Source organism: Suilimivivens sp. (genome assembly GCF_037359455.1).
GTDB classification, from domain to species: Bacteria; Bacillota; Clostridia; order Lachnospirales; family Lachnospiraceae; genus Suilimivivens; species Suilimivivens aceti.
This window is the reverse complement of record NZ_JAXXXI010000055.1, coordinates 57672-115342: the sequence shown is the minus strand read 5'-3', so window position 1 is coordinate 115342 and position 57671 is coordinate 57672. Positions and strand designations below refer to the sequence as shown.

The 57671-nt window shown below is 45.5% G+C and carries 57 protein-coding genes and 1 pseudogene (1 of these 58 only partly in view); 4 read left to right on the top strand and 54 right to left on the bottom strand.

What is annotated here, in order from left to right:
* The 9 genes in view from WJQ40_RS12370 to WJQ40_RS12330 are tightly spaced (at most 59 nt apart) and all read right to left on the bottom strand, a layout consistent with a single transcriptional unit that may run on beyond the window.
* Positions 1–134 carry the 5' end (the start) of a hypothetical protein gene (locus WJQ40_RS12370; protein WP_337540569.1) on the bottom strand. It extends 484 nt beyond the left edge of the window, so only the first 134 of its 618 coding nucleotides appear in the window; the start codon lies at positions 132–134; the stop codon falls past the left edge of the window.
* A gap of 59 nt (positions 135–193) precedes the next feature.
* On the bottom strand, positions 194–844 hold the full coding sequence (gene recO / locus WJQ40_RS12365; RefSeq protein ID WP_118797870.1) for a DNA repair protein RecO: 651 nt from the start codon (positions 842–844) through the stop codon (positions 194–196).
* A complete protein-coding gene (locus WJQ40_RS12360; protein WP_262573958.1) occupies positions 783–959 on the bottom strand; it encodes a hypothetical protein in 177 nt (58 codons plus the stop codon). Before WJQ40_RS12360 ends, recO begins: the two co-directional genes overlap by 62 nt.
* Positions 960–1009: 50 nt before the next feature.
* The gene (era, locus tag WJQ40_RS12355; protein ID WP_262573960.1) at positions 1010–1912 is read right to left on the bottom strand and encodes a GTPase Era; all 903 of its coding nucleotides are present in this window, start codon (positions 1910–1912) and stop codon (positions 1010–1012) included.
* A complete protein-coding gene (locus WJQ40_RS12350) occupies positions 1905–2993 on the bottom strand; it encodes a DUF4349 domain-containing protein (RefSeq protein ID WP_118797868.1) in 1089 nt (362 codons plus the stop codon). The genes era and WJQ40_RS12350 overlap by 8 nt, the downstream gene beginning before the upstream one ends.
* A gap of 46 nt (positions 2994–3039) precedes the next feature.
* Positions 3040–5967, bottom strand: a complete 2928-nt coding sequence (locus WJQ40_RS12345; protein ID WP_337540566.1) for an insulinase family protein — start codon at positions 5965–5967, stop codon at positions 3040–3042.
* A 17-nt stretch (positions 5968–5984) separates the two neighbouring features.
* A complete protein-coding gene (locus tag WJQ40_RS12340) occupies positions 5985–6428 on the bottom strand; it encodes a hypothetical protein (RefSeq protein ID WP_262573963.1) in 444 nt (147 codons plus the stop codon).
* A gap of 24 nt (positions 6429–6452) precedes the next feature.
* Entirely contained in the window at positions 6453–7202 is a 750-nt protein-coding gene (locus WJQ40_RS12335; RefSeq protein WP_262573965.1) for a sigma-70 domain-containing protein, read from the bottom strand.
* A 14-nt stretch (positions 7203–7216) separates the two neighbouring features.
* On the bottom strand, positions 7217–8107 hold the full coding sequence (locus WJQ40_RS12330) for a hypothetical protein (protein WP_337540563.1): 891 nt from the start codon (positions 8105–8107) through the stop codon (positions 7217–7219).
* Positions 8108–8328: 221 nt separating this feature from the next.
* Here WJQ40_RS12330 and WJQ40_RS12325 point away from each other — a divergent pair, with 221 nt between their 5' ends.
* Together WJQ40_RS12325 and WJQ40_RS12320 are read left to right on the top strand one after the other, a co-directional pair.
* Positions 8329–12570, top strand: coding sequence for an acyl-CoA dehydratase activase-related protein (locus tag WJQ40_RS12325; protein ID WP_337540562.1), 4242 nt, complete (start codon positions 8329–8331; stop codon positions 12568–12570).
* 13 nt (positions 12571–12583) lie between these two features.
* Positions 12584–13723, top strand: a complete 1140-nt coding sequence (locus tag WJQ40_RS12320) for a DUF4317 domain-containing protein (protein WP_337402729.1) — start codon at positions 12584–12586, stop codon at positions 13721–13723.
* 34 nt (positions 13724–13757) lie between these two features.
* Here WJQ40_RS12320 and WJQ40_RS12315 read toward each other — a convergent pair whose 3' ends face one another.
* The gene (locus WJQ40_RS12315) at positions 13758–15215 is read right to left on the bottom strand and encodes a GGDEF domain-containing protein (protein ID WP_337540561.1); all 1458 of its coding nucleotides are present in this window, start codon (positions 15213–15215) and stop codon (positions 13758–13760) included.
* Between the two features lie 51 nt (positions 15216–15266).
* On the bottom strand, positions 15267–15428 hold the full coding sequence (locus tag WJQ40_RS12310) for a hypothetical protein (RefSeq protein ID WP_337540560.1): 162 nt from the start codon (positions 15426–15428) through the stop codon (positions 15267–15269).
* Between the two features lie 208 nt (positions 15429–15636).
* Between WJQ40_RS12310 and WJQ40_RS12305 the strand changes: the two genes are divergently transcribed.
* A complete protein-coding gene (locus WJQ40_RS12305) occupies positions 15637–16116 on the top strand; it encodes an S-ribosylhomocysteine lyase (protein ID WP_337540558.1) in 480 nt (159 codons plus the stop codon).
* Between the two features lie 35 nt (positions 16117–16151).
* On the top strand, positions 16152–16850 hold the full coding sequence (locus tag WJQ40_RS12300) for a 5'-methylthioadenosine/adenosylhomocysteine nucleosidase (RefSeq protein ID WP_337402732.1): 699 nt from the start codon (positions 16152–16154) through the stop codon (positions 16848–16850).
* On the opposite strand, the gene spoIVB is transcribed toward WJQ40_RS12300, so the two are convergent.
* From spoIVB to WJQ40_RS12085, 43 genes and pseudogenes are all read right to left on the bottom strand, one after another.
* The gene (gene spoIVB, locus WJQ40_RS12295) at positions 16851–18152 is read right to left on the bottom strand and encodes a SpoIVB peptidase (protein ID WP_337540557.1); all 1302 of its coding nucleotides are present in this window, start codon (positions 18150–18152) and stop codon (positions 16851–16853) included.
* A 155-nt stretch (positions 18153–18307) separates the two neighbouring features.
* Positions 18308–19987 carry a DNA repair protein RecN gene (recN, locus tag WJQ40_RS12290; protein WP_337540555.1) on the bottom strand — a complete coding sequence of 560 codons (1680 nt, stop codon included), beginning with the start codon at positions 19985–19987 and terminating at the stop codon, positions 18308–18310.
* Between the two features lie 28 nt (positions 19988–20015).
* Entirely contained in the window at positions 20016–20468 is a 453-nt protein-coding gene (argR, locus tag WJQ40_RS12285; RefSeq protein WP_262573979.1) for an arginine repressor, read from the bottom strand.
* A 4-nt stretch (positions 20469–20472) separates the two neighbouring features.
* Complete coding sequence (locus WJQ40_RS12280) at positions 20473–21330, bottom strand: NAD(+)/NADH kinase (protein ID WP_118797926.1); 858 nt, start codon at positions 21328–21330, stop codon at positions 20473–20475.
* A gap of 4 nt (positions 21331–21334) precedes the next feature.
* Positions 21335–22231, bottom strand: a complete 897-nt coding sequence (locus tag WJQ40_RS12275) for a TlyA family RNA methyltransferase (protein WP_262573981.1) — start codon at positions 22229–22231, stop codon at positions 21335–21337.
* Between the two features lie 20 nt (positions 22232–22251).
* A complete protein-coding gene (gene dxs / locus WJQ40_RS12270) occupies positions 22252–24117 on the bottom strand; it encodes a 1-deoxy-D-xylulose-5-phosphate synthase (protein ID WP_337540551.1) in 1866 nt (621 codons plus the stop codon).
* A gap of 28 nt (positions 24118–24145) precedes the next feature.
* Positions 24146–25048, bottom strand: coding sequence for a polyprenyl synthetase family protein (locus tag WJQ40_RS12265; RefSeq protein WP_337540549.1), 903 nt, complete (start codon positions 25046–25048; stop codon positions 24146–24148).
* A complete protein-coding gene (gene xseB, locus WJQ40_RS12260) occupies positions 25038–25250 on the bottom strand; it encodes an exodeoxyribonuclease VII small subunit (protein ID WP_262573984.1) in 213 nt (70 codons plus the stop codon). The genes WJQ40_RS12265 and xseB overlap by 11 nt, the downstream gene beginning before the upstream one ends.
* 4 nt (positions 25251–25254) lie before the next feature.
* Positions 25255–26448: an exodeoxyribonuclease VII large subunit gene (xseA, locus tag WJQ40_RS12255; protein ID WP_337540548.1), complete on the bottom strand. Its 1194-nt coding sequence runs from the start codon at positions 26446–26448 to the stop codon at positions 25255–25257.
* Positions 26448–26858 (bottom strand): transcription antitermination factor NusB, encoded by a 411-nt coding sequence (nusB, locus tag WJQ40_RS12250; protein WP_118797851.1) that lies wholly within the window; start codon positions 26856–26858, stop codon positions 26448–26450. The genes xseA and nusB overlap by 1 nt, the downstream gene beginning before the upstream one ends.
* Before the next feature lie 25 nt (positions 26859–26883).
* Positions 26884–27258, bottom strand: coding sequence for an Asp23/Gls24 family envelope stress response protein (locus WJQ40_RS12245; protein WP_262573989.1), 375 nt, complete (start codon positions 27256–27258; stop codon positions 26884–26886).
* Positions 27259–27345: 87 nt separating this feature from the next.
* Complete coding sequence (locus WJQ40_RS12240) at positions 27346–28527, bottom strand: transglutaminase domain-containing protein (RefSeq protein ID WP_337540547.1); 1182 nt, start codon at positions 28525–28527, stop codon at positions 27346–27348.
* Entirely contained in the window at positions 28528–30120 is a 1593-nt protein-coding gene (locus WJQ40_RS12235) for a peptide chain release factor 3 (protein WP_118797848.1), read from the bottom strand. It abuts the gene before it with no gap.
* Positions 30121–30149: 29 nt separating this feature from the next.
* Positions 30150–31301: a phosphopentomutase gene (locus tag WJQ40_RS12230; protein ID WP_337540546.1), complete on the bottom strand. Its 1152-nt coding sequence runs from the start codon at positions 31299–31301 to the stop codon at positions 30150–30152.
* A 45-nt stretch (positions 31302–31346) separates the two neighbouring features.
* Complete coding sequence (locus tag WJQ40_RS12225; RefSeq protein ID WP_317246626.1) at positions 31347–32069, bottom strand: SpoIIIAH-like family protein; 723 nt, start codon at positions 32067–32069, stop codon at positions 31347–31349.
* 21 nt (positions 32070–32090) lie between these two features.
* On the bottom strand, positions 32091–32711 hold the full coding sequence (locus tag WJQ40_RS12220; RefSeq protein WP_262573993.1) for a stage III sporulation protein AG: 621 nt from the start codon (positions 32709–32711) through the stop codon (positions 32091–32093).
* Entirely contained in the window at positions 32702–33211 is a 510-nt protein-coding gene (locus WJQ40_RS12215) for a stage III sporulation protein AF (RefSeq protein ID WP_337540545.1), read from the bottom strand. Before WJQ40_RS12215 ends, WJQ40_RS12220 begins: the two co-directional genes overlap by 10 nt.
* A 7-nt stretch (positions 33212–33218) precedes the next feature.
* Positions 33219–34274, bottom strand: a complete 1056-nt coding sequence (locus tag WJQ40_RS12210; RefSeq protein WP_337540544.1) for a stage III sporulation protein AE — start codon at positions 34272–34274, stop codon at positions 33219–33221.
* A 1-nt stretch (position 34275) separates the two neighbouring features.
* Positions 34276–34665, bottom strand: a complete 390-nt coding sequence (locus WJQ40_RS12205; RefSeq protein ID WP_262573999.1) for a stage III sporulation AC/AD family protein — start codon at positions 34663–34665, stop codon at positions 34276–34278.
* Between the two features lie 13 nt (positions 34666–34678).
* Positions 34679–34873, bottom strand: coding sequence for a stage III sporulation protein AC (gene spoIIIAC / locus WJQ40_RS12200; RefSeq protein WP_262574000.1), 195 nt, complete (start codon positions 34871–34873; stop codon positions 34679–34681).
* A 17-nt stretch (positions 34874–34890) separates the two neighbouring features.
* Positions 34891–35412 carry a stage III sporulation protein AB gene (locus WJQ40_RS12195; protein ID WP_262574001.1) on the bottom strand — a complete coding sequence of 174 codons (522 nt, stop codon included), beginning with the start codon at positions 35410–35412 and terminating at the stop codon, positions 34891–34893.
* Positions 35402–36337 (bottom strand): stage III sporulation protein AA, encoded by a 936-nt coding sequence (gene spoIIIAA, locus WJQ40_RS12190; RefSeq protein ID WP_262574002.1) that lies wholly within the window; start codon positions 36335–36337, stop codon positions 35402–35404. The genes WJQ40_RS12195 and spoIIIAA overlap by 11 nt, the downstream gene beginning before the upstream one ends.
* 167 nt (positions 36338–36504) lie before the next feature.
* Positions 36505–38595 (bottom strand): polyribonucleotide nucleotidyltransferase, encoded by a 2091-nt coding sequence (locus tag WJQ40_RS12185; RefSeq protein ID WP_262574003.1) that lies wholly within the window; start codon positions 38593–38595, stop codon positions 36505–36507.
* Positions 38596–38750: 155 nt separating this feature from the next.
* Positions 38751–39017 carry a 30S ribosomal protein S15 gene (gene rpsO, locus WJQ40_RS12180; RefSeq protein ID WP_118797839.1) on the bottom strand — a complete coding sequence of 89 codons (267 nt, stop codon included), beginning with the start codon at positions 39015–39017 and terminating at the stop codon, positions 38751–38753.
* Positions 39018–39198: 181 nt separating this feature from the next.
* Positions 39199–40218, bottom strand: coding sequence for an NlpC/P60 family protein (locus tag WJQ40_RS12175; protein WP_337540542.1), 1020 nt, complete (start codon positions 40216–40218; stop codon positions 39199–39201).
* Between the two features lie 80 nt (positions 40219–40298).
* Positions 40299–41234 carry a bifunctional riboflavin kinase/FAD synthetase gene (locus WJQ40_RS12170; RefSeq protein WP_118797838.1) on the bottom strand — a complete coding sequence of 312 codons (936 nt, stop codon included), beginning with the start codon at positions 41232–41234 and terminating at the stop codon, positions 40299–40301.
* A gap of 15 nt (positions 41235–41249) precedes the next feature.
* Positions 41250–42179, bottom strand: coding sequence for a tRNA pseudouridine(55) synthase TruB (truB, locus tag WJQ40_RS12165; protein ID WP_337540541.1), 930 nt, complete (start codon positions 42177–42179; stop codon positions 41250–41252).
* Positions 42180–42185: 6 nt separating this feature from the next.
* Positions 42186–43172, bottom strand: a complete 987-nt coding sequence (locus WJQ40_RS12160; protein WP_118797836.1) for a bifunctional oligoribonuclease/PAP phosphatase NrnA — start codon at positions 43170–43172, stop codon at positions 42186–42188.
* On the bottom strand, positions 43159–43539 hold the full coding sequence (gene rbfA / locus WJQ40_RS12155; protein ID WP_118797835.1) for a 30S ribosome-binding factor RbfA: 381 nt from the start codon (positions 43537–43539) through the stop codon (positions 43159–43161). Before rbfA ends, WJQ40_RS12160 begins: the two co-directional genes overlap by 14 nt.
* Positions 43536–46373, bottom strand: a complete 2838-nt coding sequence (infB, locus tag WJQ40_RS12150) for a translation initiation factor IF-2 (RefSeq protein WP_337540540.1) — start codon at positions 46371–46373, stop codon at positions 43536–43538. Before infB ends, rbfA begins: the two co-directional genes overlap by 4 nt.
* 18 nt (positions 46374–46391) lie before the next feature.
* Positions 46392–46703: a ribosomal L7Ae/L30e/S12e/Gadd45 family protein gene (locus tag WJQ40_RS12145; RefSeq protein WP_337540539.1), complete on the bottom strand. Its 312-nt coding sequence runs from the start codon at positions 46701–46703 to the stop codon at positions 46392–46394.
* Positions 46687–46962 (bottom strand): YlxR family protein, encoded by a 276-nt coding sequence (locus WJQ40_RS12140; protein WP_118797832.1) that lies wholly within the window; start codon positions 46960–46962, stop codon positions 46687–46689. Before WJQ40_RS12140 ends, WJQ40_RS12145 begins: the two co-directional genes overlap by 17 nt.
* Before the next feature lie 8 nt (positions 46963–46970).
* The gene (gene nusA, locus WJQ40_RS12135; RefSeq protein ID WP_262574010.1) at positions 46971–48110 is read right to left on the bottom strand and encodes a transcription termination factor NusA; all 1140 of its coding nucleotides are present in this window, start codon (positions 48108–48110) and stop codon (positions 46971–46973) included.
* 18 nt (positions 48111–48128) lie between these two features.
* The gene (rimP, locus tag WJQ40_RS12130) at positions 48129–48593 is read right to left on the bottom strand and encodes a ribosome maturation factor RimP (protein WP_337540537.1); all 465 of its coding nucleotides are present in this window, start codon (positions 48591–48593) and stop codon (positions 48129–48131) included.
* A gap of 128 nt (positions 48594–48721) precedes the next feature.
* Positions 48722–49675, bottom strand: coding sequence for a CPBP family intramembrane glutamic endopeptidase (locus WJQ40_RS12125; protein ID WP_337540536.1), 954 nt, complete (start codon positions 49673–49675; stop codon positions 48722–48724).
* Between the two features lie 11 nt (positions 49676–49686).
* Positions 49687–50997 (bottom strand): UDP-glucose/GDP-mannose dehydrogenase family protein, encoded by a 1311-nt coding sequence (locus WJQ40_RS12120; RefSeq protein WP_337405970.1) that lies wholly within the window; start codon positions 50995–50997, stop codon positions 49687–49689.
* Positions 50998–51089: 92 nt separating this feature from the next.
* Positions 51090–52403 (bottom strand): sugar phosphate nucleotidyltransferase, encoded by a 1314-nt coding sequence (locus WJQ40_RS12115; RefSeq protein WP_337540533.1) that lies wholly within the window; start codon positions 52401–52403, stop codon positions 51090–51092.
* Position 52404: 1 nt separating this feature from the next.
* On the bottom strand, positions 52405–53643 hold the full coding sequence (locus WJQ40_RS12110; RefSeq protein WP_262574013.1) for an HD domain-containing protein: 1239 nt from the start codon (positions 53641–53643) through the stop codon (positions 52405–52407).
* Positions 53644–53716: 73 nt separating this feature from the next.
* Positions 53717–54118 (bottom strand): PAS domain-containing protein, encoded by a 402-nt coding sequence (locus tag WJQ40_RS12105; protein ID WP_337540531.1) that lies wholly within the window; start codon positions 54116–54118, stop codon positions 53717–53719.
* 33 nt (positions 54119–54151) lie between these two features.
* Positions 54152–55540: an ATP-binding protein gene (locus WJQ40_RS12100; protein ID WP_337540529.1), complete on the bottom strand. Its 1389-nt coding sequence runs from the start codon at positions 55538–55540 to the stop codon at positions 54152–54154.
* 333 nt (positions 55541–55873) lie between these two features.
* Positions 55874–56026, bottom strand: a pseudogene (locus WJQ40_RS12095) (site-specific integrase); the annotation flags it as partial.
* A 349-nt stretch (positions 56027–56375) separates the two neighbouring features.
* Positions 56376–56852 carry an NADAR family protein gene (locus WJQ40_RS12090; protein WP_262574017.1) on the bottom strand — a complete coding sequence of 159 codons (477 nt, stop codon included), beginning with the start codon at positions 56850–56852 and terminating at the stop codon, positions 56376–56378.
* A complete protein-coding gene (locus tag WJQ40_RS12085; protein WP_262574018.1) occupies positions 56849–57268 on the bottom strand; it encodes a hypothetical protein in 420 nt (139 codons plus the stop codon). Before WJQ40_RS12085 ends, WJQ40_RS12090 begins: the two co-directional genes overlap by 4 nt.
* Positions 57269–57671: the final 403 nt, after the last annotated feature.

Below are 57671 nucleotides of genomic sequence, written 5' to 3'. Positions count from 1 at the left end.
CTGCCATCCTTCTGCAGTTCTGCCCTGCTTTCCTCTGTTTCACTGCCACACCCACTGGTCAAAGCCATCGTAAGCAGCAGTACAAGAAGGGCATTCGTCTTTTTCTTTGGTGAAACTAATCTGCTTCTCCACATAGATGCTGCACTCTTCCTCTCACGCCTGCAATTTATACCCAACTATTATATATGACTTATTATGGTTTTTCAATCAATATTTCGAGACTTTTAAAATTTCTGTCTATAAACCGCTTCCGGAACTCATCCGTAATTTCCTGCAGCTCCTTCAGTACTTTTTCTGTCACTGTGAAAGTATACAGCTTTTCCACTGGTGTTCCCACGATAAATGCAGCTGCATAAGCTGTAGATTCTTCATAGCTCTTATCCTTCGGCAATCCCGGATACTCTCCATTTAACGCAAGCGCCTTGATCTCAAATATGTACCGTACCAGCCGGTTATCCAGGTTTTTATGGCACAGAGCCCGGAGGGACTGATAGAGAAGCTTTAGCATTTCCTTTTCATCATTGTTTTCTCTGGTATAATAATCCATTACTTCCAGGAAATACATACCATAGCAGGCATTTTCAAAATCTTCCCTTAAGGGGGCAAAATAATTCTGGATCGATGCTTCGGATATGCTGTAGGATGTTCTTCCCTCATACAGCCTGAATTCTCCAAAGCAAAAGGGATTGGTGGAAGCAAGCAGCCTGCTGCCCTGTCTTCTTGCCCCTTTGGCAAAGGCTGCTATTTTCCCCCTTTCCCTCGTCAGCATCACAACTCTTCTGTCATATTCCCCGAAAGGTTCCGCCTTCAGTATCAGGCCGGTAACGCTGCACAAATCCTGCACCTTTCTCTTCTCCCTCTTCCTGTCTGCCTTCTTCCTGCTTTCCGGCTGAGTAGGAAAGATAATCCTCTACCTTTCCTGTCTTTAAAAACTGCTCCCAGTAATCTGTTTCCTTCATCTTGCGCCCCCTGATCCTGTTTCCTATTAGGGTTTGCTTTTTTTATTTTTCTATTCGTAATCCTTCTGATTATAGCCGAAATTTTTCAGCAGGAAATCACTGTCTCTCCAGTCCTTCTTGACCTTGACCCAGAGCTGCAGATTCACTCTGGAACCCAGCATCTTCTCAATATCTTTTCTGGCTTCTGTACCAATTTTCTTCAGCATGCTGCCCTGCCTGCCGATGATGATCCCCTTATGGGATTCTCTTTCGCAGATAATGGTCGCATCAATATCTACAATATCTTTTCTCCACTTCATCTTCTCAATGGTAACCGCTATGCCGTGTGGGATCTCCTCATCCAGACAGCGCAGTGCCTTCTCCCGGATCAGCTCCGCTACGATCTGACGCTGTGGCTGGTCAGTCACGGTGTCCTCATCATAAAAGGCAGGTCCATAGGGCAGATATTTCATAATACAGGAGATCAGCTCCTCTGTATTTTCCTTTTTCAGGGCAGAAACCGGAACGATCTCTGCAAAATCCATTTCCTTCCGGTACACATCGATAAAGTGCAGCAGCTCTTCTTTCTTCACCATATCGATCTTGTTGATCACAAGGATGACCGGTGTATTCTGCTTTGAAAGCTGCTCGATGATATGCTTCTCCCCTGCTCCGATATAATCGGTGGGTTCTACCAGGAAAAGGATCACATCCACCTCCCTGATCGCACTTTCTGCCGTTCCCACCATATACTCCCCAAGCTTGTTCTTGGACTTGTGGATACCCGGTGTATCGGTAAAGACGATCTGTCCCTCATCAGAGGTATAAACCGTGCGAATCCGGTTTCTGGTAGTCTGCGGCTTTCTTGAGGTGATCGCGATCTTCTGTCCGATGAGATTATTCATCAGAGTGGATTTTCCTACATTGGGTCTGCCGATCAGTGCGGCAAACCCGGATTTATACTGGTCATTCATGTTTTTCTTCCTTTTCTGTGCTCTCTGTATTCTGCACTGCAGCCCTGGCAGCATCTGCAGCCTTCTTCGCTGCTTTTTCCTCTGCTCTCTGTGCCTTTTTTATCTTTCTTTTCTTATGTCCTCTCACGATCCCCTTGATCACAAGTACAAATATCAGAAGCACGATCAGGAATACAACAATATAAGGCAGATCGATCAGAACACCTATTCCAAACTCGGAAAGTCCCTCTCCTACATCTTCCAGACTGTTTATAAAGCCGCTGCTGATCCTCTCCCAGGTATCCTGTTCTTCTACCGGTGTCAGCTTTTTCACTTCATTAATATAAAGATTCACAGTACTGTAATTTACCTGATTGTCCATGGTACGGAGCTGGGACTCCATGCTTTCGATCTGATACCGCACATCAGACAGCCTGCTCTCTATTGTAATGATATCTTCTACACTTTCTGCCTGCTCCAGCAGGTCAAGCAGTCTTTCCTGCTCTACCTCCAGCGCTTTCTTATGACTTTCCATATCCACATACTGCAGCGTCACATCTGTCACATTTTCACTTCTGCTTGTTACATTGGAGATTTCTGCCACATTGGAAAGAAAGCTGTCCAGCTTATCCTGGGGTATCCGGATAGTCAGGCTGGCATTTCGCAGGCTCTCCCCATAATAACTGCTGTTATTATAAACATTGCTGGATTCCACATAGCCGCCATACGCCTTTGTCTTTTCATTCACCCTTGCATAAAGTGTCTCGAACTCCTCTGTTTCCACATCCATGGAAACATTACGGATCAGCTTCCGGCTGGTATCCTGTACGGCGACCTCCTCCGGGGCACCCTCCTCTGCCACCGCCTCAGCAGTATCATACTCATATTCGTTGGCATACACATCCCCGGTATCATAAAAAGCACTTTCATAAGCACCGTCTGCTGACTTGGATGTGGTCATCATAGCCATATCCGAAGACGCACTGCCGCAGCCCGTAAATGTCAGTAATGCAGCAGCCAGTCCTGCTGCCAGAAAGCCTGTCCGTCTTCTGGTTTTCCATTCTCCGGTTCTGTTTCCTGTTTCTGTGTTTTCCTTTTTCATCCTTTCCCCTCCTTTGCATTTACTTCCTTCCGGGAAGCTGATCCCTTTAATGGAACAGCTGATCCACAGAAAGAAACAGTTTCTTCTCTTCCTTTATCTTCTCTCCGTTTCCTACTACGCAGAGACAGTCATCCTTCATAAAGGCTTCGATATAACAGGAAAGTCCCTTTATCGTTTCTGCTGTAGTTGCCAGCAGCTCATCCCTCTCCTGCTGGATCCTGTCCATCGTAAGACCGGTCAGATACCCTGCAAGAGAATAATTTCCTCTGCCCTTTGGTGTCATAGGTGTATCCAGTTCACTGACCGCACCTATGATAAACTGTGTTACCGTTCTTTCATCAGCCACATAATTCTTCACATAATCAGCAGCTTCCTGATAGGTTTCAATGGTCTTTTCGAGGTTCGGATCCCTATAGGAAACAAAGTAGGAATCTCCGCTTCTTGAGAAGGTACACATACATCCGTAGGCTCCTCCCTTTACCCTGACCTGCGTCCACAGATATTCATAGCCCATCATAACCTTTAAAACCCTCAGTGCTCCTGTAAAGGGAAGTCCCTTTTTCAGGAAGTTGCCGGCACGACATACATACTGTACCTGTCCGGCTGTCATAAAGGCTTCATTTTTCTTCGAAAGCTCCGGTACATAAGGAGTTCCTGATACCTCGTCTGTGAAAAGAGTACTTCTGAACTCTGCGATTTTCTCTTCAATACCGGCAAGTCCTTCTTCCGTGCCTGTATAGTCAATCAGAAGGTTTTCCGGACGGAAAATATAATGGATCAGTGCCTTCAGGTTCTTTTTCAGGAATTCCTTTTTCTCCTCAAAGCTGCTGTCCAGATCTTCCAGGAGTCTGCACTGTACCATACCGGAAAGCTGCTGTGCACAGGCTGCTGCCGGGGAGAAATAGGAAAGTGCACGCAGTGCAGCAACAGTATGCCCTGATCCTGTCATGGAAGCCTGCATCCGGCTTCTGCACTCGGCAATGATCTCCTTCAGCCTCTTATCATCTGTAAAATCGGATGTCAGCAGGATCTCCCTGATCAGGTCAAGTGCCTCATCCCTGTTTTCATAAAATACTTTGGTCTTGATCTCCAGCGTAGCCAGGAACTTTGAAAGATCTTTTGCATTGCCATAGGTTCCTGCCTGTACATCAATCCCGCCGGTTTTGCAGTTGACCTCATTAAACAGCTCTCCATAGCTGTAATGCTCTGTGTTGACACCCATCAGAACACTTTTCAGGATACCAACGTAAGGGAACAGCTCTGCCGGTACCTGCTTCAGATCAAACAAAAGCTTGATATAAGCGATCCCGTTGGTGAAGATATCGTGCACAAGCAGGGTGCTTCCTGCCAGCTTTCTTTCCTCATTGATATAAGGAGTGGCCTCTTTCTTCATGTCCTCCCGTTTCAGAAGCGGGATCGTCTCTAACGCTTCCTTTGTATCAGGTGCCTCCTGATATTCCCGGAGTGCTTTTGTATTCCTGACAATTGCGAGAACCTCTTCTTCGGAAAGTGTATTCTTATATGTCTGAAGCCTGTCATGAAGGGCTTCATCCTTCCTTGTGGTCAGTCCCTGTACCGGCTTTACGGTAAGGATCGTCTTATGCGGATTCTTCAGCAGATATCTGTCAATCAGCTCCTCATAATAACCCTCTGTAATAGCCTCCTTCAGCTCCTCATAGGTCTGATTGGCCTCGATATGCATAAAAGGCTCTTTCTTATCATACAGCCAGCTGTCCATTGCCTGCAGACCAAGCATCAGTCCTTTCGGATAGGAGCCAAAATCCCCTTCTCTGTATTTGAAGGTAAAGTAATTGACAGCCGCCTGCAGTGCCTTTCTGTCGATACCTTCCTCCACCAGCTTTTTCAGAGTATCCTCGATCACGGAAACAAAGGCTTCCTTCTGGTCTTCATCCGCATTCTTGGCTACGATACTGAAGTAGGGCTGTGCAATCCCATTTTCCATGGTGCTGTAAACATCCTTGCCGATCCCTGCATCAATCAGAGCCTGCTTTACCGGTGTTCCCGGTGCAGAACAGAGCACATAGTCAAGAATATCCATTGCCGCATACAGCTTTCTGTCAAGGCTGCTTCCCATGGAGACATTATAGGTCAGATAGGTGTTCTCCCTGACAGGTTCATCCTCCATAATGGAATATTCCTTTACGATCTCCCTTTTCTCTGCAAAAGGCTCCTGCTGCCGGATCTCTGAATCAATCGTAAGGCTGTCAAAATCCTTCAGATAATTCTCTTCCAGGAAAGTCAGATATTCTTCCGCATCCAGATTACCGTACAGGTAAATATAGCTGTTGGACGGATGATAATATCTCTGATGGAAGGAAAGAAATTCTTCATAGGTAAGATCAGGGATATCCTCAGGATCTCCGCCGGATTCCAGTCCATAAGTGATGTCCGGATACAGGGAATTCATGATCTCTCTCTCTACCACATCATCCGGGGAAGAAAAGGCCCCCTTCATTTCGTTATAAACAACACCGTTGATCTTCAGGTCATCTTCCTTATTTTCCAGCTCATAGTGCCAGCCTTCCTGGCGGAAGATCTTCTCTTCCTTGTAGATATTCGGATAAAATACGGCATCGAGATAGACATGAACCAGATTCTTAAAATCTGTGTCATTGCAGCTCGCTACCGGGTAAACTGTCTTATCTGGATAGGTCATGGCATTCAGGAAGGTATTCAGGGAACCCTTGGCAAGCTCAATAAAGGGATCCTTTACCGGAAAATTCCTAGAACCGCAAAGTACGGAATGCTCCAGGATATGGGCAACCCCCGTGCTGTCCTTTGGCGGTGTCCTAAAGCCAATATAAAATACCTTGTTCTCATCATCATTTAATAACAGGGTAATATGTGCTCCTGTCCTTTTGTGCTTCAGCAGATATCCTTCGGAATTCAGATCCTTGATCTGTCTCTTTTCCAGAATTTCATAGGCTGTTAATTTTTCAAGATTCTGTGACATAAATGCTATCCTTTCTTTTATACACTGAAGGTCATAAGACCAAGCTTTGATACGATAATTTCCCTGATGATCATCCCGGAAGCTTTCTTCCTTGCAAGGTTCATCTCCGTAAGTTCCTTCAGGGTCAGGATCTTCTCTGTGTAAACCATCTTTTTCTTTCCAAACAGGGATTTCTTCTCTGTCAGTACATTGACCTTTACTTTGATCCGGAGCTGTGCAAAGGTTTCATATAAAAAGCTGCCCTTTTCCAGGTAATAAAATTCACTTTCCAGCGTAGTTTCCAGCGAGGTTTCCTTCAGGAAATAATGCTGGATGATCGTTTTCATCTTAAAGGGAAGCATCTCCTGATCCATCAGCTCCGCATAGGTCAGTCTGGCACCAATATAAATATTGCCTGTATCCTGCATCACATATTTAAAGTCCGTATCCTGCAGTTCTTCCATTCTCTGCCTCTCGTCCATTCCATTCTCCTTTACAGGTCTTTCTCATGAGGGATTTTCGATATCCTCTATCGTATAACCTGACAGACGCATGGCATCCCTGACTGCCTTTTCGCTCAGTCCTGTCTCTGTGCACAGTTCTTCTACTGTAACCTTCCTGCGCAGCTCCTCAGACAGCTCCCTTGCCTTCTCTGCCACCTGGTTTACCTTTTTTAAAACCTTATTGTCCTTCTGGGTTTCCTCCATGCTATCACTGATAAAATCCTCCATGGCATCCATGACCATTTTCATCAGCATTCCTTCGGCCTCTTCCTTCTTTTCGAGGCATCCAAGCATGGTCACACCCATGGAAAGTGCCACGTTGCCTTCTCCGATCAGATCCTCCACAAAAACACCCTGCCCCGCATAAAGCTTTGCGATCTCCACCACCTTTGGCAGATACACCTGGATCAGCCTGCCCTGTGCATCTGTTTCTCCTGCCATGGCAGATAACGTAAAAGCATCCTTCTCTCCGTCTGAAAACACAGGAAGCTCCAGCAGTTCCTTTTTGTACTCTTCCAGATAATCGATCTCCTCTTCAGAAAGGATATCTTCCTCCTCTGCAGCGCTTTCTCCTATCGTGATATGATACTTCTCCAGATATTCAAACACCATGGCAAGCTGCTCTTTTGAAAGAGCCAGCACCTGAAACGCTTCTTCTACCTGTTCCTTCCGGATGCTGTTGCACTGTTCTCTGGCAAGACGCTTTACCTTCTCCAGTGTTTTTGCAAATAAAATCTCCTGATTTTCTTCCATCTTTTCTTCCTTCTTTATGAATTATGCTTTACATGCACGTGTGTAAACAGATGCTCCTGACAATATTCATAATTGCCATCGCACTTGGAGCAGAAACGGAACTCCAGCTCCGGATTGGTTTCCTCTGTCCTTCCGCAGACCGCACATTTGTGTCTTGTGATCTTAGAAGAATTCTTTACCTCCCGTTTGAATTCCTGTCTTCTCTTCATCTGCTTTGGTGACATATGGATCCTGCTCCTGCTGGTAAAGAAAAATACAGCAAAGTTCAGCAGGGACGCCGCTATGACAAAACGGTTTGCTGCTGTCAGGTAAGGATTTCCATAGCCTGCAATAAAATTATACACCAGAATCAGTCCGTAGATAATACCAAGGAACTTGACTTTGATCGGAATGAAGAAAAACAGCAGGACCTGCATATCCGGAAAGGTTGCTGCAAAAGCAAGGAATATGGACATATTCACATAGTAGGTGCTGAACATACCGGAAATCAGAGTGAAATAATTCTCTGCACCAACTGCTACCAGCACTTCTCCCTGGAAAAGATAAACAAAGCCCATCATGGCAAAGGCGCCCACCGCCGTAAAGACCATACCAAGCAAAAGGTATACATTATACCGGTAGGTTCCCCATGCCCTTTCCAGGCTGGTCCCGATCGAATAATAGAAATACAGCATGATCAGGGTAAAGAAATCAAAGCTTTCCGGCGGTACGATCAGCCAGGTAACAAGACGCCATACCTGTCCTTTAAACAGGATCGCATAGGGATTTAAAGTCAGATAATTCAGCATCACCGGATTAATCCAGCTGATCAGATATCCACAGGCATAAAACAGGATCAGTACCAGGGAAATATTCCTGATGGCATATTTGCCGAATTTTTTTTCAAAATTACTCATAGGTTTCATAAAAGAGCTCCTCCGGTCTTTCTTTTCAGCTTAATATGCTACATTTTATCATTCTGCCGGTAAATTGTAAACTCACGGAAGAAATTTAAGAAACAGACTATCCTTTCTTAACAAAATGTTAATTTATCCACATTGCAATTTAAAAAGTGCTGTCGTATAATAACTAAATATGTCCAGCTTTGTCGGACACATAAAATAAGAAGAAAAAGGTGGTTATTTTCATGGACCATACATATACTCTTGGAATCGACATTGGTTCCACTACCGTAAAAATCGCAATTTTAGATGAAACGCACCAGATCCTGTTTTCTGATTACAAAAGGCACTTTGCCAACATCAGGGAGACCCTTTCTTCCCTCCTGCAGGATGCCTATCAGAAGCTTGGAAACCTGACTGTCCATCCTGTGATCACAGGCTCCGGCGGTCTGACCCTTGCCAATCATCTAAAAGTTCCCTTTGTACAGGAGGTTGTAGCTGTTGCCACTTCCTTAAAGGAAATCGCTCCCAAAACAGACGTTGCCATCGAACTTGGCGGTGAGGATGCCAAGATCATCTACTTTGAAGGCGGCAATGTGGAACAGCGTATGAACGGAATCTGTGCCGGCGGTACCGGTTCCTTTATTGACCAGATGGCTTCTCTTCTGCAGACAGATGCCTCCGGTCTGAATGAATATGCCAAAAATTACCAGTCTTTATATACGATTGCAGCCCGCTGCGGTGTATTTGCCAAATCCGACATCCAGCCCCTGATCAATGAAGGTGCTACCAAGGAAGACCTTTCTGCCTCCATTTTTCAGGCAGTTGTCAACCAGACCATCAGCGGACTTGCCTGCGGCAAGCCGATCCGTGGCCACGTTGCTTTCCTTGGCGGTCCCCTTCACTTTCTATCTGAACTGAAGTCTGCCTTTATCCGTACCCTGAAGCTGGATGAGGAACACACCATTGACCTGGAAAACTCCCATCTGTTTGCCGCTATCGGTTCTGCCCTGAACGCCAAAGAAGATGTCTCCTACTCCATGGAAGAAATGGTGAAGAAGCTTTCTTCCAATATCAAAATGGAATTTGAGGTGGAACGCATGGAGCCTCTGTTTTCAAGTAAGGCTGAATATGACGCCTTCAAGAAGCGTCATGCCAGCCACCATGTAGAGACTGCTGACCTTTCCACCTATGAGGGTAACTGCTTCCTTGGTATCGATGCCGGAAGTACCACCACCAAGATCGCTCTGGTTTCCGAAGAAGGAAAGCTCCTTTACTCCTTCTACAGCAGTAATGATGGAAGCCCATTAAAGACAGCGATCCGCTCCATGAAGGAGATCAGTGAGCTGCTTCCCGAAAAGGCACATATTGTCCGCTCCTGCTCTACCGGTTACGGCGAAGCCCTGTTGAAGGCAGCTTTCCTTCTGGATGACGGAGAGGTAGAAACGGTAGCCCATTACTATGCAGCCGCTTTCTTTGATCCCAATGTAGACTGTATCCTCGACATTGGCGGTCAGGATATGAAGTGCATCAAGATCAAAAATCAGACCGTAGACAGTGTGCAGTTAAATGAAGCCTGCTCCTCCGGCTGCGGTTCCTTTATTGAAACCTTTGCCAAGTCCCTGAACTATACCGTAGATGACTTTGCGAAAACTGCTCTCTTTGCGGAGCATCCCATTGACCTTGGTACCCGCTGTACCGTATTCATGAACTCTAAGGTAAAGCAGGCACAGAAGGAGGGCGCCTCCGTATCGGATATTTCCGCCGGACTTGCCTACTCTGTTATCAAGAATGCCCTGTTTAAGGTTATCAAGGTATCCAGTGCTGACGAGCTTGGAAAAAACATCGTCGTACAGGGCGGTACCTTCTACAATGACGCCGTCCTCAGAAGCTTTGAAAAGATTGCAGACTGCGAAGCCATCCGTCCGGATATCGCCGGTATCATGGGAGCCTTTGGTGCTGCCCTCGTTGCCAGGGAGCGGTATACCTGCGGACAGGAAACCACCATGCTTCCCATGAACAAGATCCTTTCCCTGCAGTTTGAGACCAGCATGGCAAAGTGCCGTGGCTGTACCAACAACTGCCGTCTGACCATCAACAAATTCTCCGGCGGCAGACAGTATATTTCCGGAAACCGCTGTGAAAGAGGTCTTGGCAAGCAGAAAAATGCCGACAATATGCCAAACCTGTTTGAGTATAAGCTAAAGCGGGTATTTGACTACGAACCGCTTCCCGCTGACGAGACAAAGCGTGGCAATGTCGGTATCCCCAGAGTCCTGAACATGTATGAGAACTACCCGTTCTGGTTTACGTTCTTTACACGTCTCGGCTACCGGGTTATCCTTTCCCCACTGTCCACGCACAAGATCTATGAGCTTGGTATTGAATCCATTCCCAGTGAATCCGAGTGCTATCCTGCCAAGCTGGCACACGGACATGTGAAGTGGCTGATCGACCAGAAGGTAGACTTTATCTTCTACCCGGCGCTATTCTATGAAAGAAAGGAATTTGACGAGGCAAACAATCACTATAACTGTCCAATCGTTACCTCTTATTCTGAAAATATCAAGAATAATGTTGAAGAGATCGGACGTGGAGAAGCCATTCTCCGTAATCCCTTTATGTCCTTCCGTGATGAGAAGACGATCTCCGATGCCCTGATCAAGGAATTTAAAGAAATTCCATCTTCTGAGATTATTGAAGCAGTTCATCTTGCATGGGAGGAGCTGGCAGCGGCCAGAAGGGATATGCAGCATAAGGGTGAAGAGGTTCTGAAATGGATGAAGGAGACCGGTAACCGCGGTATTGTTCTTGCCGGCCGTCCTTACCATATCGATCCTGAGATCAATCACGGTATTCCAGAGCTTATCAACTCCTATCATATTGCTGTACTGACTGAGGATTCCATTTCCCATCTGGCAAAGCCGGAACGCCCACTGATCGTTTCCGACCAGTGGATGTACCACTCAAGACTCTATGCTGCAGCAAGCTATGTAAAAACCGTGGACAATCTGGATCTGATCCAGCTTAACTCCTTTGGCTGTGGACTGGATGCTGTTACTACGGATCAGGTAAATGATATTCTTTCCGGTTCCGGCAAGATCTATACCTGTCTGAAGATCGATGAAGTTAATAACCTGGGAGCGGCAAGAATCCGTATCCGTTCCCTGATCTCTGCGATCCGTGTCAGGGAGCAGAAGCATCAGGAGCGTGAGATCCACTCCTCCGCTATTTATAAAGTACCCTTTACCGAGGAGATGCGGAAGGATTATACAATCCTCTGTCCCCAGATGTCTCCGATCCACTTTGATGTACTCTCCGCTGCCTTTCAGGCCTGCGGCTATCACTTTGAAGTGCTTTCCAATGACAACCGCCATGCGGTAGATGTTGGACTGAAATATGTAAACAACGATGCCTGCTATCCTTCCCTTATGGTAGTAGGTCAGATCATGGATGCCCTTCTGTCCGGCAAATATGATGTCAACAAGGTTGCTGTCATCATGACCCAGACAGGCGGAGGCTGCCGTGCTACCAACTATGTAGGCTTTATCCGCCGTGCCCTGGAAAAGGCCGGTATGCCACAGGTTCCTGTTATTTCCCTGAACATGGCCGGTATCGAAAGCAACCCCGGCTTCCACCTGAATCTGGAAATGCTGATGCGTGCTGCCTATGCTGCCGTATTTGGTGATATTTTCATGCGCTGTGTATACCGTATGCGCCCTTATGAAAAGGAACCCGGCAGTGTCGAAGCTGTCCACCAGAAATGGGTTGAGAAATGCTGTGCCTTTGTTTCTGCAAAGCATATGAATTTCTTCACCTTCCAGAAGATGTGCCGTCAGATGATTGAGGAGTTCGATGCCATCCCCATCACTGACAGTAAGAAACCAAGAGTCGGCATAGTAGGTGAGATCCTTGTCAAATATGCACCTGCAGCCAACAACCATCTGGTCGAGCTGCTGGAATCAGAAGGTGCCGAAGCTGTCGTTCCGGATCTTCTGGACTTCATGCTCTACTGCTTCTACAACCAGATTTACAAGGCAGACCAGCTAGGCATGAGTAAGAAAACTGCTTTCATTTCAAGGCTTGGCATTGATGGCCTTGAATATCTGCGCAGCGGTGCCAGAAAGGCCTTTGAAAAGAGTGTCCACTTTGAGCCGCCCTGCCGGATCTACCAGACCGTAGAATATGCGAAGGAAATCGTTTCTATCGGCAATCAGACCGGTGAAGGCTGGTTCCTGACCGGTGAAATGATCGAGCTGATCCACAGCGGCGTCAATAACATCGTATGTACACAGCCCTTTGGCTGCCTGCCAAACCATGTCGTAGGCAAGGGTGTTATCAAGGAGCTGAGAAAGCACTATCCGTTAAGTAATATCGTAGCCATCGACTATGATCCTGGTGCCAGCGAGGTAAACCAGTTAAACCGTATCAAGCTGATGCTTTCCACCGCCCAGAAGAATTTAAAAGCACAGAATCAGGCAGACTGAGAAAGGAATTCTTATGATCAAACAGGAAATCAATGAGATCAAACGACTGTTTACCCCAAATAGCTGCTCCATCACCAGAATCTGCGGCTGCTATGTAGACGGTGAAAAGAATAAAAAAACTGATTTTAAGGAAGCATTTCTTTCTCTTCCTGAAGAAGAAATCTTCAAATATTTTGAACTGCTCCGGAAAACTCTTTCCGGAAGCATTGGCAAGAATCTGCTGAATCTGGAGTTTCCGACAGATACAGAGCTTGAAGGCGGCACCCAGGAATTTCTCCTAAAGCTTCGTGACAGCAAGCTGAAGGATGATGCCCTCCTGGAGGAATTTTATGACCGTGTGATCGGCTCCTACGAATATGTAGGCAACTATCTGATCCTGCTGATCCATGATGCCTATGATGTTCCCGGAAAGGCGCTGGATGGCATGACCATGGATGACGCCTCCGATACTGTATTTGAATATCTGCTCTGCTGCATCTGTCCTGTAGCCCTGTCAAAGCCGGGTCTCAGCTATGATGCCTCCCTAAATGAATTCCATAACCGGATCAGGGACTGGGTTGTCAATATGCCGGAAACAGGCTTTCTCTTCCCTTCCTTTAACGACAGAGCGACCGATATCCACAGCACGCTGTTCTTTAACAAGAACCCGGAAGAACCACACAGTGAATTCGTAGAAGGGATCCTTGGCTGCTCTCTGCCCTTATCTGCAGGAAGCCAGAAGGAAACCTTCCAGACCATTATCGAGGAAACTCTCGGTGAAGACTGCGAGTATGAAGTTGTAAAAAGCATCCACGAAAACCTTGCTGAAATGATCGAAGAGCATAAAGAAATCCCTGAGCCGCTTACTCTTGATAAAAAGGAAGTCAAGAACCTCCTTGAAAAAAGCGGTGTGGAAGAAGAAAAGCTGAAGGACTTTGATGCTCTTTATGATGCTGCTGCCGGTGATGACACGGCTCTCTTTGTCAGCAATGTGGCAAGCACAAGATCCTTTGAGGTCAAAACCCCTGATGTTGTCGTAAAGGTCAACCCTGACCGTGCCGATCTTGTCAACACCATGATGGTAGACGGCAGACGCTGTCTTGTCATTGAGATCAATGATCAGGTGGAAGTCAATGGCATCAATGTGTCTGTAGCAGAAAGGGCTCCCGAGTAGGAAGCCCTTTTTTGTCATTATTATTTTATACATTCTATTGTTCTGCCAGTTCCTCATAAAAATGAAAACTGTTCTTGCCATTCTGTTTCACATGATACAGTGCCTTGTCTGCTTTCATATAGTATTCTTCAAAGCTGCCTCCCTGCCTGCACATGCACAGGCCACAGGATAAGGATGCCGGCGAAGTCTCCGCATTGACATTTTTTGCTGCCTCAAAGCTTTCAAACAGTCTTCTCATCCGCGTGTTCATCTCTGCTTCCGATACTTCCGGCAGATAGAACAGGAACTCGTCTCCGCCCAGACGACAGACCACTGCATTCTCCATACACTCTGTAAGCATTGCTCCTACCAGTCTGAGTGCGCGATCCCCCGCCTTATGTCCATAGACATCATTGATCTTCTTCAGATTATCCATATCTGCAAATCCAAGATATCCCTCAAGCTTCTGCATTTTTTCAGTGATCAGCTTCTCACCCTTATTACGCATGGGAAGTCCGGTCAGATAATCCAAGCTTTCCCTGGCCTCTCTCTGACGTGCCAGCTCCAATTCGTGGATGTGATCCATTGTCTGGATCAGCGTGACAACCAGCAGTACCATCAGTCCTGCTCCGACAAAAATTCCAGACATCGACACAACACGGTACACCTCTGTCATTTCCAGTATGACCGCAATTATAACAGCCACCATTCCGATCAGCGGAAGCTTATATTTTTTCGCTGTTCCCCGGATAATATCACGGATAATAGTGATCAGTATCGTCAGGAATGTTCCTGCAATCACCAGATGGGACAAGAACATTGTCGTGATAAAATCTGCGATATCCAACACCTGTAATACTGTACATATCACAAAATTTGCACAGGTGATACACTCTGCCACATGATAGATCTTCCGGTATCCCCCCTGCTGAACACTGTCAATATAGAACAAAACAGGAACCGGGCAGAGCATTACTGCAAAGAAGCACATATCCGCCAGAATCGAGGCATTGGAAACAAACAGCTGGCGAAGCTTCGATTCCCCCAGCATCCACACTGCTCCCAGAATCATACACCATCCCAGATATTCCAGATCAAACCTTGTCTTGTACATGACACCAAGCACCAGGCTGAAAATCAGCACGGCCAGTCCGGCAAGCAGCACAAAACCAGCAATCATGGTCACCATAAAATAGCTATGGAACAGATATTCCCAGATATCTGATTTATCTCCGCAATATACTGTGTTGACAACACCGGAATATTTTTCGGTAAAGGACTGCAGCTCAATCCGCAGTTCCTGTCCGGCATCCTCCCCGGATGTTTCACAGAACACATACCGGCTGGCAGAATTTTTTCCAAAGGGTCTGGTATCCTTCGTATCATATACTGTCCTCAGCTCCCCACCGATAAAAATACGCACATTCTCAAGAGAGGCTCTTATGGCAATCGTATTTTCATTATAATCCTCAGGGAGTACTGACCGGATGACCAGAAACTCTCCAGCAGGCACATCATATCTGCCGGGAATCCGGATCTCCTCTTCTGTGCCATCTGCCTTTTCCTAGAAAAAGGCTCCAGTATAAGTAATGCTCTCTTCCGTAACTGTTTCCCTTTCGCTTGGGCATATACACTGTCCCAGCAGGAATGCCAAAAGCAGCATGACCATCACCATATAAAATACAATTCTTTTATACCTGTTGATCGTATATTTCTCTTCTGTCAACTTTTTCTTCCCCGTTATCATTAACTTCTGTGGCTTGTGACCCCAGTACCATTTTAAGGTGATTATACTCTATTTTTCCTTCTCTTGGAATAATTATTTTATCCCTAATCCCCACTTGCTTTTCCGGTTGCGGAGCCTTCCCTTTTTCGCTATAATGGGCATGGACATTATTGTGAAATATTTCATATTAAAAGAAAGGATCAACCCTATGGAAAAAATAGCAAGTTTTACCGTCAATCACATAAAGCTCCAGCCAGGTATCTATGTTTCCCGTAAGGACTCTGTCGGTGCTGAAACGATCACTACCTTTGACCTGCGCATGACAAGCCCCAATGAAGAGCCTGTTATGAACACGGCAGAGGTTCACACGATCGAGCATCTTGGTGCCACCTTCCTCAGGAACCATCCCGTTTTTAAAGACAAGACCATTTACTTTGGTCCCATGGGATGCCGTACCGGCTTTTATATGCTTCTTGCAGGGGATTACAGTTCAAAAGAGGTAGTTCCTCTTGTAACAGAATTATTTGAATTTGTCAGAGATTTTAAAGGTGAAGTACCCGGCGCTGCCCCAAGAGACTGCGGCAACTATCTGGACATGAACCTTTCCATGGCAAACTATCTCGCCAGGAAATATCTGGATCAGGTTTTATACGGGATCAGGGAAGACCGTCTGATCTATCCGGAATAAATTTTCAAAGCAAATACAGAAAGGACTATAGACATATGAAAAAAATCGGAATCATCGGAGCCATGGAGCTGGAAGTCAGCACACTGAAGGAAGCCATGACCGTTTCCTCTGTTACCACCTGTGCCGGCATGGACTTTTATGAAGGTACTTTAAATGACGCCGCTGTCGTTATCGTACGTTCCGGTGTAGGCAAGGTCAATGCCGCCCTCTGCGTACAGATCCTCACAGATAAATTTGCTGTAACACATATCATCAATACCGGTGTTGCCGGTTCCTTAAATGCCGCACTGGATATCGGAGATATTCTGGTATCAAGGGACGCCATGCATCATGATGTGGATGCTACCATCTTTGGTTACAGACCAGGCGAGGTACCCCAGCTTGGCATCTGTGAATTTGTGGCTGATGATCAGCTTGCCTCCCTTGCCATTGCTTCCTGCAGGGAAGTAAATCCGGATCTGCAGGTTCATCTTGGACGTGTTGTCAGTGGAGATCAATTTATCTCCTCCTCTAAGGTAAAGGAACGCCTGATCCAGGTCTTCCACGGTGACTGTGCTGAAATGGAAGGTGCTTCCATCGCCCAGAGTGCTTATCTGAACCATATTCCCTTTGTTATCATCCGTGCGATCTCAGACAAGGCGGACGGCTCAGCAGAAGTAGACTATCCTGTGTTTGAAGAGGCAGCTGCCAGACATTCTGCCCGCCTTGTTGCGGATCTGGTAAAAAGAATCTAATCAGTTTTTCTCCAGCATCCGTTCAATAAAGATACCATATCCCTTTGTGGAATCCTGTACAAGAACATGAGTGACAGCACCGATGATCTTTCCGTTCTGGATGATCGGACTGCCGCTCATTCCCTGTACGATCCCACCTGTTTCAGATAACAGCCTCTCGTCTGTGATCTGCAGGACAATTCCCCTGTTGATATTATCATTTCCGAGATTGATATCCGTGATCTCTACTTCATAGTTTTCAATATCACCACCAATAGAACAGCGTATCTGTGCAGGACCAGCCTCGATCTCCTGCTTCAGTCCTACAGGAAGGGCTTCCTGCTCCTTACCTGCAATATCCGGAGAGCAGACACCAAAGATCCCTCTTGTCGTATTTTCCGTTATGGTTCCCAGAATATTTCTGTCATCATATTCGATAAACCCCGTCAATTCTCCTGGTGATCCATTGCTTCCCTTTGTGATCCCGATGATTTCCGTATGATACAGTGTTCCTTTCTGCAACGCCATAAGCGTGCTGGTATCCACATCATTGATCCCATGTCCGAGTGCTCCAAAATGTCCCGTTTCATCTATATAGGTCATGGTTCCAACCCCCTGTGCATTATCTCTGATCCAGATGCCAAGCTTATATTCTCCCTGTTCATTTAGCTGCGGCTTTGTCATCACATACAGTTCCTCTTCATTTCTTTTTATCTTCAGAATCAGATTCTGTCCTTCACAACAGCTCACTGTTTCCATAAACTGTTTTTTCCCTTTTACCGGTTCATCATTGACCTCAAGGATATAATCCCCTGGCTGAAGAATGTAATGGGCAGGACTGCAGCTCTCCCCGCTTTCTCCCTCAAATTCTCCAACACCAACCACCAGAACGCCTTCAGTCTTCACATATATCCCAATCGGAATTCCCGCCGGTTTCAATCTGACATCATCAATAACTTCCACAGAAACATCCTTGAGCGGTATGACACCAAACAGTCTTACCTTCAGCTTATAGCTGTCAATCTGCTCTGCTTTCATCGTTACCGGTCTGCTGAAATCTACCATCAGCCCACTATCTGCGATCGTCTTCTGTCCGGCCGCCGATGTTTCCACCGCTTCCTTATACAGAATGCCTTTGGCGGGTACCTGGAAATCAAATGTTTCCTCCATACCTGATTTCACCATAATAGTCGCCGGAATTCTGCACCACAGACTATAATATCCAAATGCAGTCGTCATTCCTGTTCCAAATATCAGCAGTATATATAAGAAAAACCGGTAGGCTGCCAGTTTATTTCTATTATTCCTTTTGATCTGTTCCAAGCCTTCACATCCTTCTCTTTTCCATACAGAAGGTTTTTGAAATAATTTTTCTCACTTCTGCGGCACTCTTCCCGTATCCCTTCAAACTCAAAGAAAAAGGAACACGCTCTTTGCATGTCCCTTTTAGTATGTGAAATATGGATTTTTTTATGTTACTAATTCTTGGATTTTAAAGCCATCTGCTTCATCTCTCTGGCATTAGTCATAACAGCCTCTGTCACTTCGCCCCCGCCAAGGAGTCTTGCCAGCTCCAGAGCACTCTCTTCTTCCTTAAGCTCCCGGATCCTTGTCACTGTCCGTTCCCCTTCGATCTGTTTCTCGATCAGAAAATGCACATCCTCCATGGCTGCGATCTGCGGCAGATGAGTGATACAGATGATCTGATGCTCCCTGGAGAGCTGTCCCAGCTTTTCTGATACCTTCCATGCTGTTTTTCCGCTGATCCCTGCATCGATTTCATCAAACACGAGAGTAGGTGTTTCTTCTGTATCCGCGAACACCGATTTGAATGCCAGCATGATTCTGGAAAGCTCTCCCCCGCTTGCTACCTGGGAAAGAGGCTTTTTCGCTTCTCCAGGATTGGTAGAGATCAGGAACTCTGTTCTGTCATAGCCCTGCTCGGAAAGATATTCCTCATCACTTATAACGGTAACTGCAAAATCTACATTAAGGAAATTCAGATCTCTCATTGCTTCTGCCAGTTTCTTTGATAATTCCTCTGCTTCCGCCTTCCGTATCCCGGATACCGCCTTACAATACTGAAAAAGCTTCTCCTTTTCTTCTGTCAGCTTTCCCGAAAGCTGCCGGTAATATTCCTCATAATCTGAAAGCTGCATCAGCCTCTTTTTCTTTTCTTCCAGCTCCTGAAGCACTGCTTCAACAGTCTGTCCATACTTTCCCTTCAGATGGTTAATCAGATCCAGTCTGTCTCTTATCCTTGCATACTCTTCCTCATCGAAGGTAAGGCTTTCCTGATAATCTGCCATGGATCTGTTAAAATCATTCAGCAGATTGTCTATTTCAAGAAGCTGGTCTGCAAGTATCCCTGCTTCTTCATCCAGCATGATCACATTCTTCAGTTCCCTGACTGCCCTTCCGATCAGTTCTCCGGCACTGCCATCCTCTTCATAGCCGGTTATACCATAAACAAGACCTGCCGTTTCCTGAAGCTGTCTGGCACTGCTCATTTTACGATAGCTTTTTTCCAGTTCTTCTTCCTCTTCGGGAATCAATGCTGCTTCTTCGATCTCATTTACTTCAAAGGAAAGCAGATCCATTTCTCTTTTTCTTGTCTGCTCATCCAGGGCATTCTCCGAAAGCTCCTTCTGCAGCTGCCTGTATTCCCGGTAACTCTTTTTCAGATTATCTTTCAGTTCTGCAAGCTTTTTCCCTGCAAAAGCATCCAGCAGCTGTGCCGGTTTCTCCTTACCTAAAAGCTGCTGGTGCTCGTGCTGTCCACACATATCAAGAAGTACACCTGAAAGCTGCCTGAGCTGTCCCATGCTCACGCTCTCTCCGTTTACCCGGCATATACTCCTCCCCTGCATAAGCTTACGCTGCAGGATCAGTGTATTATCCTCTATAGGGAACTCCAGCTCCTCTATTCTTTTCTTCTGCTCTTCATTCAGGGAAAAAACAAGCTCGATCAGTGCATATTCAGCACCGGTTCTGATATAGTCCTTATCTGCCTTTGCGCCAAGTGCCAGATTGACAGATCCTATAATAATAGATTTTCCGGCACCTGTTTCACCGGTTAATATATTCAGTCCTTTTTTAAATTCCACTTCTGCTTCGTCAATCAAAGCCAGATTTTTTACATGTAAGCTTTCCAGCATTTTTATTCCTCCTGCCAGTGCAAAACAGTTATTCTTCCAGTACACTGCGGATCTTTCCCATAGCGGTCTCCGTTTCCTCTGTTGTTCTGACTGCTATCATGATCGTATCATCCCCGGCAATAGATCCGACAATCTCCTTCAGCTTCATGGCATCGATTGCCGCTGCCACTGCCATGGCCATACCGGATACTGTCTTCACTACAAGTATATTCTGTGCCATATCCATGGAAACAAACCCGTCCTTTAATACACGGATATATTTATCGCTCAGATAATGATCATTGTGTGGCAGTATCGTATATCTCTGTCTTCCATCCCCACCGGAGATCTTGGAAAGCTTCAGCTCTCTGATATCTCTTGATACCGTAGCCTGAGTCACATGATAGCCGGCTTCCTTCAGACGATTTGCCAGCTCCTCCTGGGTTTCAATCTCATATTGCTCTACCAGTTCTTTAATTTTTTCATGTCTGCTTTTTTTCATTTTTCTATCCCATCTTGTTATGAAGGCTTTCCAGAAAGCTGACCCTGCTCAGCTTGATGATCCCTGTCGTCCTGCTGGAGCGTCTGATCACGATCCTGTCTCCTGTACGGAGCGTCACTCTGTGATTTCCATCAAAGCTTGCCTCGACCTCCTGAACTGTCCCATCATGTCCTGTGTCTATGCTGATAGTCACTTCATCCTCCGGTGAGAGCACAATACTGCTGTGCTGCATGGAATGTGGACAGATCGGTGAGATCACCATGAGCTGCGCCTTGGGATCCACCACGGGACCTCCTGCCGACAGATTATAACCGGTAGAGCCTGTAGGTGTTGCCACGATCATGCCATCTGCACTGTATCTGTGCAGGAACTGCCCGTTAACACTGATCGTAAATATAATGATCTGCAGGCTTCCCTTTCTGGTAATCACAATATCATTGAGTGCCTGCGTGGAATCCTCCGGCATATCCCTGTCCTCTTGAAATACATCCCCCGTCAGCATCATACGCTTCTCGATCTCATAATCTCCTTCGATCAGACGAAGCAGAGCATGCTCAATATCCGTCTTATTGACTTCTGCCAAAAATCCCAGGGTACCCAGATTGATCCCTAGGAATGGCACTGTCAGATCCGCCAGATCTGCCGCTGCCTGCAGCATGGTTCCATCACCACCTAGAACAAGCACGCAGTCTATGTTCTCTGGCACCCCTGTGCTGTCTGTATGCCCCTTTTCCTTCCTCTTCTGATTATCCTGTTGGATATAACAGTTCTTTCCTTTTTTCTGCAGAAAGTCCCGGATCTGATTTGTAACCTGATAATCCGGATCCTTGGAGCGGTTCGTTATGATATAAAAATTTTCCACGGCTCTATTCTCCTGCATTCAGCCCCTCATGTGCCAGCAGAACAGTCTCTGTGATCAGTTTGTTCATTGTTTCCTGATAAGAATAACCACTTTTCTTTTCTGTAATCTCTTTTAACATTTCTTCTGCTTCTGTCTCTGTCACAGCTTCTGTTCCCCTGATCCGCTCTTCATTCTTACGGATATAGACAAGATATTCAATATTTCCCTCCGGTCCCTTGATCGGTGAATAGTCAAGGCTGAGCACATCAAATCCGATCATATAAACATAATCAATGATCTTGCGGATGACCTCCTCATGTACCGCTTTATCCCTGACAACACCCTTTTTCCCGATCTTATCCCGTCCAGCTTCAAACTGCGGCTTGATCAGGCATACCATTTCTCCTTCTTCTGAAAGGATCGCCCTTGCCGGCAGCAGGATCTTGGTCAGGGATATAAAAGAAACATCCACTGATGCAAAATCCGGTGTATCCTCAATATCCTCTGGTTTCAGATAACGGAAATTCGTTTTTTCCATACAGACAACCCGCTCATCATTCCGAAGCTTCCAGTCAAGCTGCCCGTGTCCGACATCTACAGAATAAACCCTTTTTGCCCCATTCTGGAGCATACAGTCTGTAAATCCCCCAGTCGATGCACCAATATCCATGCATATTCTATCCTGCAGGGAAAATCCAAACTTTTTCACTGCCTTATCCAGCTTTAAGCCCCCTCTACTGACAAAGGGCAGTGTATTGCCCCGGATCTCCAGTCTGATCTTTGAAAGCTCAAACGTAGTTCCGGCTTTGTCTTCCCGCTGTCCATCCACGAAAACATCTCCTGCCATGATAATGGCTTTTGCCTTTTCCCTGGAGGCAGCATATCCCTCCTGAACTAATATCACATCCAGTCGTTCTTTCATCTATGATTCCCAGCTTCCTGTCATTCTCTTTCCTTTAATCTGGCAAGTATTGCACCAGCAATACTTTCTGCATCAATACCAATCTCCTTTTTCAGGAGATCTACGTTGCCATGCTCTACATATTCATCCGGAATTGCAAAATTCAGCAGCTCCCCTTCACCCGGAAGGGTATCAAAGTACTCTCTGACTCTTTCTCCGTAGCCGCCGCTCGCCACATTCTCCTCCATGGCAGCTGTGATACCATGATGCTTCTTGGCATATTCTACGGCCTTTTCATCGATCGGTTTCACAAATCTGGCATTAATCAGACTGCATCCATAGCCTGCTTCCCGGATCAGCCTTCTGACCTCTTCTGCAGTCTTTACCATACTTCCTACTGCCAGAAGACAGACATCCTTCTCCAGATAAATGGCCTCTGCATGGAAGGATTCTATCGGTGCCCGGAATTCCTTTAATCCGGCATAAGCTTCTCCCCTCGGATAACGGATCGCCACCGGCGCATTCAGACTTAACGCATATTTCATCATATCGGATAATTCCCATTTGTTTTTCGGCGCCATGACATGCATATTGGGAATAGAAGACAGATAGGAAAGATCAAAGATTCCCTGATGTGTTTCTCCGTCACTTCCTACAATACCAGCTCTGTCAACAGCAAACACAACCGGCAGATTCTGGATGCAGACATCATGGATGATCTGATCGTATGCCCTCTGCAGGAAGGAAGAATAGATTGCCACTACTGGCTTCAAACCGCCAACTGCAAGCCCTGCTGCAAAGGTGACAGCATGTTCTTCTGCGATTCCCACATCGAAGAACCTGTCCGGATACATATTCCGGAACCGCTTTAAACCGGTTCCATCCGGCATGGCTGCCGTGATCGCTACCACCTTTTCATTCCTTGCTCCCAGCTTACACATCACAGTTGAAAAAATATCGGTATAATTAGCTGTTGTTCTCGGATTTAAAGGAATTCCTGTTTCTGTATCAAATGGCTCCGCCCCATGGAATCTTGCGGGATGTCTCTCTGCCGGCTCAAAGCCTTTTCCCTTCTGTGTGATCACATGTACAATAACAGTATTTCTCACGCGCTTCGCTTCCTGGAACATACGAAGCATCGCAGGGATATTATGCCCATCCACTGGTCCAAGATAGGTAATCCCCATGTCCTCAAAAAACATTCCAGGAACCACAAGCTGCTTAAAGCCACTCTTCGCTTTACGGATACCCTCAACGATCCGGTCACCCCTTGGTATATCCTTCAAAGTATTATACACACCCTCTTTGATATCCAGATAGGCATTCGCTGTACGGATATTATTCAGATACTTGGAAATACCGCCTACATTTTCTGATATGGACATATTGTTGTCATTTAAAACAATAATGAAATTGGTTTCCAGCTTTGCTGCATTGTTCAACGCTTCATAGGCCATACCGCCTGTCAGGGAACCATCCCCGATCACAGATATGACACTGTTCTTCTGCCCCTGGATATCCCTTGCCTTGACAAGACCAAGTCCTGCAGAAATAGAGGTTGAACTGTGTCCGGTATCAAAGCTGTCGCAGTTGCTTTCCTTCCTCTTGGGAAATCCGCTCATTCCTCCGAACTTACGTAAATTGTCGAACTGATCCTTACGGCCTGTCAGAAGCTTATGAGTATAAGACTGATGCCCCACATCCCATATGATCTTGTCCTCCGGAAGCTGAAAAGAAAGATGCAGTGCCATTGTCAGCTCTACCGTGCCAAGGTTTGAGCCCAGATGCCCTCCGGTTTTGGAAATATGTCCGATCAGGAACTGCCTGATCTCTTCTGCAAGTGCAGGATAATCTTCCGGATTGATTTTCTTAATATCATTTACCGCATTGATTCGGTCAAGTAACATATAAACACCTTCTTTTCTTCTGTCCGGTCTACTTCTGCCGTGTGATCAGGGAATCTATCAGGCTGATCAGAAACGGATTTTTCTCCTGAAAGGAACTAAGGATCTCTTCTGCTTCTCCAGAAAGCCGCTTTACGTCTTCCCTTGATTTTTCGAGTCCATTTAATGATACATAGGTAAGCTTGTGATTTTTCTCATCACTGCCAATGGGTTTTCCAAGGATTTTTTCATTGCCTGTCACATCCAGGATATCATCCTGGATCTGAAATGCGATTCCAATATCATAGGCCGCTTTCTCAAGAGACCCGATCTCTGTATCTGATGCTCCTGCAAGAATACCACCGATCATAAGAGCTGCCTGGATCAATGCCGCTGTTTTCTTTTCATGGATAAACAGAAGCAGTTCTTCTGTAAGTGGAAGCTTTCCCTCTTCTGCTTCCAGATCCCCGTTCTGTCCGCCAATCATTCCATAAATGCCGGCCTTCTCTGCAAGGATCTGAAGTGCTCTGGCAACACGCTTCATTTCTTCCAGGTCATCAGCCTTGTCAAAAGCTTTGACAGCTGTCTCATAGGCATAGTTCAGAAGTCCATCTCCTGCAAGTACTGCCATACCTTCTCCATATACGGTCCAGGTCGTCTTCCTTCCTCTCCGGTATTCATCATTATCCATAGCCGGCAGATCATCATGTACAAGAGAATAATTATGGATCATTTCAAGAGCTGCCATAAAGGGCTCGATCACTTCTCCCTGCCCGCCAAACAGAAGAAAGCTCTCCTTCATCAAAACTGGTCTGAGTCTTTTTCCTCCTGCCAAAACACTGTAGTTCATGGCCTCGATCACTTTTTTCTGATACCCTTCCTCTTCCGGCAGATATTTTTTTAAAATATCTTCTGCATCAGCAGCCTTCTGCTGCAGCTGTTCATTAAAATTCATCTGTACCCCCATCTTCATTCAGCACCAGAACTTTCTTTTCTACTTTATCAATAATTTCATTACACTTTTTGACGAGAAGCATGCCTTTCTGATATTCCTGAAAAGACTGTTCCAGCGTAATATCATCCTTTTCCAGATTTTCAATCGTTTCCTGTAACCTGGTAAAGGCCTCTTCCAGTGAGATCTCTTTCTCTTCCCCCATTCGTTTATTCCTTTCCTGTTACAGAAGCATACAAACTTCCATTTTTCACATAGATCTTCAGCTCATCACCTGTATGGACACGGTTTACATCATTTACGCATCTGCCCTCTGCATCCTCCACATAGGAAAATCCCTGATTCAGTTTATCCAGTGGTGACAGCCCCTTAAGCTGCTCAATATATAAAGCAAGCTGATGTCTGCTTTCCCCTGTTCTGCCATTCATCAGCGCCATAAGCTGTTCTTCTGTATGTAACAGCCACATTTTCTTTTCACGGATCCGAGAAATCGGAGAATTCATTTTCAGTCTGGCTTCCTGATTTTTAAGCTGCAGCCTGCAATAGGTAAGCTTCTGCTCCAGTGTACGGTTTAAGACCGTTTTCTGCCCGGAAAGCCGCTCCATAAATGCCTTCACATCATACACAGCAAGCTCCGCTGCCGCTGATGGTGTAGGTGCCCGCAGATCCGATACATAATCAATGATCGTAGTATCTGTTTCGTGTCCCACCGCTGATATGACCGGGATCTCACAGTCAAAAACAGCTTCTGCTACTGATTCTTCATTAAAGCACCAGAGATCCTCTATAGAGCCACCGCCTCTTCCTACAATAATGACATCTACCTTCTGTTTCTCCAGTGCATGTATTCCCCTGATAATGCTTTCTGCTGCACCGTCTCCCTGTACAATTGCCGGATAAAGGATTATCTGCACATAGGGATTTCTCCTGGTCGCGATATTGATAATATCCCTGACTGCCGCACCCGTCGGTGCTGTGACAACACCAAGTGTCCTGATATAAGGAGGGATCGCCTTCTTATACTCGGCTGCAAACATCCCTCTTTCTTCCAGTTCCTTTTTCAGCTGTTCATATTTCTCATACAGGGCACCTGCACCGTCTCTGGTAATATTTTTGGCATACAGCTGATACTTTCCGTCTCTTTCATAAACATCAACTGTTCCCTGTACAATGACCTGTATTCCTTCAGTAAGCCGAAACGCAAGACCGGAACGGTTTCCAGCAAACATCACGCAGGAAATCGTTCCTTTTCCATCTTTCAGCGTAAAATAAATATGTCCCGAGGAATGATATTTACAGTTACTTACCTCTCCCTTCACAAAAAGGGACTGCAATAAAAAATCCTGGGAAAACATATTTTTAATATATGAATTTACTTGGCCAACAGTGTAAACATTCTGCATTATTTATCTTCCTGAACAAATTTTGCCAGAACACCATTGACAAATGCAGATGAAGAATCCTGTCCAAACTTCTTGGCAAGCTCTACAGCTTCATTAATTGCTACTCCTGTAGGTATCTCTTCATCAAATAAGATTTCATAAACAGCAAGACGCAGGACTGTCAGATCCACTTTACCCATTCTGCCTGTATCCCAGCCTTCCACCTTTTCATTCAATGCAGCATCGATTTCTGTCAGTTTCTCAAGAATCCTGTTCAGCTTGTCTGTAATATAAGCAGTATCTGCCACATCAGCCTGATTTTCCTCTTCTTCAAAGAAAAACTCTGTCTGCTCCGGCATTTCCTCTCTGTTATTAAACTCCACACGAAAAAGAAGCTTGAATATCTGCTCTCTCAGTTCTCTTCTGGTCATTTGTTTATCCTGCCTGTATTCTTTCTCACATGCCAACGCCGGCAACTCTGATATTCACATCTGTTACATTCAGACCTGTCATACTCTCGATCGTAGATTTTACCTTGTCCTGCACCTTCTGGGAGATTGCCGGAATGCTGTATCCATATTTCACGATCAGGGTAATATCTGCCTTCACATTCTTGCCATTGACCTCTACCTTTACGCCCTTTGCAAGACTCTTAACTCCCATTTTACTTGCCAGCTCATTGCCGATATTTCCAGCCATGGAAACTACGCCTTCAACCTCAGTTGCAGCGATACTGCCAATAGCTGCTACTACATCATCAGCGATCTTGACAGTTCCAAAACTATCATCATCCTGTAATACATAAGTGTTCTGTTCCATTGTCTTTTCCATGATCCTGTTCCTTTCTTTATGTCAGTTATCTGACTTTCATCATACCAAAAAATACGTTTTTTGGAAAGCCTAAATCCAATTTTCCTCTTACAGCCAGAAGCTCAGGCTCTGCTGCTCCCTGTTATCCGCATAGGATACTGTGCCCTCTGCACCATGCAGGTAGGAAAAGATCCCCTGTTCTTTGATCAGATACCGGATCATCTCCTCATAAACTGCCACATCTGAACATTTCAGCGTCACATAAGAGCTTCCCGTATCATATGCCATCTGGAACAGTTCTTCCAGCTTCTGTTTGTCTACAGAAGTAAAATATCTGCCTTCCCTGACATAATAATTATCCGTCATGTCATCACATACCGGCATGGACGCACCCGTATCAATAGAATGTGTCGCTGTCAGCTGAACTGTTGTTACACACAGATAATCATAATTGATCGGCGGTATGCTCTCCTCACCCTCTGTGCTGCCCTCTACCATCTGATAGGAAGCATCCCCCCAAGTAGTATCTATATAATACCAGCTTCCATCCAGTCTTGCCAGATTCCAGGCATGTCCCTCTCCGGAAAGCACTCTTCCCATCACAAGCGTTGCATCTATTCCTGCCTGATTCAGCAGATACTGTGTTGCCTTGGCATATCCCTGGCACACACTCCTTCCATACAGAAAAACAGAGCATATATTCTGATTATCCGGCGCCTCTGAATCGTATTCTGTAGAATTGATGATATACTCGTAAATATATTTGGTCTTTTCATAGTCGTCCATGTCAGGAGTGATGCCCGTAAGGCAGTTTACTGCATAATCCCGGATCAGCTTCTTCCGGCTTTCTGCTTCTTCCTCATCCATGGTATAGGTTCCGGAAAATGTGATCTTCTTTACCTCACTGCCAAGGGTATATCTGGTAAATGTATATCCCTCCACATAGAATATCTCCGGATGGTCGTTCAGCACATACTGGAATATCCTCTCTATGGTGTCTGTTTCAAGACAGGATAACGGAATATCCTTCTGAAAATGCTGTAGAATGTCCAAAATCTCCACATATACAGTCTGATCCTCACTGTGAAGCTGATCAAAATAGAACTGGCCATTCTGCCTTTTTTTCAGGCTTTCCGCCACATCACTATTCATTTCACCGGTTCTTGGAATCTGTTCTTCCACGGCCGGAGTTTCCTTCGCCTGTTCCTGATCCATTCCTATTTCACCAGACGTACATCCGGTAAACATCAAAGAAAGGATCAGGGCTGTCGAAAGCCATCTGTTTTTCATTTAATCACGTCCAAACTCTGATAATACAAGTCCTTCATTTCTCTCAAGAGTCATACCTATGCTCCAGGAATTAATAAACAGCAGAAGCGGATTTCCCTTCAGATCCTTGATCTTCTTCATATCGGAGGTGCCTGTCAGCTTTGTCAGATCAATATCTTTATTCTCGATCCATCTGATATGCTCATAAGGCAGCGGCTCCAGCTTGATCTCAACATTATATTCATTTTCCAGACGGTATTTTAAGACATCAAACTGCAATACACCTACCACACCGACAATGATCTCTTCCATACCGGTATTAAATTCCTGGAAAATCTGGATTGCACCCTCCTGTGCAATCTGGGTGATCCCCTTCACAAACTGCTTTCTCTTCATAGTATCGATCTGCCTTACCCTTGCGAAATGCTCCGGGGCAAAGGTCGGGATCCCCTCATAGCAGAACTGTTCCTTTGGCATACACAACGTATCCCCGATAGAAAAAATACCAGGATCAAATACCCCGATAATATCACCGGCATAGGCCTCTTCCAGGATCTTTCTTTCGCTCGCCATGATCTGCTGGGGCTGTGAAAGACGCATGATTTTATTTCCCTGTACATGCTTGACTTCCATGCTTGCCTCATATTTACCGGAACAGATTCTCATAAATGCGATCCTGTCACGGTGTGCTTTATTCATATTGGCCTGTATCTTGAACACAAAAGCAGAAAAGTCATTCTCTGTAGGTGAGATCAGTCCGATATCCGCCTTTCTTGGCAGCGGAGTTGTTGTCATCTTAAGGAAATGCTGCAGAAAAAATTCCACGCCAAAATTGGTAAGGGCTGAACCGAAAAATACCGGTGTCAGCTCACCTGCCTGCACGGCTTCCAGATCAAATTCCGCACTCGCACCGTCCAGAAGATCAATCTCATCCATCAGCGTTTCTGCTGCTTCCTCTCCTATCACTGTATCCAGCTCTTCTCTTCCGGCCACAGGAATATGCCTGGTCTCCCCCTCTTTGGTTCCCTTCTCAGTATCTGAAAAGGTGATCACCTCCTGCTTATGCCTGTCATATACTCCCTTGAAACGCTTACCGGAACCAATAGGCCAGTTAACCGGACAGGTGGCAATACCAAGCTCTTTTTCAATTTCATCCAGAAGCTCAAAGGTATCATTGGCATCCCTGTCCATTTTGTTAATAAAAGTAAAGATCGGGATCTTTCTCATGACGCAGACCTTGAACAGCTTCCTTGTCTGTGCCTCTACACCCTTGGATGCATCAATGACCATGACTGCTGAGTCAGCTGCCATCAGTGTACGGTAAGTATCTTCTGAGAAATCCTGGTGCCCCGGTGTATCCAGAATGTTGATGCAGAAGCCGTCATATTCAAACTGCAGAACAGAAGAAGTAACGGAAATACCTCTCTCCTTCTCGATCTCCATCCAGTCAGATACAGCATGTCTGGCCGTCGCCTTTCCCTTTACACTTCCTGCCAGATTAATAGCGCCTCCATACAAAAGGAATTTCTCTGTCAGCGTCGTCTTACCTGCATCAGGATGCGAGATGATCGCAAACGTACGTCTTCTGTTGATTTCTTTATCGTAATTTCCCACGTTTTTTCCTCCAAGTGATCGTTTTGTATTTAAAGCATGGATGTGCCTGCGATTTTTGATGGTACCTGGAAATAATCAAGCACAGTTGCACCGATATCTGCAAAGGTATCCCTCGTTCCTAAGTCCGCAGGTTTGATTTTCTTTCCATACATCAGAAAAGGCGTATATTCTCTGGAATGATCCGTAGACACCGTATAACCGGGATCACATCCGTGATCGGCTGTGATCATCAGAACATCTCCATCCCCAAGCTTCGCCATCATCACAGGCAGAGCCCTGTCAAATTCCTCCAGTGCCCTTCCATAGCCCTCACAGTTATTTCTGTGCCCGTACAGCATATCAAAATCAACAAGATTCGTAAAGCATAATCCGTCAAAATCCCGATCCATACAGGCAAGTGTCCTGGCTATGCCCTCTGTATTTCCACTGGTGTATACTGCTTCTGTAATACCTCTTCCGGCAAAAATATCCCGGATCTTTCCTATTGCGATCACATCCCTGCCTGCTGCCTTCAATGCATCCAGCATCGTTTCTGCAGGTGGCAGAAGTGAATAATCATGTCTTCTTGGCGTCCTCACATAATGACCGCTCTCCCCCGTAAAGGGCCTTGCGATCACTCTTCCGACACCATGCTTCCCTGTAAGCAGCCCTCTTGCTTCTTCGCAGTAATGATATAACGTTTCTACCGGAACCACATCCTCATGGGCTGCGATCTGAAATACACTGTCTGCCGAAGTATAGACAATCAGATCTCCTGTCCTTACATGTTCATCTCCATAATCTTTGATAACCTCTGTGCCTGAATAAGGTCTGTTGCACAGAACACCCCTGCCCGTCATCTTCCTAAACGGCGCAAGGATCTCCTCCGGAAATCCATCCGGGTAAACCGGGAGCGGTTTTTCTGAAATAATTCCCGCAATCTCCCAGTGACCGATCGTGGTATCCTTTCCTCTGGATTTCTCCGTCATCCTGGCATATGCCGCAGATGGCTCTCTGGTACCTTTCGAGAAATCCACACCATCAATATTAAAAAGCCCCATTTCCTTCAGATTAGGGTAATGTGCATCAGAACCGCCGGTTGCAGAACGCAGTGTATTGGTTCCTTCATCTCCAAACTGACCTGCATCCGGCATTGCTCCGATCCCGAGACTGTCAAGCACGATCAAAAATACTCTTGCCATTACAGAATTCCTCTCTTTCTCTGTCCTTGTATAGAATATCACATTTTATTCTGCTGTAGTAGTACTGATTACAATATTTTCCGCTCCGATCCCTGTCTTGCGCACTACAATATCCTCGATCTGGGCACGCTGTGCTTCGGTCAGGTCACTGGTATTTATCACCACATCCACCATGCCGTCTGCAATACTCACAACCGCATCATCAAAGCCCTTGGCCTGCAGCAGGATCTCGGCCGCTGTTTCCTTTTCTGCCGCATCTGTGATCGCGATCATGCCGTCAATAGCTTCCTGCTTCTGCTCATCACTGATATTTACGTTATTGATGATCTCCAGAAGCGTCTCCTTATTTCTGGCACGTACCTGCTCCTTCAAAAGCTTTGCACCAGACAGGCTGTCAAGACTGGAGGATGACGTAAATACAGCTTCCCCCGGTACACTTTGATCTGACAGCTCATCCCCTGTGTTCTCAGCCATGCTTTCCTGCATGGTCTCATCAAGGTAATCAGGTTCCTCACTGACTACATCCGAATCCAGGCTCGCAATATCATAATTTTCCGCTGCTTCCATATCTTCGTCAGAGATCTCAAATAGTGAGGCCACCTGTGTATCCTCCGTGTCAGGTGCATCTTCTTTTGCAGTCACAGCAGAATCTGCACCGGTTTCCATGATCTCCTCCTCCGAGATCCTGGAACCTGCAAAATTCAGATATCCCGCAATTGCGATCATAATTGCCAGAGCCGTGATCATGATCTGATTCTTTTTCATCATATTTTTCAACGCCGTTTCTCCTTATCTGGAACTCATTTTGATTATTTTTATTTTATGTACATCTATCCCGAATAATGCCTGAATTGCCTCCGTAATGTTTTTATTTATTTTCCCCTGATCTGCGCCGCTTACGCAGACAACAACACCTTCTACTTCTGGATAGATCACCTTTTTTATAAAGGGTCTTGTGCCATCCTCTGTGTAAACTGAAACCATCTTTTCAGTAGATTCTGCCGCATTCCTGCTGCCGCTTCCCTCTACCTCCGTACTAGAATCCAGAGATGACTCTGTATCCTTTTCTATTACAGCTTCACCGGATCCCTTCAGCGTCAGGAATACCTTTACATCACCTGCTCCTTCCACAGAAGACAGGAAATCCTCCAGCTGTCCTTCCATCACAGTCGCATACTCCCGCATTGCTTCTGCATCCGCCGTCATCTCCGGAAGACTGGCATCCTCACTTCCCTCTGATACTATCGTATCATGTTGGCTGTCCCAAAAACCGTACTTGCTTTCCTTCTTTTTTTCTTCTGCCGGCCATGCGATCACAAGCAGCAGAATCCCGGCCAGAAACAGGATCAGAAAATTCTCTTTTTTCCCTGCAAGGGATCTGAACAGCTTTTCTTTCCTCTTTATCTCCATTCAGACACTTCAACCTCCATATCCGACATATCCATCTGCAGCCTTTCCGCAATATACTGCTTTTTCTGCTGCAGCCACTCTTCCTTTCCCTCTATCGTGCTGTTTTCTGCCCACAGGCCATCTTTTTCCGGTGCTTCCAGTACAACAAGAAGATACATGTTTCCGTCTTCTCTTTCCTTCAACTCTATATCCAGGATCTGTACCTCTTCCAGCTGCCCAAGTCTCTGCATAATCTCCCTTTCCATCTGTCTTTGCACAGGATCTTTCTGCTTCCCATCTGTACGAAATTCTATTTCCATTTCATAAGCAGGGACTTTACCGGGATCAGATAAGGCTCCATTTTTTGAAAACAGGGAAAGAACCGGCAATGCCAGCTGTACCACCAGAACCATTCCAACGATCAGCCTGATATACTTTTTGTATACCTCTGACGGGGCAAGACAAACCATAGCCTCTGCCACGATGATAAAAATTCCTGTTTTCCGGATAATCTCTGTCATATAATGCTCACCTCACAATACACGACACGATCGCCACCACGATCAGAAACAATGCCATGCCGGTAAGAACACAGCGAAGAAGCAGAAAACACCCTTCTCCTACCTTGTCCACGCATACGGACAGCCGTTTATCTCCAACCACACTGCAAAGCGCAGCGCCAAACCGGATCAGTCCGGAAAGCACCAGGATCTTAAAAACCGGCAATGCACAGATCAGGAGAAGCAGTACCAGAAATAAAATTCCCATAGTATTCCGGATAAGCACTGCTGACCCCAGTACAAGCTCTGCCACGCCTTCTACTGCTCCGCCAATCCCCGGGAGCACCTGCATGGCCTTCTTCATTGCCGATACCTTAAGTCCGTCTACTGCCGGTATGATCAGTGCCTGTACAAAGGACATTCCTGTAACAAGCGCCAGCATGACCTTAAAGGCAAAATCTGCGATCCTTTTCATGAAATCCAGCAGGAGATTCAGTCTTTCTTCCGGAAACAGGGCTGAGAGGAGTGCCAGGATCACATAGCTGTAAATAAAAGGAACCATGACCGAAAGAAGGATCTCCTCGATCCCCCATACAAGAAGCAGCATCATTCCATAGTAAAAAGAGGCTGTCGTTGTTCCAAGTGAAACGGAAACACTCACTGCCCATGATGGGACAAACAGCTTTACAAAAAGAATGATATTTTCAAAGGTGGCAACTGTAATCCTGGAGATCACGGTAAAAGCTCCTGTCAATGTGGAAAGAAGAATCAGATACAGCAGATAGAATCCTGTTCCTCTTGTATTCCCCTTCGCCAGAACATCCGAGAAATCAGACAACAATGCAGAAAAGATACCGATCAGCAAAATGCTCACCAGCAATGTCTTCATACCTGCAAGATCCCCGGCAAATCCCTCCTTTACCGCCTGTGTGATCATCTTAAAAGCCTCCCCTGCCTGTCCTTCCAGTATCAGATTAAAAAGAGAATTCATATCGATCTGATATCCCGGAAACAGCTTCGTAAATGACTCTGATGCAGCGGCCAGATTAAGCTCCTCCATCTGTTCCGTTAAATAGTCGTTCATTTTATCCCCCTACAATTGTACTGATATTTTCAACGACCGCAGCCATGACCGGCAGACTGAAGCATAGAACAGAAAGCTTGGCAAAGATCTCAATCTGTCCGGCCACAGCCTGATATCCGGCATCCTTACAGACACTGGCACAGAAATCCCCAATATAGGTGATCCCTACTGCTTTCAGGATCAGGGCAAGCCAGGCTTCACTTCCTCCGATATACTTTTTCAGGGACAGGATCTGGGATATGATACTACCGATCTTTTCCATTGAAAAAGCAAAAATAAGAATACAAAGCGCTACTCCCATATACAGACTGATCTCTGCCCTGGTACCCTTAAACTGGATCGCAAGCATAACACCCGTCAGCCCAAGAATCCCAATTTTCAGCATATCCATTGTCATCCTCCTCTCAGAACTGGAAAAGATCCTGTACCATTATAAACAGATCGTAAATATATGGCAGGATCCATGTCAGCACAAGGATCAGTCCGGCAAGACTGATCAGAAAGGCATGTTCCTCTCTTCCACTATGTTTCAGTACCTGACTTAAGATTGTCACCAGTATCCCCACTGCAGCTATTTTAAATATCAGCCCTACTCCCATTGCTCCTCCTGCTCCTGTCACAGCAAAACGATCACAAGAAACAGTCCTGCTGCAATTCCAAGGCTCATTATAATTCTGTTCTTACTCTTAAGCTCCTCCTCACACTGTTGTATCTCACGATCCATATCCCTTATGTACCGGTCTATCGCTCTTGCCTGTCCTCTGTATTCGTTTTCTGTAAATCCGTCCGGAAAGGAAAACAGGATCTGTTTCTGGTTCCCGGACAAATGATAAGAAGCAAGCGCCTTTTCCATCTCCTTCTGCCAGAGCTCCCTGATTGTTTCCCCCTGTTCCATCGTAAGCCTGCCAGCAGCTTCCCTCAGCGCACCTGAAAGCGGTTCCTTTATTTTTTCTGACAGATTTTTGAAAATTTCAGGAAGCGGTAATGCTGTATAGTCAATCTCTCCCTGGATCAGACAAAACATTTCCCTGATCTCCTTCAGCAGCAGAATCTGGTTTTTCCTACCCATACAGATTTCGGCTGTAAATCCGATCGATCCTGTCAGCAGTCCGAATACCCCAAGAATTTTACCTATCATATCCTTCCCCATCCCGTTTCAGAATAGAAAAAGGTTCTCCTTCCCTCCCACGCCTTTCAAGAAGTACCACACAGTCAAACAGTGTCTCCGGTATTCCCCTCTCCTTCATTTCTTCCATACAGCTTCCATGCATGGTAGCGATCACACTGCAGCCGCATCTGATGATTTCCAGGATCGCATCTGCATCCCTTTTGCCCCCGATCTCATCTACTGCGATCACCTCCGGTGCCATGGATCTTACAAGAAGCAGCATACCAAGACTTTTCGGGCAGGAATCCAGTATGTCTGTCCGAAGTCCCAGATCATTTCCCGGTATCCCCATATAGGAGCCGGCAATTTCGGATCTTTCGTCTACAACTGCCACCTGCCTCCCCCTGTGTGCCCCGCCGCCATAGGACAGCTGCCGGATCATATCCCGGAGCACCGTTGTCTTGCCGCTTAACGGAGGTCCGATCAGAATTGTGTTCAGTATCCTTCCCTTTTCATAAAGATATGGCATCAGCAGACCGGCAGCTCCCGGAATTTCATGGGAAATCCTGATATTGGCATAGCTGATATATTTCATATTTTTTATACCTCCATCCTCCTTCAGGATAACCTGTCCTGCGATCCCGATCCGGTGTCCGCCGGGAACCGTGAGAAATCCCTGCCGTATATCCTCTTCGTAGGCATACCGGGAATAGCTGCAGACATGATCCAGAAACTGCGCCATTTCCTTTTCCTGCAGGATCCAGCAGTCTTCTGCTATGATCCTTGTCAGCTTTCCGGTATTCCTAAGGAAAAATTCCCCTTCCTCCATAATGACACGTACCGGTCTTCCTACTGCAAATCTGATTTCCTGCAGACCTTCTGCTTTTTCCGCAGCCATTCTGAACCGTCCCCTGACCGCCTGCGGAAAAATATGTAAAATCTCCTCTGCGTTCATCTTGTCCTCCTTTTCCTATATCTCAGTATATGAAAAAGCCCCGGATATATGACAGACAGATAAATGATCCGGCTGACTTTCTGCCAAAGGAGTGCAAAAAAGCCGGCAGGTTTTTACCCTGCCGGCAGTTTCGTATTTCTTTATTTATAATGTTTTCTGATAATTCTTTACTGCTGTGCTACATCCTTCATGGAGAAGCTCATTCTGCCCATCTTATCCTTGCCAAGGCATACAACAGTTACCCTGTCTCCTAAGGTAAGAACATCTTCTACACGATTAATTCTTTCCTTGGCGATCTTGGAAATGTGAACCATTCCTTCCTTGCCGGGTGCGAACTCAACGAATGCACCAAACTCCTTGATGCTGACAACAACACCCGTGAAGATCTGCCCTTCCTGATAATCTGTCACAATGGTCTTGATATACTCAAGCGCCTTTGCCATCATGTCAGGATCAGTTCCGCATACAGATACCTTACCTTCATCAGTAATGTCGATCTTAACGCCGGTTCTGGCGATAATCTCATTGATGGTCTTTCCTCTCTGTCCAACAACATCACCGATCTTCTCAGGATCGATCTGCAGGGAAATGATCTTCGGTGCATAAGGACCAACCTCCTTACGGGGCTCTGCGATCGCTTTCTTCATGCAATTATCCATGATAAAGAGTCTTGCTTCACGGCATCTTGCAATAGCGCCCTCTACGATCGCTCTTGTCAGTCCGTGGATCTTGATATCCATCTGGATCGCAGTAATACCTTCTGTAGTACCTGTCACCTTAAAGTCCATATCTCCAAAGAAGTCTTCAAGTCCCTGGATATCTGTCAGAAGCACAAAATCATCATCGCTCTCACCTGTAACAAGTCCACAGGAAATACCTGCAACCATCTTCCTGATCGGTACACCAGCAGCCATCAGTGACATACAGGATGCACAGGTAGATGCCATAGATGTAGAACCGTTGGATTCAAAGGTCTCAGATACTGTACGGATCGCATAAGGGAACTCATCCTCAGAAGGAAGCACAGGGATCAGTGCTCTCTCTGCCAGTGCACCATGTCCGATCTCTCTTCTTCCGGGTCCTCTGGAAACCTTGGTCTCACCTACAGAATATGCAGGGAAGTTATAATGGTGCATGTAACGCTTGCTTACTTCATTTTCATCAAGTCCATCGATCTTCTGCTGTTCTGACAAAGGAGCAAGAGTACATACATTACAGATCTGTGTCTGTCCTCTTGTGAACATTGCAGAGCCATGAACTCTGGGGATAATATCAACTTCTGCTGCAAGAGGTCTGATCTGTGTGATCTCACGTCCATCAGGACGCTTGTGATCCTTAAGGATCATCTTGCGGACAGTCTTCTTCTCATACTGATAGATTGCATCAGGAAGAAGGGCAAGCCATTCTTCGTTCTCTGCAAAAGCTTCTTCCAGCTTCTCAGTGATCACTCTGATATTCTCTTCACGAACCTGCTTTTCATCTGTAAATACAGCTTCTTCCATTTCTTCAGGAGTTACGACCTCCCTGATCGCTGCAAACAGCTCTTCCGGAACTGCACAGCTCTCATAAGTATGCTTTGGCTTTCCAACCTCAGCAACGATCTTATCAATAAACTCAATGATCGTCTGGTTGATCTCATGAGCCTTGTAGATTGCTTCGATCATAGTAGCTTCCGGAATCTCATTGGCTCCTGCTTCGATCATGATCACCTTTTCTCTGGTGGAGGCAACTGTCAGGTTCAGATTTCCCTTCTTCCACTGCTCCTGGCTTGGGTTGATAACGAATTCTCCGTCTATCATGCCAACCTGAGTCATAGCACAGGGTCCATCAAAAGGAATATCGGAAATGCAGGTTGCTATTGCAGCACCAAGCATGGCAACAAGCTCGGGACGGCATGCAGGATCTACACTCATAACCATATTATTCAGAGTAACATCATTTCTGTAATCCTTGGGAAACAGAGGACGCATGGGTCTGTCAATAACACGGCTTGTCAGAATCGCATTCTCACTTGCCTTTCCTTCTCTCTTATTAAAGCCTCCGGGAATTTTACCTACGGCATAAAGCTTCTCTTCATATTCTACACTAAGTGGGAAGAAATCAATTCCATCCCTTGGTTTCTCAGATGCTGTTGCAGTGGATAATACGGTAGTATCACCATAATGCATGAATGCGCATCCGTTTGCCTGCTTGCCTACACGGTTTACATCAACACTGAGTGTACGTCCGGCAAGTTCCATTGAAAACGTCTTGTACATAATCTTCTCCTTTTCTCTCTTCATCCTTACCAGCCGGTACAGACCCCTGTTCCGGCCATATGCATAACAGCTCCATGCTTCCATGGCAAACCTGCTGCATGAATTAAAAGGCGGAGAAACCGAATCTCTTCAGCGCTCCGCCTTAAAAACCGATATTACTTTCTTAATCCCAGTTTTTCGATCAGTGCACGGTATCTGTTGATATCTTTCTTCTTCAGATAATCCAGCAGACCACGTCTCTGACCAACCATCTTGAACATACCTCTTCTGGAGTGGTTATCCTTGGGATGCTGCTTTAAATGCTCAGTAAGCTCCTGAATTCTTGCAGTCAGAACTGCAACCTGTACTTCAGGTGATCCTGTATCGTTCTCACAGGTAGCATACTCTTTCATAATCGCGGTTTTCTTTTCCTTTGAAATCATTGATTTCTCCTCCTTATTCTTAAACCGCCACAGACTAAACCAGGGTTGGAGTTTCCACAAGTTGGGTCCGGGCTCAATTCATACGTTTGAATGATAGCACATTTTTTGCTGACTGTAAAGTGAAAATTTATTGATATCCAGCTCGATATCCGCCCCGGTATTCCAGCTGTCATTCCGCCTTTTATGCCTGCAGAACACGTACCATTTTGGCAGGTGTCCGGTAATTGTAATTAGATATTTTAATCCCCGTCTTTGGACTGCTGGCATGGATCACCTGTCCGCCTCCGATATAAATAGCCACATGATTGATCCTTCCTCCCTTGGCATAGAAGATCAGATCTCCCGGCAGAAGCTCATCTGCTGAGATCTTTTTTCCGCTGTTTGACTGAGTTACAGAAGAATGAGCCAGACTGACCCCGTACTTCTTGAAAATACTCATGACAAATCCGGAGCAGTCTGCCCCCTTTGTCAGGCTGGTGCCGCCCCATACATAGGGATTCCCCAGAAACTGCTTGGCATACTGGCAGAGCTCCACTCTCACGTCAGATACGCCCTGTCCATAAAGAAGCTCTGTCATAGTGACTGCTGTTGCAAGATCTGACTTCACATCCACATAATCACCGGAAACGTACACCTCTTCATCATCCAGGAATACCTTGATCCAGCCATTCTCCATGATCTCGGAGATCTCCAGCTCTTCTCCCTTGGCCACCTGTGTTACCACTTCCGCCGCTGTATCAGGCTCTTCCCTGATATTCAGAGCATCTGCTGAAGAAACAGCCACTGTCTTTGCTGTCTCCTTTGCCTTTTTCTCCGCCTGATAACCTGAAAGCAGATATTCCGTCTTCACATAGCCTTCTACCTTTCCTGACTTTATATAAGTCCAGTCTCCCTCTTCCTTCAGTATCTCACATGCGGCTTCCTTTGGAAGCTTTCCGACCAGTTTTCCATTTTCATCAGGCTCCTGACGCACGTTCAGATTATTCTCTTCCACGTTGCAGATCCCAAGCTCCGTATATCCCCATCTGGTGCCTTCTGCTTCCTTTGCGATTTTTTTGTACTGATCCTCTGTCAACTCGCTGGAAAACAGATCCCCTACTCCCGCTGTCAGGAGTTCTTCTGCATTTACCGTCATGACGGGCTCCAGAAGCATACCAGCCATGCAGAGAGCTGCGACTCCATTTATTACTTTCCTGTTCAAAAAACATTCCTCCAGATATCACTTTGTTACAAAATCATTACAAATTTGCAACAACACTATAACAAATTATATAATATCTGTCAAATGTACTGCACTGGCAATTTGTGGTATATTCTTCCCGCTGCAATATCCTTTTCCATCTGTGCTTTCAGCTCTTCCACACTGCCAAACCTCTGCTCCGGTCTTTTAAAATGAAGAAGTGCCGTCCGGATCTCTTTTCCATACATATCTTCTTTGAAATCATAAAGATAGGTTTCCACACTGATCAGAGACGTATTATTCACCGTTGGTTTGTGTCCGATATTGGTAATACCCGGATATTCCCTTCCATCCCAGAAGACCATGGAATAATATACTCCCCTTGGCGGCAGAAGCTTATCCTTCTCCGGATAAAGATTTAAGGTCGGCATCCCAAGTCTTCTTCCAAGCCGTTTTCCTTCTTCCACCACGCCTGAAACCTCATATGCACTGCCAAGCAGCTCAGCTGCCATCTCCATGTGTCCCTGTTCGATCTCCTCACGGACATAGGATGAGCTGATCTCTCTGCCATCCTTTCTGATCTTATCTACGATATCCACCTCATAGCCAAAGGTATCTGCCATCTTCTGCAGCAGCTCCTGATTTCCCTGTCCCCGGTATCCGAAGGACAGATCTGTTCCCGCTGCTACATAAGCTGCATGAAGCTGCCCGCAAAGAATCTCTTCAATAAATTTCTCCGGACTGATAGCAGCAGTTTCCGCAGTCAGTGGAAATTCCACCAGCACATCTATCCCCAGTTCTGCAAAGATCTGCCTTTTTTCCCTTCTGGTCGTCAGCTGTCCTTCTCCTGATTTTCCAAAGAAAACAGAAGCCGGCGGGTCAAAGGTAAATACGACAGACCTCCTGCCGTTCTCCCTTTCCTTCAGAATATGGGAAAGCAGCAGTCTGTGTCCTTCATGGATGCCATCGAACTTTCCAATTGCTACTGCACTTTTTCCTTCTATTTCAAACGCTGTTGTGCCTTGAATAATCTGCATATCATACCGGCCTTTCTATTCCGGGAAAAACATCTTCACAGGACAGTACAGTCCCTTTTCTTCTATATATTCATAAACGCCGTAGAACCTGTCATCCAGCCCGTGGATCCGCACCCGGTATCCCGATGCCTCTTCCGTTTTTACTGCCGCAGTCTTTTCTGTTCCCGCTGCTTCCAGCTCCGACTTTTTGAGCTGATTTCCATTCAGCAGTGCTTTCATGCCCTCTTCCTCCACATGCATGACAGGAAGATGCGAAAACACCTCTTCTACCGGAAGAACGGCTTCTGAAAGCCTTCCTTCATCCGAAAGCTGCTGCAGCTTTGCAAGTGGATAAGCCTGTCCGATCTGAAAGCTTCCTACCCTGGTCCTTGTCAGAGATGCCATGGCTCCGCCGCAAAGAAGTGCCTGTCCGATATCATGGCAGAGAGTACGGATATAGGTTCCTTTAGAACAGCTCACCCGGATTGTGATCTCCGGCAGCTCCTCCTTAAGAATCTCGATCTCATGGATGGTAATGGGTCTTGCTGCCCGCTCCACTTCTTTTCCTTCCCTCGCCAGCTCATACAGCTTCTTTCCATTCACCTTCAGGGCAGAATACATGGGTGGAATCTGCAGCTGATCCCCCTGAAAAGAGAAAATGACCTCTCTGATCTGTTCCTCTGTCACAGTGACCGGATGCTCTTCCAGTATCGTTCCTGTCAGGTCCTGTGTATCTGTCACTACTCCAAGCTTAAGTACAGCCACATATTCTTTGGTTTTATCTGTCAGCATATCACAGAGCTTTGTTGCTGACCCCAGACAAACAGGAAGAACCCCCACCGCTTCCGGGTCAAGGGTTCCTGTATGTCCGATCTTTTTCTGTTTGCAAATGCCACGCAGCTTTGCCACTACGTCATGAGAAGTAAAGCCCTTCTCCTTATATACATTGATAATTCCGTGGTACATGTTTTCTCACTCTGCTTCTTTTTTATCTGCGTTTTCCTCAAACTGCAGTGCAATCTGCGCGGAAAGATTGTTCACAATATCATGAAACGTTCCCTGCATGGTCACACCGGCTGCCCGGATGTGTCCGCCACCTCCAAAGAAGGCTGCTACTCTCGCTACATCTATGATCCCGGCTGACCGCAGGCTCACCTTATACTCCAAAGTCCCCGTCTGGTACATAAAGATAGCACATTCTACACCTCTGGTATTACGGAGCTGGCTTACAATACCCTCCAGATCATGGGAATCTGCATTATAAAATGCCATGGTCTTTTTATCGATCATGCTGACCACACATCTGCCATCCATAAAGAGAATGCTTTCCAGGAGCGCCCTTCCCAGGATCTGATTCTGGATATAGGTCTTCTCATAAAAGGTACTGCTGATCAGTGCCGGGAAATCAAACCCATATGAGATCAGATGAGATGCGGTCTGCAAGGTCTTTGGTGATGTATTGGAATACTGGAACACACCAGTATCGTGTATGATCCCTATGTAAAGCGCCTTTGCAATCTCTGCATCCAGCTCTTCCTTCCGGATCACATCATAGACCAGTTCACTGGCTGAGCTTGCTGTCGGGATCACATAATTTACATCCCCACAGCCATTTTCATTGCTGATATGATGATCGATATTGATCCTCTTTCCTGCCTGATCAAAAAATTTCTCTGCTTCACCCAGCCTGCTTTTTTCACAGTCCAGCGCGATAAACACATCATATGGTTCCTGCTGCCCGGAAAAGGTACTGTCAATCTCATCAAAGCCGCTGATACAGGAAAAAATATCTCCCGGCTTCTCCAGCATTACCTGTACCCTTGCCCCACTGCACTTCTTTTTCAGATAAAGATATAATCCAAGGCAGGAACCGACACAGTCCCCATCAGGGCGGATATGTCCGCTGATCCCAATGGTCTTTGCGGCTTTTACTTCTTCATAAATATCAATTACTTTCATGTTGCCCTTCTTCGTCCTTTTTGATGACATCATCAATCAGTTTGGACATCCTGACACCGTAAGCAATGGATTCGTCCACGATAAACCGGATCTCCGGTGTATTCCGAAGATTGATCTCCTTTGCAAGACGGCTTCTGATATATCCTTCGGCACTGTTCAGCCCAGCAAGAGTATCTTCCCTTGCCTTTTCATCTCCATACACGCTGATCCATGCCTTACAGGTCTTCAGATCCGGTGCCACCTCTACGGAAAGCACAGAGGTAAGCGGGCTGATCCTTGGATCCTTGATGCCACCTCTGATGATCTCGGCAAGAACCCGCTGCACCTCACCATTGATCCTTGTATTTTTCATGCTGTTCTTTCTCACCTTGGAACCTCCACCATAATATAGGCTTCCACGATATCAAGCTCCTGCATCTGGTCAAAGCCCTCGAACACGAGACCACATTCGAATCCCGCCTTGACCTCCTTCACATCATCCTTGAATCTCTTCAGGGACTTCAGCTCGCCTTCATAGATCTGTTCCCCTTCTCTGGTGATACGAACCTTACAGTCTCTTCTGAACTCACCGTCAAGAACATAGGATCCTGCAATATTTCCAACTGCTGATGCCTTGAAGATCTGTCTTACTTCCGCATGACCGATCACCTTCTCCTCGTAAACAGGATCCAGCATACCCTTCATGGCAGCTTCGATATCTTCGATTGCCTGATAGATTACTCTGTAAAGTCTGATATCTACGCCTTCTCTTTCCGCAATGGTCTTCGCCATGGCATCCGGACGTACATTAAATCCGATGATGATCGCTGAGGATGCACTTGCCAGGGAAACATCGGATTCATTGATGGCACCAACGCCGCCATGGATGCACTTTACAACAACCTCTTCATTGGAAAGCTTCATCAGACTCTGCTTTACTGCTTCTACACTACCCTGGACATCTGCCTTCACGATAATGTTCAGCTCCTTCAGATTGCCTGCCTGGATCTGGCTGAACAGATCATCCAGCGACATCTTGGCCTTCGTTTCTTCCAGCTTCTTCACCTTGTTCTGTGCAAGGTAAGTCTCTGCATAGGACTTCGCTACCTTATCACTCTCATGTGCGATAAATACTTCACCTGCACTTGGTACATCAGAAAGACCCAGGATCTCAACTGGTGTGGAAGGCAGTGCTTCCTTCACTCTTCTGCCCTTATCATCTACCATGGCTCTTACCTTGCCATGAGTCGCTCCTGCAGAAATAAAGTCTCCTACATGAAGGGTACCCTTCTGTACCAGAACTGTTGCCACAGGTCCGCGTCCCTTGTCAAGCTCTGCTTCGATCACAAGACCTCTTGCACGTCTGTGAGGATTTGCCTTCAGCTCCATGATCTCTGCTGTCAGAAGGATTGTTTCAAGCAGGGTATCAATTCCCTCCCCGGACTTGGCTGAAACGGGCACAAACTCTGTGCTTCCGCCCCAGTCTACAGGGATCAGCTCATATTCTGTCATTTCCTGCTTTACTTTATCAATATTGGCACCAGGCTTATCGATCTTGTTGACTGCAACAATGATCTCAATACCGGCTGCCTTGGCATGGTTGATCGCCTCTACCGTCTGAGGCATAACACCGTCATCTGCTGCTACTACCAGAATAGCGATATCCGTGGAGTTTGCACCTCTCATACGCATTGCTGTAAAGGCCTCATGTCCCGGTGTATCCAGGAAGGTAATGCTCTGACCCTTTACATTTACAGTATACGCACCGATGTGCTGTGTAATACCACCTGCTTCCTTATCTGTTACATTGGTCTTACGGATGGCATCAAGAAGTGATGTCTTACCATGGTCAACGTGACCCATAACGCAGATAACCGGAGGTCTTCTCTCCAGATCCTCTTCCTTCTCCTCATCCTCCTTCAGAAGCTCCTCGATCACATCTACCTTGACCTCCTGCTCACAGATAATATCATAATCAATGGCAATGTTCTCAGCTTCCTCGTAGGAGATCTCTGTATTAACAGTCACGATCTGTCCCTGCAGGAACAGCTTCTTGATGATCGCAGAAGGCTGCAGCTTCATCTTATCCGCCAGATCCTTAATCGTAAGGGATTCCGGCAGAGTGATCACCTTGATCTGCTCCTCCGGCTCTTCCTGCTTTTTCTCAGGCTTGATAAATCTGCCGGCTTTGTTCTTATTCTTCAGTGCAGTTTCGTCCTCTTCGTACATGAAGTCCTTCTTGGACTTCTTGTCACGCTCCTGGCTGTTCCTACGCTTTTCTTCATCTCTATGCTTCTCGGCATCCTTAATCGGGGTATCTGCCATGAAACCTTTACCCTGTCTTTCAGGCTTTTTAAATCGATTGTCCTGCCCGCCATTGCTTCTTTCAGGACGTCCGTTACTTCCCGAAGGTCTGCTGCCATTTGAAGGAGCGCCATCCCTGCGGAAATCGTTCCTGCCGCCCGCATTATTCGGGCGATTGCCTGAAAAGCTTCCTCTGCCGTCATTTCTCTGCGGTCTCTGCTCCTGTGATCTTTCATTTCTCTGATATCTTTCCTCTCTGCCCTGTTGTCTGGCAGGTGCCTGTTCCCTTGACTGCTGATTCTGATTCGGTGTCTGTCTCTGACCCTGATTCTGGGAAGGGGCAGGTCTTCTCTGCGCGCTCTCTGCTGCAGCAGCCTCAGCTTCTCTTCTTGCCTGATTTCTGGCTGCATTTCTCTCTTCTTCCATTCTCCTTGCATTCTGCTTGAAGTCCGGTTTCATGGTATCGGGCATGGAAGGTGCAGTCAGAGGCTTGATGATCCTGTGATGGGTTTCCTGCGCAGGTTTGTTCTGGCGATTTCCGCCATTGTTTCCCTGTCTGCCATTGCCGCCCTGCCCCGGTCTGTTATTACCCGGTCTCTGAGAGGAAAAATTATTACTGCCATTATTGTTGCTGACAATAATGATCTTCTTTTTCTTCTTCGGAGCTTCCTCTGTGCCCTGATCCCTTGCCGGTGCTGTCTGTGCCTTTGCATTTTCTTCCTTCACAGGAGCTGCTTTCTTTTCATCTGTTTTTCCTGTATCTGCCCCAAAGCTCTTTCTCACGAGTGCCACGGTATCCTCCTCCAGTGTACTCTGAGGTGCTTTGGCTTCTATTCCCTGTTCCTGCAGAAATGCAAGGATCTCCTTGCTCTGCTTCTGCAGTTCTTTTGCTAATTCATGCACTTTCATTTTGGCCATTCTACTACCTCCGTCTCATTACCTTTCTTCCAAATGTCCGATTATGTTTGCTGCCATTCCGGCATCTGTTACTGCAAGAGATGCCCTCATTTCCCTGCCTATTGCCTTTCCGAGCTCTTCCTTTGTGGCATAGAAGAAAACCGGTATCTTCCGGTAATTGCACATATCACTGAAATGCTTCTTCGTATTCTCCGAGGCATCCTCTGATACGATCACGACCTTCGCCGTTCCTTCCTTTATCGCTTTTTCTGCCATAAATTCTCCACTGACCAGATTTCTTCCCTTTGCGGAAAGTGACAGCAGGGATAAGATCCTATCCATTCTCTTCATCAAACTCCTTTTCCAGGCTGTCATAAACTTCATTTGGAATACTCATTTTAAAGGAGCGTTCCAGTCCTTTATTTTTTCTGGCTTTCTGAAGGCATTCCTTCGATATGCAAAGATATGCGCCTCTGCCATTTTTCTTGCCTGTTTTGTCAAGCACGGTTTCTCCCTCCGGTGTACGAAGAACCCGCATCATTTCCTTCTTGTTCTTCATCTCACCACAGCCAACACACTGTCTTACCGGAATTTTTTTCGCCATGCAAATACTCCTTCCTATTCCTGTGTGCTGTCAGACTCCTCTGCATATCCCTCTTCATATTCTTCATCGTCATATTCATCATATTCGTCCATATAATCTTCATAACGGAAGCCGGGAGCATCCTTTGCCTGTGTCTCACTCTTAATATCGATCTTGTAGCCTGTCAGTCTTGCTGCCAGCCTTGCATTCTGTCCTTCCTTACCGATTGCAAGGGAAAGCTGATAATCCGGAACAACTACCTTGGCTGTCTTCTCATCAGGATCTGCAAATACTGCCACGATCTTAGCCGGTGAAAGTGCATTCTGAATCAGATTACCAGGATTCTCATCCCAGTTGATGATATCGATCTTTTCTCCACGCAGCTCATCTACAATGGAATTTACTCTTGCACCGTTGATACCTACGCAGGCACCTACCGCATCTACATTGGGATTATTGGAACGTACTGCCATCTTAGTCCTGCTTCCTGCTTCCCTGGCAATGCTCATGATCTCTACAGTTCCGTCCTTGATCTCAGTTACCTCTGCCTCAAACAGTCTCTTTACCAGCTCAGGATGGGTACGGCTCACCAGGATCCTCGGTCCCTTAGGTGTATTCTTTACTTCAAGGATGTAAACCTTGATTCTCTCGGTAGGCTTGAATACCTCGCCCTTTACCTGCTCACTCTCATTCAGGATACCGTCTGCCTTACCAAGATTGATACTGATATTTCTTCCTACATAACGCTGTACAATACCGGTAACAACATCCTTTTCCTTCTCATAATACTGATTATAGATCACGCTTCTTTCTTCCTCGCGGATCTTCTGCAGGATCACATTCTTTGCATTCTGGGTAGCAATACGTCCAAACTCCTTGGACTTGATCTCTACGTGGATCATATCACCGATCTTGGCATCTGCCTTGATCTTCTGTGCATCCTCAAGAGAGATCTGCAGACAGTCATCTTCTACCTCTTCCACTACTTCCTTTTCTGCATAACAGAGGAAATCACAGGTATCTCTGTCAATCTCTACCTTGATATTATCTGCCTTTCCGAAATGGTTCTTGCAGGCTGTCAGAAGTGAATTCTCGATCGCCTCAAACAGTGTCTCCTTGCTGATCTCCTTTTCTTTTTCCAGAATGTCCAGTGCTTCCATTAATTCCTTGTTCATTTTCTTATCCTTTCCTCGCTAAAAATCAAATGCCAGTTTTATTACGGCAATATCTTTTCTGTCAAACTGCAGTTCCTCTTCCTCATTCTGTATTGTCACTGTACTGCCATCGAAGCTCTTCAGGATCCCTTCAAACTCACGGCTTCCGTTTACCGGCTTATAGGTCTTAAGCTCTACCTTATCTCCCAGGCTTCTCTGAAGATGTTTATCCTTCTTCAGTACCCTTCCAAGTCCGGGACTGCTTACCTCCAGGATATAGGCATCCTCTACGAAATCCTCTCTGTCAAGGGCATCGGACAGCTCCCGGCTCACAGCCTCACAGTCATTGATGCTGACGCCGCCCTCCCTGTCAATATATGCCCGAAGATACCATTCACTTCCTTCCTTCACATACTCCACATCATAGATCTCCACATGATTCTTTTCTGCGATGGGAAGAAGAAGCGCTTCTGTCTTTGATTCATAATTTTCCTTCTTGGACATCTCTCTTCCCCTCCTGTATTTTCATTACACACGGCAGTAAAAAAGTGGACTCTCGCAAGTCCACTTAAAACTGTAATCATTTAACAACATCTGCATTGTAGCACTCCTGTCTACAAATTGCAAGGGGTTTACAAATCTTTTACCTGTTCCTTTGCTGATTTTGCGGCTTTTTCCTCCTGATTCAGCTGATACAGAAGTACCCCGGCCATGATCAGGATAAACAGACCTCCAATGAGGCCAAGCGGCATAGGTCCAAGGAATACATTGTAAGGATGTGCTAAAGAAGTAAAGTATACTCCTATCATGGAAAAACCATTGATCATTCCATGTCCAAGAATGGAAGGAATACAGCTTCCCGTCTTGATCTCCGTGTAGGAAAAGATCGTACCCACTGCCATGCAGAATACGCACATTGCGAGGATTCCGGTCACCGGATATCCTGCATAACCGATTCCATAATTATAGCCGGTCAGAGCAATCAGTGGTGCATGCCAAAGTCCCCAGATCGCACCATCCAGAAGTACCGCTGGTACCACCGGCATACATTTCAAAAGCTTCGGAAGCAGATAGCCCCGCCAGCCCCACTCTTCCCCAAAGCAGTTCACAAGATTGACAAGTGGTGACAATACCACTCCGATCAGAAGCTGAAAGAACATATACTGCCAGAGCTGTCCTGTCGTATAGGTATTTCCATCCTGCGCAGTAAGCAATGCCCCGATATAACCAAGGTTACTGTCAAACTGTTCCCGGAAGATCAGGAAATACAGGATAGCACCAAGAAGGATCATTCCGGCAAGTCCCGGCCAGACCAGCATATAATATTTCTGGTTGCCCTTCCACTTAAATGCCAGATGCAGCTCCTTAATGGCAAAGCCTTCCTTCGTCAGCAGCCTTGTCAGCGCCACACTGACCGCCGGCACAAACATCACCGCTGCGATCAGGCTCTGTGCCATCATGGCTCTGCTTGCATCCCCGCTTCCCGCCATAGGTGCTATAAAAACAATCTCTATTACATAAGTGATCAGGAATGTAATTGCAAGAAACAGAAAAATCCGTTTTTCATCCAGCTTATCTCTTTCCATATGCCTGCCCTCTATCGTCCGATACTGTAATACTCAACACCTGCTGCCTTCATAGCCTCCGGTGCATAAAGATTACGTCCGTCATATACCAGTGGTGTATGCATCATTTTCTTATAATCTGCCGGTGTCAGCTCCTTCATTTCCTTCCACTCGGTAAACACAAAGCAGATATTGGCTCCTTCCAGTGCTTCCTCCGGGGAGGACACATAATTCATGGTTCCCTTATCCAGCTTTCCTTCCGGGAAAAGAGTCTTTGCCCTTGCCTCCCCCTTGGGATCATACGCATAGATGTCAGCACCGTTCTGTAACAGCAGTCTGATATTGTCAATGGAAGGTGCTTCTCTTAAATCGTCTGTTCCGGCCTTAAAGGTAAGTCCAAGAACTGCTGCCTTAAGTCCGCTGAAGGAGATCATTCTGTCCTTTGCCTTTTCAAACAGTCTGGTCTTCTGGTCACTGTTCACTGCCACGCAGGCTTCCACCGTCCGAAGCTGGTAGCCATGCTCTCTTGCCAGGAATTTCAGTGCCTTGGTATCCTTGGGGAAACAGCTTCCACCATAGCCGATACCGGCATTCAGGAAACGGGAACCGATCCTTTCATCATAACGCATGCCTTCTGCCACATCCTTGATATCTGCGCCAACCAGTTCACAGAGATTAGCGATATCATTCATGTAGGAGATCTTAAGTGCCAGAAAATCATTGCAGGCATACTTGATCATCTCTGCTGATCTTCTCTTGACCGATACAATGGGAAGTCCGAACGGCTCATAGATCTTCTTCAGCAGCTCCTCTGCCTTTTTGCTCTCTGTACCGATGATGATCCTTGCTGCATGAAGAGTATCATGGACTGCAGTTCCCTGTGCCAGGAACTCCGGATTGGAAGCTACCTCCACCTCCACATCATGGACAAGGAAATCCTTGATAAACTGCTCTACCTTGTCATTGGTTCCTACAGGTACTGTGGACTTCACAACAACAAGACAGTCCTTCTCCACAGATTCTGCAATCTGCCTGGATACAGTGGCAATGTAGCTTAAATTGGCACTGCCATCCGGCATTTCCGGCGTGCCGACACCGATAAAAATAACATCTGCATCCTTATAAGCTGCTACATGATCAGTAGTAAAGTGCAGCGTTCCTCTTGCATTGTTTTTCTGCATCAGTTCTTCCAGGCCGTCCTCATAAATAGGTGAAATCCCCTGACGCATCATTTCTATTTTCTTCTCATCTACATCTACGCAGGTAACATCATAACCTTTCTCTGCAAAGCATACACCTGCTACCAGTCCTACATATCCGGTTCCTGCTACTGCTATCTTCATTTTCTTCTTACCTTTCTTATCCCTGCCTTCGCAGTGGTATTCTATCTTTTCTTTTTATATTACCTCAAACTGTACTGTCTTGCAAATTCTTCTCAGGGCATCGGATACTTGATCTTATCCTGTACGGTAATATCCCTGCCAAGCTGTGACTCAATGACCTTAAGCTCTGTATCTGCAATAATGGTATGCCTGCAGCCTGCCGGCATATAAAGCACATCACCCGGTTTTACTGTCTGCTCCCTGCCATCCAGGATCGCCTTTCCGTTTCCTGCGATCACATTCCAGATCTCATTTCTGTGCTCATGGCTGTGATAGTTCATCTTATGCCCAGGATTCAGTATGACCTTGATCGTCATACTTTCTTCTTCTACATCCAGTACCCGGAAGCTTCCCCAGGACTTTTCTGCAAACATGATCTGCTGACTGATCTTATCCACAAATGGTTTGATATAACTGGACTGTTCCTTATCTGAAACAAGGATTCCCTCCGCACTGGCAGACACGACCATATTTTTCAGTCCCATACAGAGTACCGGCACATCCAGTTCATTCACGACATGGACATTCTCACAGCTTTCATTCATCATGACCTCTCCGATACTTGGCTCTTCCATAGCCTCTGTCAGAGTGTTCCAGGTTCCCATATCCTTCCACTGACCGCCAAAACGCAGCACCTGGATATCCGGTTCCTTTTCCACCACAGCATAATCAAAGCTGATCTTATTCAGATCCTTATAACCGTCAAACAGCTTCTGATAATCAGAAAAACCGATCAGTTCTTCCGTTTTCTTAAGCACATAGGAAAGTCTGTAAGCGAATACGCCTCCATTCCAAAGTGCCCCCTGGCTTAGGTATTCTTTTGCCTTCTGCAGATCCGGCTTTTCCTTAAAGGCAACTACAGGACTGACCTCTTCCTTATCCCCCGGGATGATATATCCATATTTTTCACTTGGGTAAGTGGGTTCTATTCCCATCAGTATCAGATTCGAGCTTCCTTCCTTTGCCATATCGGAAAGACGCTTTACTGCTGCAAAATAATCTTCATTCACATAAGGGTCTACCGGACATACTACTACAGAATCATCCCTGGATACACCAAGCACATCATGCAGATATGCCGTTGCCAGGGCAATGGCCGGAAAGGTATCTCTTCTCGTAGGCTCCACACAGACGTTGACATTTTCCGAAAGCTGATTATGAATCGCTGATACCTGTGTCTTTGAGGTAGCGATCGTTACTGTAGCTGTCTCATCCATAGCCCTGATCTGCCGGTATACCCGCTGAACCATGGATTCATAGTCTCCATTTTCTGTCTTAAAGATCTTAATAAACTGTTTGGATCTGATATCATTGGACAGGGGCCACAGACGTTTTCCACTGCCTCCTGACAATAAAATAATATTCAATCTAAATTTCCCCCTTCATCTTCTTCTCGTGGTCAAAATATCCCACATAGCTGACCTGATACCTGCCCTTCGGGAACAGATAATGATAGAGGTCAATAAAATAATCATCCGTCATGCTCGCCATATAATCCACTACGATATCATTGGCATCCTCTGCCTCATAGGCTGCAAAATCCGCATAATAATGGGTCATATCATACAGATAATCCATGTGATGAGTAAAGATCACAGAGCTTCTGTCCTTCTTTTCATAATCGGAAAGAAGCTTCTCATAAATATCACGGAACATGGGACTGATCTGCTCCCGGTAAACAGCTTCCAGCTTCTCATTTCCATAGATCCGTCTGTAATTCTCTTTTTTACTTCCCTTCAGTGCCTCGAAATACTGATCATCCATCTTCAGATAATTCTGTCCGTAGCTGTTCTCCATGATATTGACAGAAATATTATTGATGATCTCCGCATTGGTCGTTCCGATACTGCTGATTTCATAGTCAGGGTCTTCTTCAAACAGGCCAAGCTTCATGGCATCCTGTCTGTCCTTGCCAAGGTACGCGATAATATCAGATACCCTCACAACACATCCTTCCAGTGTGGACGGCACCAGCCTCTTCACCGCTTCCGTATCGGTATAGCACTGCTCCATCTTCTGATCAAACAGTGCAAAATCCTCATAAGGCACCGGCCTGTATTCCTTCAGCTCCAGTTCTCCATTGTGGCAGATCACACCATCCAGTGTCTGCAGGCTGATATTTAAAGGAAAGATCCTGTCGATCACCCTTGCACTCTGGATATTATGGTTAAAGTACCGTCCGGTATGTGCATGATAAAGATCATTCAGCATCCGTTCACCGGCATGGCCAAACGGAGTATGTCCGATATCATGTGCCAGGGCAATGGCTTCGATCAGATCCTGGTTCAGATTCAGGACTCTTCCAATATTTCTAGCAATCCTGGCTACCAACTGTACATGCTGGGAACGCCTTGAAATATCGTCATTTTTATATAAAGAAAAAACCTGTGTCTTATCCGCATACCGGTTGTAATAGGGAATATGCATGATCTTTTCACAGTCCCTGACAAAAGCAGGCCGCCAGAGATTGGCTCTGTCATGATCCGGTCTTCTTCTGATCACCCTTTCATCCGGAAATGCGTAAGGATTCTCCACATGATTTTTCCGATCCTCCAGAATCCTCTCCTGCAGCTCCATGGAAAGACTGTCGTACTTTTTTTTCTGCATGCACACGCTCCTTTTTCTGTAGACTTTCAACTATGTCTATCGTACCATTATGCAGTTTTTTTGTAAACATACCTTACCACAAGTCGTATTTCTTCATAGTTTCTGCATTTCGATATTCATGCTTCTCATAATATCCGATCAGCTTTCCCTCTTCCCTGAGCGCCACCATATAAACGTCTTTATTCTGTTTTTCATTATGGAAGGTATAGACTATATTGTGGCTTTCGTCTGCTGCAAACCAGTCCATTACCTGCTTTATTTTCTCCCTTGATTCAGGATTATGGCATTCCAGAAGGCTTCGTCCAATCAGCTTATCTCCACCATATTTAGCATAACTGGCAGCTGCTGCCGGATTCATGTATAGGATCTCATGCTTTAAGCTGCAGATCACAACAGATGCTCTGTCCTGATCTATAATGCTTTTATAAAAAGCGACATAGGCTTTCATCATCTCTGTTCTCCCATTCTCTTCCATATGTCTGCTGCCCCTTAGAATTCTACTGCTTTGTTACTCTTTTACATTCCAACTGCCAGTTTTCTTTGAACCAGCTCTTTCCAGTCGACCCAATTCAGATAACTCTTTGATCGTTCTCTGAACAGTGCTTCTCGACAAAGAGGTTAGCTCAATAATTTCTTTTTGTGTAATTGTTGGATTATTGTGCAGTATATCAAGCAATGTTTTCTGATTATCAGTTAAAGCTTCATTTAATACCTCATTTAAAGCTTCATCACTTGATGCTTTAAAATTCAGATTCGGAAGCTTTACTGTAAATTCCACTCGATTGGATCGGAAGGTTGGTTCTAAACCCCGTTGATAATTTGCAGCATTTTCGTATGCAGTGCAGATTTTACTTAAACCACTGCCTTGACGTTCCATATATCCAAGGCGGGCAAAAATATCGGCAAGGATAGGATTCCTTCTGGTGGATGGAATATCGTCAATGTCACGTTCCTGAATCTGTGTGCCGTCAGGCATTCCGCCTGGAGAATAGATTACCAAACGGTCATCAAATATATCCACATGAACCTCGCTGCCATTAATCAGATAATCCCTGTGGATCAAGGCATTTACCAAAGCTTCAAAAACACTTCTTTCACAATAATCCGGCATTTCAATTCTGGAATTTGGAGTTTTCTTCCAAAGAGTTTTCATGTTACGCTTTACAAAGCTCATGCCTTCATTCAGAAGAATAATAAGACTGCCATTATACTCAGCACTGTCTAAAGCATCAACCTGTCCGCCACTTTTATCCTGTCCATTCCATCTTGTGCAGAAAAGGCGAGACCAACGAATAGGTGTATCATCAGCAAGTAAGGCTCCTGCATTAGTAAGATGTCCATGTGCATCTTTAATACCGAAAGATTCAAAACCTTTCTCAGTCATGCTGTTTCCGGTCCAGGATTTATAGCGTTCTCTTAATTTGCTGAAAGAAAAATCCTCATAGTTGTACGGGGACATCAATGAATCATACGATGAGTTTCTACCACGCATAACCAAACGCTTCAGTTCAGTCGCATCAGCAGCAACACTTTCATTGCCAATACGAATGTAAGCTTCCGTCATGCCATCACCAGTGTAATAATAAGGTGTTTCTGCTCCTGCCGGAACATGAAGCAATAATAGTTCTTTTCCGTCTTCTGCTTTATGAAGCGTCATTATAGCTTCTGGAAATGGCGAAATTCTCTCCTTGATTTTCTGACTGACGAATTCGGAATCAGATTTAATATTCTCCAGACCAACAATGTCTTCGTCATCAGTAATCCCAAAGATTAGAGTTCCACCTGTTGTATTCGCAAAAGCACTGACACTTTTAAGCCAGCTTTTCACTTTCTTATGCTCAACTGCCTGTTTTTTGTCATATTCTGTTGCTTCTCCAAGAAGATCCTTTATCTTCATATTCAGTCCTCCCTTCGAGTCAAATTGGACATTTCCGCAACAACAGTATTATACCATATGATATTTATTTTGTTCATACATCAGGATGGTAGCAGGAACAACCTCCATTCGCTCTGCAATCTGTCTGGTAGTTAATGATTCCCTCTAATGATAATATTTCAAATTATCGCCCGGAAGATTACTCTTAGGCTTTTCCTCAAACGGCAAAGCTACATGGAGCAGTAGCCTGCCTTGATAGAATTGACACAATCGGTATATCCCTCGCATCTTGTATAGATACGCTATTCAATCATCAGCGTAAGCATTACCTTTAGTTACTTATTTCTTTTTATTTTACAACCCCGACAATGTTCTCATAACCAAATCCACATCCTTATTTTCTAACTCTTGAATAATATGTAGATATGTCTTCTGTGTAGTTGTCATACTCGCATGTCCCAAGCGTCTCGCCACACTGGCCATAGACACCCCTGCAAATAGCAATAATATCTTCATTCGGCATCACAATATTCAAATCTCCACCCAGCAAAATACCTGATTTATCAACGGTTGCAGCCCTTGCAATATCCTCTGCTGTTTCACCTGATGCAGGAACAATAACCTCTCCACCCTTACTGTATACAGAACCCTCTTTTGCTTCTACATACGTATCCACATCTGAAATGCTGGTTTCATATTTTGTATATAATCTTCCATATAAAATAATCGGAGCCTCGGATTCAGTCAAATCACCTTTTGAATAACCACTTCCTTTACTAAACGTCATCCAACTTACGCTGTTCCCAAGTTTTTCACTCTGTAATTTGCAAAATATAACACTTACGATGAAATAGAGTTATTCCACATGATTTCGAACCATCATCAGTGTATATCCCAAAAGATTTTTCCCTTTCCACTGTGAAATATCAAATCGTCTTTCGTCTTTCACAGACAAGCCAATTCCCCATACACTATCATGTACTGCACATTCGGCAAGTATCGCATCCTTAGTTTCTAATAGCTTCTTTTTCAATATCTCTTGTTGTGAAAATTTAGCAAGTAGTCCTTCATACACTATTAACTGCCTTACACCATTCCAAATATTGTCATTATATCCTGAAACTGTCCGACCCAATTCTTTAATACGTGCTACATCATCAATTGCAAGTATTTGCTCTGCTATCGTCCCATCCCGAAAACAAACAGCCTTATGATACATCATAAATTGCTCCACTGAAGAAAATGTTTTCCCATCCACTTCAAAATATGATAAATACCAATTACTCAAAAAACCATTTTCTTCATCTGGATTATGAAAACAGATAACTTTCATGATACTGCCCCTACTTTCTGTACTGCCAGTTCTAAATCCAAGTCATGAAGACCTGCATATGCTTTTTTTAGAAAATCTACAGGAATTTTCTGAAGAATTTCTGCACTTGAAAGGTTATAATACCACTGATAATAAGCATAAAACTCACCAATCCAATCTGGCATAAATCCTGTCATTGCCTTTCCAGATTTCATATGATAATCCTCATTATCACAAAAATACTTCCACAATTCTTTTTCATCCATTGTATTTACATATGCCTGCGCCTCATCTATATATTTTCTGGTTTTACTCATCATATAGGCATTTATAAAATCTTCAGTATCTTTATCAGGGAAAGTCTCTGCTACATAGTCAAATAATCTTCCTTGATTTTCCACTACTCCCTCTAGATACGCTTCTGAATATGCTTTCATACTCATTCACCTCTTAAATCAGTGTACTAATCACATTTATCACTTTATTTGCATCCGAATTAACCAATTCTCGCATCTTTTTTCGTGCAATGTCATCTCTATAATTATATTTCTGATGGAATTCGTTATATAAAATTAAGATACACCTTTCTTTATCTCTTGTCTCTGCTTTTGTAAGTTTTTTGCACATTTTTGTCATTTCTAATAAAAATCAGTTGATATATAATCACAACAGTCAGAATTCTTTTGATAACATAATATAAGGATAGCACAGTACGAGTCCATTTATCGGTACTCACACTGTGCTATTTTTAAACAATACAACAGAACTGACGGAAAAGATCCATCCAGCTTAAGTTCATGGTCTTCTCTGATGCAGGAAATAATATACAGAATCATTTCA

Excerpts from the sequence above, each read along its gene's own strand:
- recN (WP_337540555.1), bottom strand. The coding sequence starts at position 19,987 with ATGCTGGAAAGCTTACATGTAAAAAATCTGGCTTTGATTGACGAAGCA.
- WJQ40_RS12300 (WP_337402732.1), top strand. The coding sequence starts at position 16,152 with ATGAAAAAAATCGGAATCATCGGAGCCATGGAGCTGGAAGTCAGCACA.
- WJQ40_RS12360 (WP_262573958.1), bottom strand. The coding sequence starts at position 959 with ATGAAGGAAACAGATTACTGGGAGCAGTTTTTAAAGACAGGAAAGGTA.
- argR (WP_262573979.1), bottom strand. The coding sequence starts at position 20,468 with ATGAAAAAAAGCAGACATGAAAAAATTAAAGAACTGGTAGAGCAATAT.
- WJQ40_RS12125 (WP_337540536.1), bottom strand. The coding sequence starts at position 49,675 with ATGGAAAGAGATAAGCTGGATGAAAAACGGATTTTTCTGTTTCTTGCA.
- WJQ40_RS12145 (WP_337540539.1), bottom strand. The coding sequence starts at position 46,703 with ATGAAGAGAATGGATAGGATCTTATCCCTGCTGTCACTTTCCGCAAAG.
- dxs (WP_337540551.1), bottom strand. The coding sequence starts at position 24,117 with ATGTTACTTGACCGAATCAATGCGGTAAATGATATTAAGAAAATCAAT.
- truB (WP_337540541.1), bottom strand. The coding sequence starts at position 42,179 with ATGTACCACGGAATTATCAATGTATATAAGGAGAAGGGCTTTACTTCT.
- WJQ40_RS12195 (WP_262574001.1), bottom strand. The coding sequence starts at position 35,412 with ATGATAGGTAAAATTCTTGGGGTATTCGGACTGCTGACAGGATCGATC.
- nusA (WP_262574010.1), bottom strand. The coding sequence starts at position 48,110 with ATGAACAAGGAATTAATGGAAGCACTGGACATTCTGGAAAAAGAAAAG.
- WJQ40_RS12275 (WP_262573981.1), bottom strand. The coding sequence starts at position 22,231 with ATGAAAGAACGACTGGATGTGATATTAGTTCAGGAGGGATATGCTGCC.
- WJQ40_RS12335 (WP_262573965.1), bottom strand. The coding sequence starts at position 7,202 with ATGGAAGAAAATCAGGAGATTTTATTTGCAAAAACACTGGAGAAGGTA.
- rpsO (WP_118797839.1), bottom strand. The coding sequence starts at position 39,017 with ATGATTTCAAAGGAAAAGAAAACCGCGATTATGAAAGAGTATGCTACC.
- rimP (WP_337540537.1), bottom strand. The coding sequence starts at position 48,593 with ATGTCCAAGAAGGAAAATTATGAATCAAAGACAGAAGCGCTTCTTCTT.
- WJQ40_RS12265 (WP_337540549.1), bottom strand. The coding sequence starts at position 25,048 with ATGAATTTTAATGAACAGCTGCAGCAGAAGGCTGCTGATGCAGAAGAT.
- era (WP_262573960.1), bottom strand. The coding sequence starts at position 1,912 with ATGAATGACCAGTATAAATCCGGGTTTGCCGCACTGATCGGCAGACCC.
- WJQ40_RS12245 (WP_262573989.1), bottom strand. The coding sequence starts at position 27,258 with ATGGAAAAGACAATGGAACAGAACACTTATGTATTACAGGATGATGAT.
- WJQ40_RS12170 (WP_118797838.1), bottom strand. The coding sequence starts at position 41,234 with ATGCAGATTATTCAAGGCACAACAGCGTTTGAAATAGAAGGAAAAAGT.
- WJQ40_RS12210 (WP_337540544.1), bottom strand. The coding sequence starts at position 34,274 with ATGAACGACTATTTAACGGAACAGATGGAGGAGCTTAATCTGGCCGCT.
- WJQ40_RS12220 (WP_262573993.1), bottom strand. The coding sequence starts at position 32,711 with ATGGAGATAAAGAGGAAAGAAAAGCTGTTCAGATCCCTTGCAGGGAAA.
- WJQ40_RS12110 (WP_262574013.1), bottom strand. The coding sequence starts at position 53,643 with ATGCAGAAAAAAAAGTACGACAGTCTTTCCATGGAGCTGCAGGAGAGG.
- xseA (WP_337540548.1), bottom strand. The coding sequence starts at position 26,448 with ATGCAGAATGTTTACACTGTTGGCCAAGTAAATTCATATATTAAAAAT.
- WJQ40_RS12320 (WP_337402729.1), top strand. The coding sequence starts at position 12,584 with ATGATCAAACAGGAAATCAATGAGATCAAACGACTGTTTACCCCAAAT.
- WJQ40_RS12100 (WP_337540529.1), bottom strand. The coding sequence starts at position 55,540 with ATGAAGATAAAGGATCTTCTTGGAGAAGCAACAGAATATGACAAAAAA.
- WJQ40_RS12085 (WP_262574018.1), bottom strand. The coding sequence starts at position 57,268 with ATGAAAGCATATTCAGAAGCGTATCTAGAGGGAGTAGTGGAAAATCAA.
- WJQ40_RS12340 (WP_262573963.1), bottom strand. The coding sequence starts at position 6,428 with ATGGACGAGAGGCAGAGAATGGAAGAACTGCAGGATACGGACTTTAAA.
- WJQ40_RS12225 (WP_317246626.1), bottom strand. The coding sequence starts at position 32,069 with ATGATGAAAAAGAATCAGATCATGATCACGGCTCTGGCAATTATGATC.
- WJQ40_RS12230 (WP_337540546.1), bottom strand. The coding sequence starts at position 31,301 with ATGGCAAGAGTATTTTTGATCGTGCTTGACAGTCTCGGGATCGGAGCA.
- WJQ40_RS12325 (WP_337540562.1), top strand. The coding sequence starts at position 8,329 with ATGGACCATACATATACTCTTGGAATCGACATTGGTTCCACTACCGTA.
- WJQ40_RS12305 (WP_337540558.1), top strand. The coding sequence starts at position 15,637 with ATGGAAAAAATAGCAAGTTTTACCGTCAATCACATAAAGCTCCAGCCA.
- WJQ40_RS12345 (WP_337540566.1), bottom strand. The coding sequence starts at position 5,967 with ATGTCACAGAATCTTGAAAAATTAACAGCCTATGAAATTCTGGAAAAG.
- WJQ40_RS12350 (WP_118797868.1), bottom strand. The coding sequence starts at position 2,993 with ATGAAAAAGGAAAACACAGAAACAGGAAACAGAACCGGAGAATGGAAA.
- spoIIIAA (WP_262574002.1), bottom strand. The coding sequence starts at position 36,337 with ATGAACGCAGAGGAGATTTTACATATTTTTCCGCAGGCGGTCAGGGGA.
- nusB (WP_118797851.1), bottom strand. The coding sequence starts at position 26,858 with ATGACCAGAAGAGAACTGAGAGAGCAGATATTCAAGCTTCTTTTTCGT.
- WJQ40_RS12330 (WP_337540563.1), bottom strand. The coding sequence starts at position 8,107 with ATGAAACCTATGAGTAATTTTGAAAAAAAATTCGGCAAATATGCCATC.
- infB (WP_337540540.1), bottom strand. The coding sequence starts at position 46,373 with ATGGCCAAAATGAAAGTGCATGAATTAGCAAAAGAACTGCAGAAGCAG.
- WJQ40_RS12240 (WP_337540547.1), bottom strand. The coding sequence starts at position 28,527 with ATGAAAAACAGATGGCTTTCGACAGCCCTGATCCTTTCTTTGATGTTT.
- WJQ40_RS12215 (WP_337540545.1), bottom strand. The coding sequence starts at position 33,211 with ATGACAGAGATTATCCGGAAAACAGGAATTTTTATCATCGTGGCAGAG.
- WJQ40_RS12105 (WP_337540531.1), bottom strand. The coding sequence starts at position 54,118 with ATGGAAGAGAATGGGAGAACAGAGATGATGAAAGCCTATGTCGCTTTT.
- WJQ40_RS12160 (WP_118797836.1), bottom strand. The coding sequence starts at position 43,172 with ATGAAAGTAATTGATATTTATGAAGAAGTAAAAGCCGCAAAGACCATT.
- WJQ40_RS12185 (WP_262574003.1), bottom strand. The coding sequence starts at position 38,595 with ATGTACAAGACGTTTTCAATGGAACTTGCCGGACGTACACTCAGTGTT.
- xseB (WP_262573984.1), bottom strand. The coding sequence starts at position 25,250 with ATGGGGGAAGAGAAAGAGATCTCACTGGAAGAGGCCTTTACCAGGTTA.
- WJQ40_RS12120 (WP_337405970.1), bottom strand. The coding sequence starts at position 50,997 with ATGAAGATAGCAGTAGCAGGAACCGGATATGTAGGACTGGTAGCAGGT.
- spoIIIAC (WP_262574000.1), bottom strand. The coding sequence starts at position 34,873 with ATGGGAGTAGGGCTGATATTTAAAATAGCTGCAGTGGGGATACTGGTG.
- WJQ40_RS12205 (WP_262573999.1), bottom strand. The coding sequence starts at position 34,665 with ATGGATATGCTGAAAATTGGGATTCTTGGGCTGACGGGTGTTATGCTT.
- WJQ40_RS12090 (WP_262574017.1), bottom strand. The coding sequence starts at position 56,852 with ATGAAAGTTATCTGTTTTCATAATCCAGATGAAGAAAATGGTTTTTTG.